Below are 56708 nucleotides of genomic sequence, written 5' to 3' on the forward strand. Positions count from 1 at the left end.
TGATCTCGTCATGCACGATCTGATACGCCGTATCCGGCAGAGACTCGGCCTGCGGGATGCGGTGCCGCGCCGCGACCGTCGCCTCCCCCGGCCTCCGGAAGAGCGGTTCCGCTTCGCCTGCAGCCTGTTCCCGGACCATAGGATCCCCCGTTCTCGAACTGGCGACGGCTACCAGGATCGGTTAACCGTTTTACTGGCGCCGGTTCGTGCCCCCAACATAGGGGCGAGCTCCTCACGATGCAAGCATGTCCGCGACATCGCCCTGGCGGCGGGGAATCAGCGGGAGCGGCAACGACATGCTCTCGGCCGCCTCGCCCTGGAGGAGCTCGACCATGAGCGTCGCGGCCAGAGCCCCGTTCTCGACCGGATCGGTCGCGAGGTAATCCACCCCGACCTGCGCCCCCAGCCCGTTCGGGTTCCCGATCGTCGCGACGCGGAGCTCCTCGGGCACAGCCACCCCCAACTGCGCCGCGGCATGCAGGACCGCCGCGCTATACGACTCGTTCATGCACTGGACCGCGGTGGGGCGCACCTTCGCGGAGAGTAGCCGCACGGCGGCGTCGAGGAGGGCCTCCCCCGGCTCGAGGGCCCCGCCCTGCGCAGAGATCCCGTGCTCGGCGCACCATCCTTGGAAGGCCGCGACCGCATCGTTCGTGAAATGATCCAGCCGAGGCCCGAGGAACATCGTCGGCCGATTCTCGCCGCCACCTGCGAATTGCGCCCAATCATCGAGCACCTTCGGCAAGCCACCGCGAACATCGAGCCGCACACTGCTGAGCTTCGCCCCGGGGCGGGAGCCATAGCCGCCGACCGCTACCACGGGCGTGCCGAGTGCAAGCTCCCGCTCGACGATCGGATCGCTCGGCATCGGATCGACGATGATGATCCCGTCGTGCGAGAGCCGGGTGTCGACCCGGCCGTCAGCGGTCGCGCGCCCGATGGTGATCGCATACCCGGCCTCCGCGGCACCCGCCGCCGCCCCCGCGACGATACTCCGGAAGCACGGCATGAACGACGCCTCGGCCACCGCCGGGTCGCGGAAGCTCGCCACGACGGCGAGGACGTTGGTGCGACCGGACCGCAGCGCCTGCCCCGTCTGGTTCGGTCGGTAGCCGAGCCGATCACCCACGGCCATCACCTTCCGCCGCGTCGTCTCCGAGATCTTGCCGCGCCGGTTGTAGACATTCGAGACGGTCGCGATGGAGACTCCGGCGGCGAGGGCGACGTCGCGGATTCCGACGCGCGGCGACTGAGAGGTGGTCATATCGAAGAGAATAAACGTTTTATCTTTGACGCGCGACAGATGGCGTGCATACGCTGCTCCGAATGAGACGGCGGGCTCGGCGACGAATCCCGATCGTGCCCATCACCGTCTGGGCATAGGTGCCGGCACCCGGTCGCACGAAGGGACAGCTCACATGCGCACTCCACGAATCCTCACTGCCGCGGTCGCCGTTGCGGCGGCAGCGATGCTCACCGGCTGCGTCACTGACAACGCCGACCCGACAGGTCGTTGGCAGAGCGAGGGCGGCGTCTCGCTGACGTTCGACCGCGATGGTTCATTCACCGGCGACAACGGCTGCACCGAGATCAGCGGGACCTGGACCGCGAACGATGTCAACCTGTCATTCGACGACGTCGTCGACGAGCCAGCCTGCACCGACGGCGAGGACCTGCTGGCGGGATTGGACAGCGGTACCCTGGCGGACGACTCGCTGACACTCTACGCCGACGACGAGGCGCAGATCGCCGTGCTGCAGCGAGCCCAGTGACGGTCCACACCCCCGGGCCGCGCAGAACGGAGGACGAGTGCGGGAGGTCTCGCGGAGCGGCATCGCCCTCTCCGTCGCGCTCGGACTCGTCGCCGGCTACGTCGACGCCGTGGGCTTCATCGAGACCGGCGGGTTGTTCGTCTCGTTCATGAGCGGCAACTCCACCCAGGCCGGCGTCGAGCTGTGGGACGTGGGGCTCGCCGACGCCCTGCTGCCGCTGGCGCTCGTCGCCGCCTTCGTCGTCGGGGTCGCCCTCGGCGGCGCATTCGGTGCGCACGGCGCGAGGCGCGGCTGGATCGTCGCCGCGGCCGCCGCAGCCGTCGCAGCGGCCGCCGCGTTCGGCATCGCCGATCCCGGCGCCGCCTGGAGGTTCGGCCTCCTCGCCGCCGCGATGGGCGCGCTCAACACCCTGTTCCTCGCCGAGGGCCGTGCACGCGTCGCGATCACCTACGCGACCGGCACGCTCGTGAGTCTGGGCCTCGCCCTCGCGGCGCTCGTCACCGGGCGGTCCCGCACGGCGTGGCGGCGGCCGCTCCTGCTCTGGGGGTCCCTGGCGGGCGGGGCCGTCATCGGCGCGGCCGTGCACCGCGGGCTCGGCGGGTTCGCCCTCCTGCCCGCGGCGGCGGGGCTCGTGGCGATCGCGGCCGTGCTCGCGGTCGCGCAGGCGCGGCGGGCCGGCGAGGCTCGGAGCGCCGGCTGACCCGCCGGCTCCGCCCGCTGACGCCGACGCATCCCTCGACATATCCGCATCGATAAAACGTGTTACTTTCGTACGAAGCCAGACGAGGACGAGGGAGTCGCAGGAGTGCAGACCAGTGTCACGGAGAACCCAGCCAGCTCGACGACGATGCTGCGCGGGATCACCTGGGACCATCCGCGGGCCGTGGACTCGATCGAGCGCGCGAGCGAGGCGTTCCAGACAGAGCATCCCGAGCTCCGCCTGGACTGGGATGCGCGACCGCTGCACGAGTTCGAAGAGGTGCCGCTGCAGCTCCTCGCGGCCGACTACGACCTGCTCGCGATCGACCATCCGTTCATCGGGGATGCCGTGGCGAGCGGCGCGTTGGCCCCGCTCTCCTCGCTCGTGCCGCCCACCGCGCTGGATTTCAGCGGCGCGCGCTTCGTCGGCCACAGCCTCGAGAGCTACGAGTGGCGGGGCGAGTACTACGCCCTCCCGGTGGACGCCGCCTGCATGGTCGGCGCAGCGCGGGCGGACGCGCTGACGGAGCGCGATCACCCCCGTCGATGGGCCCAGGTCGTCGAGCTCCTGCAGGAGCTCGGCCCCGAACGCACCCTCCTGACCGCGAACCCCACCCACCTCTGGGGCACCTTCCTCTCGTTGTGCGAGGCGCACCGACCCGGCCGCCAGCCGGACTTCGAATCGGGCCCCGCCTGGTGGACGGCGGAGGGCATCGCGGCCGAGGTCGGCGTCCCCGCCCTCGAGCTGCTCAGGGAGCTCACCGCGCTGACCGCGCCTCGCTCCTTCCAGCTCGACCCGGTACAGGTGCTCGACGAGCTGTCCGGCGACGGCGCCGCGGTGTACTGTCCATCGGTGTTCATCTACTCCACCTACGCCCACGATCGCCCCGGCCGGGCGCGCGTCGCGTTCCACGACGCCCCGAGCCTCGACGGCGAGCCCGTCGGCACCCTCACCGGCGGCGTGGGGCTCGGCGTCTCGCGCGCCTCGCGCGCCCCGGAGGATGCCGCGCGCTTCGTGGCCTTCGCGACGAGCGACGCGGTGCAGCGCGGCGTGTACGCCGGTGCGGGCGGGCAGCCGGCGACCGTGTCCGCCTGGCACGACGAGCGGGTGAACGCCGCGGCGGGCGGGCTCTACCGCGCGACGTCGAACACGATGCAGCGCTCGTTCGTGCGTCCGCGCCGACGCGGCTACCCCGCCTACCAGCGGGCGGCGGCGCGCACGATCCACGAGCTGGTGCGAGCGGACACCGGCGCTCCCGACATCCTGAGGGCGCTCAACCGACTGTGGGCCGATGTCGCGAGCTAGCGCGACCGGCGTCGCTCGACGGCTCGGCGACTGCTACGAGGCGCATTCGGACGGTCCCGCGCTGCGCTGGGGCGAGCGCTGGTTCAGCTTCGCCGAGGTGGCCGCCATCGCCGCCGGCATCGCCGCCCGACTCCAGGATGCCGGCGCGCAGCCGGGTGATCGCGTCGTCGTACACCTCGAGACGAGCCCGCTGGCCCGTGCGGTGGACCACGCCCTGCTCGGTCACGGATTCGTGCGCGTCGCCCTGAGCTCCCGGCTCCATCCGCACGAGGTCGCGGCGATCGCCGCGGACGCGGAGGCGGCGATCGTGATCTGCGAGGCGGCCCGCGCCGACGAGCTGCGCGCCGCCATCGCCTCCGTGCCGTGCCGACCCCGCATCGTGACCTTCGACGACGGCGACGCGACCCCGAGCCGTCTCCTCGGGGCGGCGACTCCGGCCCCGCTCCTCCCCCGCGCCGCCGACGATCCGCTGATGCTGATGTACAGCTCCGGCACGACCGGCACCCCCAAGGGGGTAATCGTCACCGACGCCACCTGGCTCGCGCAGCTCGACCGCGCGCTCGCGCAACTGCCCCCGATCACTCGCGACGACGTCGTGGTGCTGGCCGCGCCGATGGCCCACTTCGGCGGGTCGATCGGACTGGACTGCATGATGCGGGGCGCGCGCACCGTCGTCGTCGACCCGTTCGAGCCGCATCGGGTGCTCGACGCCATCCAGCGCCATCGCGGCACCGTGGTGCCGCTCGTGCCCACGCTGCTCGGCCGGCTGGTCGACGCGCTGCCCGGTCGGGACGACGCCGTCGCCTCGGTCCGAGCGGTCCCCTACGGCGGGTCGCCGGTCCCCGCCGAACTGCTGCTCCGTGCGGCCCGGTACTTCCCCCGCTCGCTCGTGCAGTTCTACGGACTCGCCGAGGCGCTGGCGCCGCTGACGACACTCTCCCCCGACGACCACCGGCGCGCGGCCCGCCGGCTCGCGGGCGCCCCCGACGACGCAGCGGCCCGAGCCCGCCTGCAGTCGGCCGGACGCTGGACGCCGGGGATCGAGCACCGCATCGTCGACGACGAGCTCCAGGTGCGCGGCGACACGGTCATGCCCGGATACTGGCGGCGCGACGAACTCACCGCCTCGGCGCTGAAAGACGGCTGGTTCCGCACCGGGGATCTCGGCGAGACGGATGCCGACGGGTATCTGCACCTCCGCGGGCGCCGCTCCGAGCTCATCATCTCGGGCGGCTTCAACGTCCACCCGCGCGAGGTGGAACAGGTCATCGAGCGGCTGCCGGGCATCGCGGAGGTCGCGGTGCTCGGGCTCCCGGACGAGCGGTGGGGCGAAGCCGTCCACGCCTTCGTGGTCCTCGAACCCGCCGGCTCCGCCGACGATCCCCCGATGCATCCCGACGACCTCGCCCGAGCGGTGCGCGAGGCGTGCCTCGCCCGTATCGCGTCGTACAAGAAGCCCGTCGGCATCCACGTGCTCCTCGCCATCCCCCGGAACAGCTTCGGCAAGGTCGACCGCGCGGCGATCCGCGCGCGGTTCGGCTCCGCCGACGACCGCACCCCCACACCACCCGCAGAACGGAGATAGCCGCATGCAGGCACTCGATGGAATCCGCGTCCTCGACTTCACCCAGATGATGCTCGGGCCCTTCGGCACTCAGATCCTGGGCGACCTCGGCGCCGACGTCATCAAGGTCGAACGCCCGGAGGGCGAGTGGGAGCGCTCGCTCGAGATGATGGGGGCGCTCGTCGACGGCGAGTCCGCCGCCTACCTCGCGATGAACCGGAACAAGCGCTCGCTCGCCCTGGACCTCAAGCACCCCTTGGCCCGCACGGCGCTCCTCGAGCTCGGCAAGAGCTGCGACGTGGTCGTCGAGAACTTCCGGCCCGGGGTGCTCGCGCGGCTCGGGCTCGGCTACGAGGACTTCGCCGCCGTCAAGCCCGACATCATCTACGCCTCCGGTTCGGGCTGGGGCCAGGACACCGCCTTCGCCCGCGAGAACCGCCCCGGCCAGGACCTGCTCATCCAGGCGATGTCGGGCCTCGCGGCCGCCGGCGGCCGACGCTCCGACCCGCCGACGCCGGCCGGGACGGCGATCGTCGACCACGCCACCGCACTGACGCTCGCGAACGGCATCCTCGCCGCCCTCATCGCCAGGAACACGCACGGGATCGGGCAGCGCGTCGAGGTCGACCTGTACTCGACCGCCATCGCGATGCAGTGCCAGGAGATCTCGACCTTCGTGAACCAGGGGGCGGACTACGAGCGCTCGGAGGCGGGAGTCGGGCAGGCCTGGCTCTCGGCGCCGTTCGGGATCTACGAGGCGCTGGACGGCTGGCTCGCGATCGCGATGGCGTCGCTGCCGGCGGTCTCGGCCGCGGTGCCGGAAGTGGAGTTCGGCTCGCTCGACCCGTGGGCGGATCGAGACGAGGTCAAGCGCCGCCTCGAGGCGGTGACCCGGACGCAGCCGGTGCAGCACTGGCTCGACACGCTCGGAGCGAGCGGGCTCTGGGCGGCGCGGGTCCGCAGCACCCGCGAGGCCGTCGACGAGTTGCGCGAGAGCGGTTCGGAGCTGATCGTCACCGTCGACGGCCCGGGCGGCAGCCCGATCGAGCTGATCGGCTCGGCGATCCGGCTGAGTGCCACCCCATGGCGTCAACGGCTCGCTCCCCCGCGGGTCGGCGAGCACTCCGCCGAGATCCTGAGCGAGGTGCTCAGCCCGCACGAGATCGACGAGCTCCTCGGCGGAGCGTCCTCGTGAGCGCCGCGGCGGGCGAGACGGCCGTGCACCCGAACCTCCTCGTGCGAGACGACGGCCACGTCCGCGTGCTGCGCATCGATCGCGAGGACAAGCTCGGTGCATTCTCGAGCACACTGGTCCAGGCGATCGGCTCCGAGCTCGCACGGATCCGGCAGTCCCCCTCGGTGCGGGTCGTCGTGCTCACCGGCACCGGCCGCGGCTTCGTCGCGGGTGCGGACATCGAGGAGTACGCGACCGCGGGCGTCGAGGAGTTCGCCGAGTACCAGCGCCGCTCCCGCGCCGTCTTCGACGATCTCGCCCGCCTGCCGCAGGTGACGATCGCCTCGGTGAACGGCTACGCCTTCGGCGGCGGCTTCGAGATCGCGCTCTGCTGCGACTTCATCGTCGCGGCCGCCACCGCGAAGTTCGGCCTGCCCGAGATCAAGCTCGGGCTCATCCCGGGCGGCGGCGGCCCGCAGCGCCTGGTGCGCGAGATCGGCGCCCGCTGGACGAAGGAGCTCGTCATGACGGGCCGCAGCGTCACCGCCCAGGAGGCCCACGAACACGGCATCGTCACCAGCGTCTTCGAGCGCGAGGCGCTCGCGGACGAGACGATGGCGTTCGCTCGCGCACTGGCCGCGCAACCGCGGAACGCCCTGCGCGAGGCGAAGCAGGTCATCGACTCCGGGCGCTCGCAGGACCTGGAGACCGCGCTGTCGGCGGACCAGCTCGCACTCGCGCGCCTGTTCGACTCCGCGGACGGCGCCGAGGGGATCCGCGCGTTCGTCGAGAAGCGGCCGCCCGAGTTCGACGCTCAGTAGCGCGACACGAGGATGCCCCCGGAACTCCGGTTCCGGGGGCATCCTCGTTGTGACGGCGGCAGAGCGCGGGGAGGGCGGGGGGCGCTCAGCGCACCGTCGCCGCGACGGGCGCAGCGGCGGCCCGACGGCTCTTCCTCCGCATGTGGACCGCGATCCCGATGAGCCCCGCGACCGCGATGAGCTCGAGCACGACGAGGTACAGGGCGGGCGCGATCAGCAGCCCCGTCGAATCGATCAGCGCGATCACGATGTACGGTGCGAAGCCGCCGAAGGCCGCGTTCGCGACGGCGTACACGATGCCGAGGTAGGTCGCCCGCACGTTGTCGGGCGTGAGCTCCGCCAGCATCGCGGGGGTCGGACCGGCGACGAGGCCGAGCGCGGCGGCGAACAGCAGGATCGCCGCGCCGACCGCCGGCACCGAGCCCTCGATCAGCAGCAGGTAGCACGGCACGGCGAGCACCGCGAGCGCGATCGCGCCGGCGAGCATGACCTTCCAGCGGTCGAAGCGGTCGGACAGCCAGCCGCCGAGCACGATGAAGCCGGCGTAGACGGTGAGCCCGCACAGCGAGGCCGTCAGCCCGGCCGAGATGGGCCGCTCCAGGACGCCGTTGAAGAAGGTCGGCAGGAACTGCAGCGTCACGTAGCCGCCGGCGGTCCAGGAGACGATGGCGGCGGTGCCGGCGATGATCATCCGCCAGTTGCTGCGGAACACGTCCGCGATCGGGCTCTTCGCGACCTCACCGCTCTCCTGGAGCTCGACGAACGCGGGGGTCTCGTCGATGTGCCGGCGGATGTACCAGCCGATGATGCCGAGCGGGAGCGCGATCAGGAACGGGATGCGCCAGCCGAAGTCGTTCAGGAACTCCTCGCTCATCCCGGCGGTCAGCGCCGCACCGAGACCGGCCGAGACCGCGAGCGCGGCGACGATACTGGCCGGCTGCGCGGAGCCCATGAGGCCGCGGCTGCGCGTTCCGGCGTGCTCGAAGAGCAGCGACGCCGCGCCGCCGAACTCGCCGCCGGCGGAGAAGCCCTGGATGAGTCGGAGCAGCGTCAGGAGGATCGGCGCCCAGACGCCGATCTGCTCGAACGACGGCAGGAGCCCCATGACGAAGGTCGCGCCCGCCATGGTCAGGATCACGAACGACAGCACCCAGCGCCGGCCGAGCCGGTCGCCGAAGTGGCCGAAGACGAACGCGCCGATGGGGCGGATCACGAAGGCGGCGCCGAACACGCCGAGCGTCGCGAGCAGCCCGACGAGCCCCTCGGCCTCGGGGAAGAACACCCGGGCGAGGATCGGCGAGAAGTAGCCGTAGATCGCGAAGTCGTACCACTCGACGAAGTTCCCGGCGGCCGCAGCCGCGACGATCTTGCCCCTGCCGGAGGGTTTTGCTGACACAGTTGGTCTCCTTTGACTGCGAAGCGCGCACGGAGGCTCCCGGGTGGTCGGGCTCCGTTAGTAACACGATTTACCTGACTGTATGGCAGAGCTCTCGGCGCTGTCAACCGAGCACGGCTACCGCTCGGAGACGGGCGCCGTCGACTCGCGGATCACCAGCTCGGGAGCGGGATCGACGACGGTCGACGTCTCCTCGACCGACTCGCCGCCGATGAGCTGGAACACGACGTCGACCGCCCGCACGCCGAGCTCGGTCAGCGCGAGCCGGACGACCGTCAGCGCCGGCGTCACGAATCCCGTGAAGCTCATGTCGTGGAACCCGATGATCGAGAGCTCCCGCGGAACCGCGAGCCCCAGCTCGGCCGCGGCGCGCATCGCGCCCAGCGCGGCCGTCGCGTTGTGCACCGCGACCGCGGTCGGCAGCGGGCCGCGCGACGCCATCCGGTGCAGCCCCGATCGCCCGCTCTCGAGGGTGTGCCCGCCGTTCTCGATCCAGTTCGCCTCACCTCGGAGCCCGGCATCCCGAAGCGCCGCCTCGTGCCCCGCGAGACGGTCGATGCGCCGATGCGTCTCACCGTCGAGCGTCAGCACGCCGATGTCGCGGTGCCCGAGCGAGATCAGGTGCTCGGTCGCCATCCGGGCGGCCGCCGCGTCGTCGAGGCTGACGCTGTGCACGCCCGGCGCGCGGTCGTTCACGACGACGGTCGGAAGCGCGGATGACGCGGCTCGGAGCACCGCCTCATCCGCCCGGGTGCCCGCCGGGAGGAACACCAGCCCGTCGATCGCCTTGCTCGTGATCATCCGGCTGAACGCCGACGCGTCCCGGTGCAGCTCGTCGATGTCGGCGAGCATCAGCACCGACTCGTGCGAGGCGACCGCCGTCTGGGCACCGGCGATGATCTCGCTGTACACCGGGTTGCTGATGTCGTGCACCGCGAGGCCGACGGCGCCGGCCTTGGCGTGGCGCAGCGCCCTCGCCGCGTGGTTCGGGATGTACTGCAGGCGCGCCGCGGCGCTGAGGACCCGCTCGCGAGTCTCCGGACGCACGGTCAGCGTCGGGTCCTCGTTGAGGATGCGGGACACGACCGCGTGCGTCACCCCCGCCTCACGCGCAACATCCTTGATCGTCGGCATAGCACTCGGAGTCTAGCCAGCTTCCAGCGGCGGGCGCTCGCGGGAACACGAAGGGAGGAACGGGCGTGAGAACCGTTCCTCCCCTTGTGCTGCTGCCGAGAGCTCAGCTCGGCGAATCAGCGCTCCGCTCGGCTTCGACCACCGTGTCGCGGTCGGCAGCGACCGCCCGGCGGCCGCTGAGCTTCATGAAGATCCAGGTGTACAGCTTGATGTACTGGCCGACGAAGATCGCGTTGAGGATGGTGCCCTCGCGGATGAACTGCGGCGCCCCGAGGAACAGCAGCCCGATCCCGGCCGACGTGATCAGCAGGCAGCAGTCGAAGATCGTCTTCAGGTTGCCCCACTTGCGGCCGGTCTTCAGATGCAGCGTGTTCACGAACAGGTCGATCGGCATCAGCACGAGGTTGGCGCGGATCATCATGAACAGCCCCAGCGCGAGGAGCGCGTCGGCGAAGAGCAGCAGCGCGAGCTTCGCGAGGTACGGCTCGGGCATCACCCACTCCGTGAGAGACAGGTTCACGTCGAGCAGGAACGCGAGGATCGCGGAAGGGATCAGCGACAGGAGGTTGCGCCATTTGAAGCCCTTCGGCATGACGAGGAACGCGAGGATGAGCATCAGGATCTCCAGCGCGAAGTTGAAGGTGCCCTGGCTGACCCCGGGGAAGATCAGCGTCATCGTGCGGGTCAGGCTGCTCTGCGGTGAGACGCCGATGCCCGCTCGGATGGCGAGGCTCACCCCGAGGGTGAGGACGTAGATGCCGACGATGTAGGTGATCCAGCGGCGGACGAGACTGCCGTTGTCGATGATTCCGGCATCCTGGGCTGTGGCGTGCCCCATGACAGTGCCTCCTTTGGCTCTGTGTGCGAGTGTTCGGCGCCCGCGCCATCGCGGATGCCGGGGTGCGGTCCCGGCCGGGGAGCCGGGACCGCTCCGGACGGGTCAGATCATGAAGCCGAACCGGTCCAGCGAGATGAACAGGGTGAGCAGCTTGTTGACGACGGGTTCGCCCTCGTTGACGTTCCCGAGCTCTTCCAACGCGGCGTCGATGCGCCGAGTGGAGCTGACCAGGGCATCCAGATCCATGTCGGCCATCACTCCGTAGATGTCCAAGGCGAGGGATGCCACCTCGTCGCCGCCGTCGGTGACCAGGCATCCGCCGACCTGCCGGTCGAGGCGCAGCAGGTTGTCGTGCATCGCCTCCACGTCGGCACCGACCGAGGCGAAGTAGGGGTACGGCGCAGGCCAGAACACCGAGACCGCGCCGCGATCGATCCTCACGCCCTTGAACAGCCCGTTCACGATGTGGCGGGAGCCGTCGGCGTATCGCTGCACGACCGAGATCCGGTTCAGAGCGACCCCGTCGACCTCGGGCACGATCGCCCCGTCGCGGTAGGGGGCCCAGGCCTCGTCGGCGAACTTCAGGTGCCCGCGCCCGTACACGTCGAAGACGAGCACCTTCGCCTGCGTGCCGTCGTCGGAGATCGCGAGAGGTGTGATCTCGAGCTGCGCGGCCTGCAGGTCGTCCAGCCCCGGCTTCGCCTCCTTCACCATGCCCGAGTAGTCCAGCTCATCCAGCGAGGCGAGCAGCTTGCGGTCCTGTGCGACGAGCTCACCGCCCTTGAAGACGTAGCGGGGATTGATCCGAGCGAGGCTGTCCGTGAGCACGATGTCGGCCAGCCGCCCGGGCGCGAGGGATCCGAGGTCGGCATCCCGGTGGAATGACTGCGCCGCGTACAGGGTGCCCATCTTGATCGCCTTGATCGGGTCGAGCCCCATCTCGATCGCGAGCGAGATCACCCAGTCGATGTGGCCGTGCTTGAGCACCCGGTCGACGGAGATGTTGTCGGCGCACAGCTGAAAGTTCTCGGCCGGCCAGCGGCGCTTCACGATCGCGCGGAGCATGTCCCGGATGACCTGCGGGCTGCCGACGCCGAACTTGATCTGGGTGTGCTGCCCGTACCGGATGCTCTTGGCGATGTCGTCCTCGTTCCACGCGTCGTGGTTGTTGTGCGCGCCGATCGCGGGCATGTAGTTCAGCAGCATGTCGGGCAGAGCGGTCACGCCCCAATGGTTGTTGACGTACCCGCCGCTGGCGCGCCCCAGCGCGGAGCGCCGGAAGTCATCGTCGTCGCCGGTCATGTAGGAGAGGTGGGCGAGCTCACCGAGCCCGATGACCGGGTCCATCTGCAGCATCGCTTCGGCGACCTCGACCGAGGCCTTCTTGCCGGGCGCGAACGCGTAGATCCGGTAGGGCAGCTTGTCGTGGTTGCGGAACAGTCCCTCGGCCGCCTCGATTCCCTCGTCTCCGGCCGCGCTGGCGAAGTCGAGCGTCTCGGCGAAGATCGTGGTCGTCCCGCTGGGCACGATCGCCTCTCCGAAGGCGGCCGGGTGGGCGAGCTGCGATTCGAAGTGCAAGTGCGCGTCGATCAGCCCGGGGATCGCGTACAGGCCCTGGCCGTCGAAGCGCGCCTTCACCTTGAGCACGTGCTCGTCGGGGTTGAGGGCGATGATCCGGCCGTGGTGCACCAGGAGGGAGCCGGGGAAGACCTCCTCGCTGTGCACGTCGAGGATGTTCAGGTCGTGCAGCAGCAGGTCGGCCTCGCGCTCTCCCTGCAGGATGCCGAAGATCTCACGAACTCGTTCCTCCTCCGCGCGCACGTCATCGGCATTCACTACGAGTCGGGTGCGCCCGGTCCTGGTCGCCTGCTGGAGCATCATGGTCCTCACTCACGTCTTGGTGCAGCGTCTTCGCTTCCCCCATCGAAGCCCCATCGAGTGTTGCCGACAAGCATCCGTTTTCGCACGGACCGTACGAGAATTCAGTACGCTTCAGGCGGAGGGGACCGGATGCTGCATTCCCGCGTGATGGAGTACATCGACCAGGTGGCGCACTTGGGGTCGATCCGCGCGGCCGGCGCACGGCTGCACGTGGCACCCTCGGCGATCAACCGGCAGATCATCCTCCTCGAGCAGGAGCTCGGCGAGCCGCTGTTCGAGCGGCTCCCCCGCGGTATGCGGCCGACCCCGGCCGGGGACGTGCTGCTGGCGCACATCCGGCGCACCCAGCAGAGCTACCGCGAGACGGTCGCCGAGATGCACGCTCTGCAGGAATTGCCCAGCGGCGACGTGACGATCGCGACCGTCACCGGACTGGCCAGCAGCATCGTCGCTGCCGTCGCCGCGCGGTTCCACGCCCGGCACCCCAACGTCCGCGTCACCGTCCGAACCATGACCTCGATGCAGACGCTCAACGCCGTCACGACGAGCGAGGTCGATCTGGGCCTCGGGTTCAACATCCCCGCATGCGGCCAGGTGGAAGTGCGCTGGGAACGGGACTCCCGGCTGGGCGCGGTCCTCTCCCCTCAGCATCCACTCGCCGGACTCGCCGCGGTCCCCCTGGCGCTGTGCGCGGAGCATCCGCTGATCTTCGCCGACACCGAGATGGTGATGCACGGCATCATCGCCGACGCGTTCGCCCGTGCAGGCGTCGCTGTCGAGCCGGCCTTCCGAACCACCTCGATCGAGACCATGCGCCGACTTGCCGGCCTGGGCAGCGCGATCGCCTTCCTCAGCCGACACGACATCGCCGACGATGAAGCAGAAGGACGTCTGACCTTCCGCCCGCTCACCGGCGCAACACTCGACAGCAACGTCCTCACGCTGGTACGCCCCGAGCGCCATGGCCACACGTCAGCGAGCCGAATGTTCGCCGATGAGCTGATCCTCGAGCTCGAACGCGTCTCGGCCTGACCAACAGGGCAACCGGGGCGACTCGTCAACTCAAGCCATTCTGGCATCCCCAACGAACGCAGATCGCGCGATACCGCGACCCGACACCGCCTCACGCGCGCGATGGCGCCGCGCCCCACGCCGGCCTGCTCGCTACGATCGACCCGTGCGGCTCGAACGAAGTCCCCTGGCGGCGCACCGTCGCGCGGGCCGATGCCGGCGCGGAAGCGAGGCGTAGGCGATGCTCGACCTCCATCGGCTCGTGCTGCTCCGGGCGGTCGCGATGCACGGGAGCATCACGGCGGCGGCCCGCGAACTGGCGTACAGCCACTCCGCGATCTCGCAGCAGTTGGCGCTGCTCGAGCGCGAGACCGGCGCCGTGCTACTCGAGAAGGTCGGCCGCACGTCGAGACTGACCCCCGTCGGTCGTGAGCTCGTGCAGAACACCGAGGCTGTGCTCGCCGCCATGGCTCACGCGGAGACCGAGCTCGCGGCCGCGCAGGGCGAGCCGCGCGGCATCGTGACCGTGGCCGTGTTCACCTCGATCGCCCGGATCGTCCTGCCGTCGGCGTTGCTGGCGCTGGCCGAGAAGTACCCGGGCCTCGACGTGCGACTGCGCCGATCCGATCCCCAGGATGCCGTGCAGCAGCTCATCGCCCGTCAGGTCGATGCGGTGGTCACCGACACCTTCCCGGGCGAACGGGTGTCTCCGGTGGGCGGCCTCCACGCCGCGACGATCGGGCGCGACCCGGTCCGCGGGTACCTCCCGCCGGCGATGATGGACCGGCCGCTCGACCGTGTGCCCTGGGTGCTGGAGCCGCAGCAGGCCGCGTCCAGGCACTGGGCGCTGCGCGTCTGCCGCGAGAGCGGCTTCGAGCCGATGGTGGCCCACGAGTCCTCCGACATGCTGTTCCACCTGCGGATGGTCGAGGCCGGGCTTGCCGCCGCGTTCCTGCCGGACCTCGTGGTCCGGGAGGCCGGCAGCGAGATCGAGCCATGCGACTCCCTCCCGAGCAACCTGCAGCGCGACATCCTCGTGCTCACGCGGCAGGGCACCGAAGCTCATCCGGCCTTGAACGCCGTTCGTGAGGCCATCGCCTCGGCGCTCCAGAAACATGTAAGCAAACCCGACTGATACCTGTTACTAACCGTCGCTTTACCTGACGCGTCTCGCTCCTTAGCGTGGCATTGACCAGCCGAGTTGTGCTGGTGGACCACCACTCCCAGCAGACCAGGAGGAGCGATGACGCTCACCGATTCGTTCGTACCGACGACCTCCGGCGCCGTCCTCGACGGGCCGGCGCTCTGGTCGGCGCAAGCCCACATGCCGAGCGTGATCGGCCGCCAGCTCGTCATCGAACGCGGCGAAGGATCGTACGTCTTCACGAGCGACGGCCGCCGTCTCTTCGACGGCACCGCCGGCCTGTGGCATGCCAACGTCGGCCATGCGCACCCCGAGCTCGCCCGCGCCGCCTACGAGCAGATGATGCGTCTCGAGACGTACCACGTCTTCCAGCGTTACGCGAACGACCGGGCCCTCGAGCTCGGAGAGCTGCTCGCCTCGCTCGCCCCGATGGAGCGCGCGAAGGTGATCCTCAATTCGGGGGGCTCCGACGCGATCGATGTCGCCTGCAAGCTCGCACGCCGTCACTGGCAGCGGGAAGGACGCGAGAGCAAGCAGATCATCCTCAGCCGGGAGCACGCCTACCACGGGCTCCACGCCTACGGCACGAGCATCGCGGGCCTCTCGTTCAACCGGGAGGGCTACGGCACCGAGTCACTCGTCCCGGAGACCGCCCGGATCTCCTTCGACGACCTCGCCGAGGTCGAGGCGACGATCGAGCGGATCGGCGCCGACCGCATCGCGGCGATCGTGAGCGAACCCATTCAAGGCACGGGCGGCGTGAATCCGCCCGAGCCGGGCTATCTCGAAGGCCTCCAGCGACTGGCGCGGCAGCACGACCTCCTGCTGATCGTCGACGAGGTGATCACCGGATTCGGCCGCACCGGGGAGATGTTCGCGTCCCAGCGCTACGGCCTCGAACCCGACCTGGTCACCTTCGCCAAGGGAGTCACCTCCGGGTACGCGCCGCTCGGCGGGGTGCTCGTCGCTCCTCGAGTCTGGGAGCCCTTCTACCTCGACTCACCGGACACGCCGATCTTCCGGCACGGCGCCACCTACTCCGGCCACGCCACGGCGGCGGCGGTCGCGCTGAAGCACCTCGAGATCCTCGAACGCGACGGGCTCGTGGCGCGGGTCCGCGAACTGGAGGGGGTTCTGCGCACCGAGCTCAGCGGCCTCGCGCAGCGGCAGGCGGGTGTCGTCGAGGCGCGCGTCGCCGGCTTCCTCGGCGGCGTCGCCCTCGACGAGCGGATCGACGCGGTCCGCGTCGCCGACCGGCTCATCGAACTCGGCTTCATCTCACGTCCGCTGCGGGGCAACACCCTTCAGCTCAGCCCGCCCTTCATCGTGAGCGACCAGGAGGTCGCCGAGTACGTGAGCGCCATCGAGCAGACCGTCGCAGAGGAGACCCAGCGGTGACCATCGCCATCGACACCATCTCCCTCGTCCAGCCCGACCCGGCCGCCGTCGCCCACGCGGACCGCGTCATCGTCGGGCTCGGTCTGCCGGCCGACGGCATCGCCGTCGACGATCCGGCGAGCGGCGAGCACATCGGCCGCGTCGCCGACCTCGACGTCGACGACGCCCTGCTCGCGGTCGAGCGGGCCGACGCGGCCGGCTCGATGTGGGCCCGGACGACGCCGCGTCAGCGCGCCGACGTGCTCCACGCCTGGTACGACCTCCTCGTCGAGCACACCGAGGATCTTGCGCACCTGATCGCGCGCGAGATGGGCAAGCCGCTCGCCGAGGCACGGGGTGAGGTGAAGTACGGCTCCGATTTCGTACGCTGGTACGCCGAGGAGGCGGTTCGGCCCGCCGGCGGGTTCCGTGACGCGCCGGACGGCGGTGCGAACATCCTGACCCGTCGCGCACCCGTGGGACTCGCGGTGCTCATCACGCCGTGGAACTTCCCGCTCGCCATGGCGACCCGCAAGATCGCGCCCGCGCTGGCGGCGGGCTGCGCCGCCGTCGTGAAGCCGGCCACGGCGACCCCGCTCACCACGCTCTTCGCGGTCGAACTCGCCCGTCGGGCGGGCGTGCCGGAGGACCTCGTCCAGGTCGTCACGACCTCGAGCTCGTCGAAGTTCAGCGAGGCGGTCCTGCGGGATCCGCGCGTGCGCAAAGTCTCGTTCACGGGTTCGACCGAGGTGGGGCGCACGCTCATGCGGCTCGCTTCGGACACGGTGCTGCGCTCCTCCATGGAGCTCGGCGGCAACGCGCCGTTCCTCGTCTTCGACGACGCAGACCTCGACCGGGCCATCGACGGCGCCCTCGCAGCCAAACTGCGCAACGGCGGCCAGTCGTGCATCGCCGCGAACCGCTTCTACGTGCAGGACGGCATCGCCGACGCCTTCGCCGACGGGCTCGCCGCCCGGATGCGCGAAGTGACCGTCGGCGCGGGCCTCGGCACCGGCACCGGGCTCGGAGCGCTGATCGACCGCCGGGCAGTCGATCAGATGCAGGCGCTCACGGAGGATGCCGTCGCGCGCGGCGCCGAGCTGCGCACGGGCGGCGAACGGCTGGGGACGAGCGGCAACTTCTTCGCCCCCACCGTCCTGGACCGGGTGCCCGCCGACGCCGAGGTCGCCACCACGGAGATCTTCGGCCCCATCGCGGCGATCCAGCGCTTCCGCACGGAGGGCGAGGCGATCGCGCGAGCGAACGCGACCGAGTTCGGTCTCGCGGGCTACGTCTTCAGCGAATCGCTCGATCGGGCCTTCAACGTCGCGGATCGGCTGGAGACCGGCATCCTCGGCATCAACCAGGGCGTTCCCTCGAACGCCGCCGCACCGTTCGGGGGCGTCAAGCAGTCGGGCCTCGGCCGCGAGGGCAGCGCCGAGGGGCTCGAGGAGTACCAGTCGGTGCGGTTCTACAACATCGCGCGACGCGAGACGTCGGCCGCGCGGTGACCGTGGAGCCGGTCAGTCCGGATCGGAGGGTGGCGCTCGTCACGGGCGCCACCTCCGGCATCGGCACCGACATCGCGCGACGGCTGGCGGCGGATGGCCTGCACGTCGTCGCGAGCGGCCGGGACCCCGTGCGCGGCCGGGCGCTCGCGGCCGAGCTCGGCGACGCCGCCACGTTCGTCCGCGCCGACCTCACCGAGGACCGGGGGCCCGAGGGGCTCGTGGACGCCGCCGTCCGCCTCCGGGGCCGGCTCGATGTGCTGGTGAACAACGCCGCCGTCGACCACACCGGTGCATTGCTCGACACTCCGGCGTCCGAGGTGCGGGCGACCTTCGAGACGAACGTCTTCGCGGCGATCGCCTGTCTGCAGGCCGCCGCACGCGTGATGCGCGACAGCGGGCGCGGCGGGGCGATCATCAACATCACCTCGCGGCTCGCGCACATCGGGGTGCCGACGATGTCCGTGTACAGCGCGAGCAAGGGTGCCTTGCTCGCACTCACCACCGCGGCGGCCGTCGAACTCGCCCCGTGGAACATCCGGGTCAACGCCGTCGCGCCCGGGATGACGCGCACCCCGCTCTTCTCGGCGTGGCTGGCCGAACAGCGGGACCCGGTCGCGGTCGAGCACGAGGTCGCGAGCGAGATCCCGCTCGGCCGCATCGCGCTCCCCGACGATGTCGCCGCCGTGGTGGCGTTCCTGGCACGAACCGAAGCCGCCTATCTGACCGGGGCATCCATCCCGGTCGATGGCGGGTATCTCGCGAAATGAGACCGACGGAGGACCCGAAGATGACCACCAGCTACACCGTCGACGTGATCGCCGGCGACGGCATCGGCACCGAGGTCGTGCCGGCTGCGATCGCCTGCGTCGACCGGGCGGCCGAGCTGCACGGGTTCCGCATGGACTGGCGGCACCGTGCCTGGGGCTCCGACCACTACCGTCGGCACGGCTCGATGATGCCGCACGACGGCCTCGAGCAGCTGCGCGACGGTGACGCCATCTTCCTCGGTGCCGTCGGGACGCCCGACATCAAGGACGACGTCACCCTGTGGGGGCTCCTGATCCCGATCCGGCGGGCGTTCCACCAGTACGTGAATCTCCGGCCGGTCAAGACCGTCCCCGGTCGTTCCGGCCAGGAGCTCGACCTGCTCATCGTGCGCGAGAACGTCGAGGGCGAGTACTCGGAGATCGGCGGACGCCTCGGGCGGGGCACGCCGGACGAGATCGCCGTGCAGGAGTCCGTGTTCACCCGCCGCGGCATCGAACGCGTGACGCGCTTCGCCGTCGCCCGCGCCGCCGAACGGGGCGGCACCCTGATCTCGGCGACCAAGTCGAACGGCATCATCCACACCATGCCGTTCTGGGACGAGGTGGTCGCCGAGGTCGCGGCCGAGGGCGGCGTGCGGGTCGACAGCGTGCTGATCGACGCACTCGCGGCACGCTTCGTGCTCGCCCCCGACTCGATCGACGTCGTCGTCGCGTCGAACCTCTTCGGCGACATCCTCTCCGACCTCGCCGCTGCGGTCGCGGGCTCGATCGGCATCGCACCGAGCGCGAACCTCAATCCCGAGCGCGAGTGGCCCTCGCTGTTCGAGCCCGTCCACGGCTCGGCCCCGGACATCGCGGGCCGGGGCGTCGCGAACCCGACGGCGGCGATCTGGTCCGCCGCGATGATGCTCGACCACCTGGGCGAGACGGCCGCGGGCGCGGCAGTGCACGACGCCTGCTTCGGCACCCTCGCCGACGGGATCGCGACCGGCGACCTCGGCGGCACCGCCACGACGGCGGAGTTCACCGAGGCGGTCCTCGACCGGCTCGGTCGCCCCGAGAGCCCCCACCCAACCCCCGCCGCGGCAACGTCGCCGCGGCACCGACCCTGAAGGAGCGTTCAGCATGGCACGCAACTCCCCGACATCGAAGTCGCGGTACGACCAGCCGGTCTCGCCGGCCACCTCGGCCGGCCTCGCCATCGATGCCCGCACCCCGAGCAAGAAGCTGCGCACGAGGCACGTGACGATGATCACGCTCGGCGGCATCATCGGCGCGAGCCTCTTCGTCGGCTCGGCGAACATCATCCGGGCGGCCGGACCCGCCGCCACCCTCTCCTACCTGGCCGGCGGCCTCCTCGTGTTCCTGGCGATGCGGATGCTGGGCGAGATGGCCGCCGTCCGGCCGACGGTCGGCTCCTTCATGGAGTACGCGCGCGTCGGGCTCGGCGATTGGGCGGCCTACCTCGTCGGATGGCTCTACTGGTACTTCTGGGTCGGTGTCATCGCGTACGAGGCGGTGGTCGGCGGCGGGATGATCAACGGCTGGTTCCCCGACATCCCCGCCTGGGCGGGCTCCCTCGCCCTGCTCGCGATCTTCGTTACGACGAACCTGATCTCCCTCAGGTCGTTCGGCGAGACCGAGTTCTGGCTCGCGAGCATCAAGGTGGTCGCGATCGTCGTCTTCCTCGGCGCCGGCGTGCTCTACGCCTTCGGCCTCTGGCCGGACAGCACGTTCTCGATCGGCAACCTCTGGGAGCACGGCGGCTTCATGCCCAACGGCTTCGGGGGCGTGATCTCCTCGGTGGCCCTGGTGCTCTTCTCCTACTTCGGCACCGAGATCGCCGTGATGGCGGCCGCCGAGTCCGAGGACCCCGCGAAGGGCGTACGGCAGGCGGCCAACACCGTGATCTGGCGCGTCATGCTCTTCTACGTCGGCTCCGTGCTCGTCATCGTGACGCTCGTGCCGTGGAACGAGTTGCCCGCGCCGGACGTCGTCGCGCCGTTCACCTACATCTTCTCGATGTTCGGCATCCCGGGCGCCGAGACGATCATGAGCCTCGTGATCTTCACCGCGGTCATCTCGGTGCTGAACTCCGGCACGTACTCGGCGTCCCGCATGTTCGCCGCCCTCTCCGAGCAGCGACTCGCCCCGGCCGCCGTCGCCAAGCGCTCGAAGCGCGGAGTTCCCGCGCTCGCGGTGATCGCCTCGACCATCGGCGGGCTCATCGCCACCGTCGTGAACTTCCTCGCCCCGAGCTCGGGCATCTACGACTTCATCATGAACTCCACCGGGCTGGTGGCGCTCTTCGTCTACGTGTTCATCGCGGTCACGCAGTGGCGCCTGCGGGCCGCGATGACCCCCGAGGAGAAGGCGCAGCTGAAGCTGAAGGTGTGGCTGTTCCCCTGGGTCAACATCCTCGTGATCCTCGGCGCCATCGGCATCGTGGGCATCATGCTGACGACCGAGAGCGGACGCACGCAGGTGCTCACGAGCTTCATCGCCGCGGGCGCGCTCGTGCTCTTCTGGCCGCTGGTGCGCCGCCGTCTGCGGCGCGCGCCGGCGCCGGTGCCGGCGGACGCGAGCTCCGGCGGCGAGCACGCGAGCCGCCCGGCGGAGTAGCCGCAGCCCCGACTGCGGGCCCCGAACACGACGAGGGGGCGGATGCCGAAGCATCCGCCCCCTCGTTCGCGAGAAGCAGGGAGTTAGAAGTCCCAGTCCTCGTCCTCGGTGTTGACCGCCTTGCCGATGACGTACGACGAGCCCGACCCGCTGAAGAAGTCGTGGTTCTCGTCGGCGTTCGGCGACAGCGCCGAGAGGATCGCCGGGTTCACGTCGGTGACCGACTTGGGGAACATCGGCTCGTAGCCGAGGTTCATGAGCGCCTTGTTGGCGTTGTAGTGCAGGAACTTCTTGACGTCCTCGGTGAGGCCGACGCCGTCGTAGAGGTCCTGCGTGTACTGCACCTCGTTGTCGTAGAGCTCGTAGAGCAGCGAGAAGGTGTAGTCCTTGATGTCCTCGCGCTCGGCCTCGCTCACGAGCTCCAGCCCGCGCTGGAACTTGTAGCCGATGTAGTAGCCGTGCACGGCCTCGTCGCGGATGATGAGGCGGATGAGGTCGGCCGTGTTGGTGAGCTTCGCCCGGCTCGACCAGTACATCGGGAGGTAGAAGCCGGAGTAGAACAGGAAGCTCTCGAGCAGGGTCGAGGCGACCTTGCGCTTGAGGGGCGAGTCGCCGCGGTAGTACTCCATCACGATGGAGGCCTTCTTCTGCAGGTTCTCGTTCTCGACCGACCAGCGGAACGCGTCGTCGATCTCCTTCGTCGAGCAGAGCGTCGAGAAGATCGAAGAGTAGCTCTTCGCGTGCACCGACTCCATGAAGGCGATGTTGGTGTACACGGCCTCCTCGTGCGGGGTCAGCGAGTCGGGGATGAGCGAGACCGCGCCGACGGTGCCCTGGATCGTGTCGAGCAGGGTGAGGCCGGTGAACACGCGCATCGTGAGCTGCTGCTCCTCGGGCGTCAGCGTGTTCCACGACTGGATGTCGTTCGACAGCGGCACCTTCTCGGGCAGCCAGAAGTTGTTCACCAGGCGGTTCCAGACCTCGAGGTCCTTGTCGTCCTGGATCTTGTTCCAGTTGATCGCGTTGACGTGGTCGACGAGCTTGATCTTGCCGACGTGCGCCGGGTCGTTCTTCGCGGAGTTGACCGGATAGGTGAGAGTCATCGGTGGGGGTCCTTCGTTCCAGCCGTTAGAGCGTGCAGCTCACGCACATGTCGAGCTCGGTGCCTTCGAGGGCCATCTGCCGCAGGCGGATGTAGTAGATGGTCTTGATGCCCTTCTTCCACGCGTAAATCTGCGCCTTGTTGATGTCGCGGGTCGTCGCGGTGTCCTTGAAGAAGAGGGTGAGCGAGAGGCCCTGGTCGACGTGCTGCGTCGCCGCGGCGTAGGTGTCGATGACCTTCTCGTAGCCGATCTCGTAGGCGTCCTGGTAGTACTCCAGGTTGTCGTTCGTCATGAAGGCGGCCGGGTAGTACACGCGCCCGAGCTTGCCCTCCTTGCGGATCTCGATCTTCGAGGCGATCGGGTGGATCGACGCCGTCGAGTTGTTGATGTACGAGATCGAGCCGGTCGGCGGCACCGCCTGCAGGTTCTGGTTGTAGATGCCGTGCTCCTGGATGGAGGCCTTGAGCTCGCGCCAGTCGTCCTGCGTGGGGATGTGCACGCCGGAGTCGGCGAACAGGCCGGCCACCTTCTCGGTCGCGGGCACCCACTCCTGCTCGGTGTACTTGTCGAAGAACTCGCCCGAGGCGTACTTCGAGTCGGCGAAGCCGTCGAACACCTCGCCGCGCTCGATCGCGATCTTGTTCGAGGCGCGCAGCGCGTGGAACAGCACCGTGTAGAAGTAGATGTTCGTGAAGTCGACGCCCTCTTCGGAGCCGTAGAAGATGCGCTCACGGGCGAGGTAGCCGTGCAGGTTCATCTGCCCGAGGCCGATCGCGTGGGACTTGTCGTTGCCGTCCTCGATGGAGCGCACCGAGGTGATGTGGCTCTGGTTCGACACCGAGGTGAGGCCGCGGATGGCGGTCTCGACGGTCTTGCCGAAGTCGGGCGAGTCCATCGTGAGGGCGATGTTCAGCGAGCCGAGGTTGCAGCTGATGTCCTTGCCGATGACGTCGTAGGAGAGGTCCTCGTGGTAGGTCGTCGGCGTGTTCACCTGCAGGATCTCGCTGCACAGGTTCGACATGTTGATGCGGCCCTTGATCGGGTTCGCCTTGTTCACCGTGTCCTCGAACACGATGTAGGGGTAGCCCGACTCGAACTGGATCTCGGCGAGGGTCTGGAAGAACTCGCGCGCGTTGATCTTGGTCTTCTTGATGCGCGCGTCGTTCACCATGTCGCGGTAGTTCTCGGTGAGCGGCACGTCGCCGAAGGGCTTGCCGTAGACCTTCTCGACGTCGTACGGCGAGAAGAGGTACATGTCCTCGTTGTTCTTCGCGAGCTCGAACGTGATGTCGGGCACGACGACGCCGAGGGAGAGCGTCTTGATGCGGATCTTCTCGTCGGCGTTCTCGCGCTTGGTGTCGAGGAAGCGCATGATGTCGGGGTGGTGCGCCGAGAGGTACACCGCACCGGCGCCCTGACGTGCGCCGAGCTGGTTGGCGTAGCTGAAGGAGTCTTCCAGCAGCTTCATCACGGGGATGATGCCGGAGGACTGGTTCTCGATCTGCTTGATCGGCGCACCCGACTCGCGGATGTTCGAGAGCAGCAGGGCGACGCCGCCGCCGCGCTTGGAGAGCTGCAGCGCCGAGTTGATGCCGCGGGCGATCGACTCCATGTTGTCCTCGATGCGGAGGAGGAAGCAGGAGACGAGCTCGCCGCGCTGCGCCTTGCCCGTGTTGAGGAAGGTCGGCGTGGCCGGCTGGAAGCGCCCGCCGATGATCTCCTCGACGAGGTCGATGGCGAGCTGCTCGTCGCCGCGGGCGAGGCCGAGGGCGGTCATCACGACGCGGTCCTCGAAGCGCTCGAGGTAGCGCTTGCCGTCGAACGTCTTCAGCGTGTAGCTCGTGTAGTACTTGAAGGCGCCGAGGAAGGTCTCGAAGCGGAACTTCTTCGAGTAGGCCAGATCGTTGAGCCGCTGGATGAACTCGAAGGAGTACTGGTCGAGGACTTCCTTCTCGTAGTACTCCTTCTCGACCAGGTAGTCGAGCCGCTCCTTCAGCGAGTGGAAGAAGACGGTGTTCTGGTTGACGTGCTGCAGGAAGTACTCGCGTGCCGCCTCGCGGTCCTTCTCGAACTGGATCTCGCCGTTCGGGCCGTAGAGGTTCAGCATGGCGTTGAGGGAGTGGTAGTCCATTCCGCTCGACCCCCGGGGCGCCTCGATCAGAGCTACGCCGTCAGTCGTTGCTGCTGTGCTTGCCAAAATGCGTCCAATCCCTCGTCGACGGCGCGAACGTCGTCTGGTGTTCCGAATACTTCAAAGCGGTAGAGATGCGGCACGGCGCACTTGGCGGCGATGATGTCGCCGGCCAGGCAGTAGCCCGTGCCGAAATTGGTGTTGCCGGCGCCGATGACGCCGCGGATGAGCGCCCGGTTGGCCGGGTCGTTCAGGAACCGGATGACCTGCTTCGGGACGGCGCCATTGCCGTCGCCTCCGCCGTAGGTCGGCACGACGAGCACGAACGGCTCGTCGGCGTGGAGTGGCTCATCGCGGGCGTACAGCGGGATGCGGTCGGCCGGACGGCCGAGCTTCTCGATGAAGCGCTGCGTGTTGCCCGAGACGCTCGAGAAGTAGACCAGGTTCGTCATGTTCCCTCCCTCACGTCGTGCACGGCCGGATCTCGTGGAGCTCACCGACCGCCATGACTACGCGAGGCGGGCGGCCAGCTCGTCGATCTTGTCGGGGCGGAAGCCCGACCAGTGGCCGTCGTCGGTGATGACGACCGGGGCCTGCAGGTAGCCGAGCTCTTTCACCTGCGCGAGCGCCTGCTCGTCGACAGAGAGGTCGAGCACTTCGTACTCGATGCCCTTGCTGTCGAGGGCGCGATACGTCGCGTTGCACTGCACGCAGGAAGGCTTGGTGTAGACCGTGACCGTCATGATTTCCCCTCGTTCTCGAGCCCCTCGGGGAGCTCGCCCCCGGTTTGTAGCTGGTGTCTTCGATACTACATCTTGTGTTCGCCCAGCGGGGCAGCCACAACATGCTGTAGTTACATTCGTGTAGTTATCCACGGGGTTATCCACGAGATTTCCCCAGCCCGACCGCCCCGGATTCAGCGGAAATCCGCCCTTCCGGGCCCTGTTATCCACAACGCTCGGCGCCCCGGAAAAAGTCCTTGTGGACAGTCGCCCCGGCGTGTCGCGGCGTGTCGCCGAGCCCCAATACCTTGGGGCCCTCGCCGGGCCGACCCCTACATCTGGTGTTGTGGGATCAGCTTCCCACCGACCACCGACATTCCGGCCCCGACACGCGCCTCGACCCGCGTCACCAGGGCTGCACGTCCGTGCAGGCGGGGCGGCCGGGCGCCCAGCAGCGCAACTCCGAGCAGCGCGAGCGAGACGAGGGCCGGCACGGGGGCGAAGCCCACCACCAGGGCGGTGCCGACGCCGAGCACCCCGGCCGGCACGGCGAGCCAGGCCGGCACGCGCGGCAGCTCCTCGGCGAGCGCGCGCGCCCGCGGCATCCGCCCCGTCCCCTCGTCACCGTCGCGGCCGGGGCCGCGCGAGCCTCGCTCCCAGCAGGCGAAGGCGCGCACCGCGAGCGCCGTGACGGCCGCGGCGCCCAGCAGCCAGAGCGGCCGCGTCGCCCACCACTCGGCGCTGAGCGGTTCGGGCAGCACCAGGCCGAAGCTCGCGTTCGCCGCGAGCAGGCCGGCGGCGAGCAGCACGAAGGCCGGCAGGTGCCAGAGGTACATCGTCATCCCCCACTCGCCGAAGCTCGCGACCACGCGGGCCGGGCCGCGGCGCTCCGCCCAGCGGCCGAGGGGCCGGCGCACGAGCGAGAACAGGGCGAGCTGCGCCGTGCCGAGCAGCACGAGGCAGATCGTCGGCGGGTTGAGGTTCTGCAGCAGGTCCGGCGTGTACGGGCCGGAGAGGGTGATCGCGAGCAGCCCGCCCAGGGCGCAGCCCGCGAGCCGCAGGCGCGCGGCGACCGGCATCCGGTCGACCGTCCCATCGGCGAGCAGGAAGCCGAGCTGCTGCATCGCGAGCCACACGAAGGCGAGGTTCAGGAAGCCGAGCGCCTCGATCCCGGTGGCGAAGCGCAGCGCGTCCACCGCGACGACGGCGCCGACGAGCGCGCCGATCGTGACGCCCGGCCGCCACTCGTGCAGGCGCACCATGAGCGGCACGAGCGCCGAGGCGCCGAGGTAGACGGCGAGGAACCAGAGCGGCTGGCCGATCCGGAACGAGGCCGTCTGCACGATCTCGGCCGGCACGCCGGCCGCGGCGAGCCCGGCGAGCGCGAGCCCCACGACGGCGACGAGCGGCACGGCGGGGCGCACGAGCCGGGTGATCCGGTCGCGCACGAAGCCCGCCGCGTCGACGCCGCGGGCCCGGCGGCGCTGCCACGCGGTCCAGCCGGAGAAGCCGCCGATGAGGAAGAAGAGCGGCATGATCTGCACGACCCAGGTGGCGGGGGCGAGCAGTTCCCAGCCCTCGAGCGCGTTCTCGAGCACCGGGCCGCCGGGGCCGACGCTCACGCCGACCATCATCGCGTGCAGCAGGAACACGACGGCGAGGCATCCGGCCCTGGCCGCGTCGATCGCCGTGTCCCGCGCGGGCTTCGTGCCCGCCGCGCTGCGCTCTGCGGCGCTCGCCTGGATCGTCGCGTCCATCGGGATCCCCTCCGCCGGCGGTCCCTCCCCCGGCTCCCGCAGGCTATGGACGCGGCACGGGCCGGGGCATCACCCGGTGGAACGGTTCGTGCCCCCTACCTCGGTAGGGGGCACGGGGCGGCGGATGGCCCGCCGGTCGGATGCCGCGGGGCGCGCGTTCGGCGCGCCCCGACGCTCAGCGGGCGGGCGAGACGAGGCCGGTGTCGTACGCGAAGACGACCGCGTGCACCCGGTCGCGGAGCCCGAGCTTCTGCAGGATCTTGCTCACGTGCGTCTTCACCGTCTGCTCGGCGATGAAGAGCTCGGCGGCGATCTCCTGGTTCGAGCGGCCCCGGGCGATGCGCACGAGCACCTCGCGTTCGCGCTCGGTGAGCGCCGAGAGCAGGTGCTCGTCGACGGAGCGCGCGGGCGCCTGCTTCGCCACGTCCTCGATGAGACGGCGCGTCACGCTCGGCGCGAGCAGCGCCTCCCCGGCGGCGATCACCCGCACGGCTCTGGCGACCTCGTCGGGCAACGCGTCCTTCAGCAGGAAGCCGCTCGCCCCGGCCCGCAGCGCCTGGTACACGTACTCGTCGATGTCGAAGGTCGTGAGCATGAGCACCCGCGGCACGTAGTCGCTCGATCGCGGCGGGGTCTGCAGGGCGCGGGTGGCCTCGATGCCGTTCATACCGGGCATCCGCACGTCCATGACGATCACGTCGGGCCGCAGCTCGTGCGCGAGCCGCACCGCCTCGGCACCGTCCGAGGCCTGGCCGACGACCTCGATGCCGGGCTGCGCGTCGAGCACGGCGGCGAAGCCCGCGCGCACCATGGCCTGGTCGTCGGCGACGAGCACGGTGATGGTCATCCGGCGGTTCCTCCAGGGCTGGCTTCGGCGGTGACGGGCAGCACGGCGGCCACCCGGAAGCCGCCCGACTCGGTCGGCCCCGTCTCGATCGTGCCACCGACGAGGCGTGCGCGCTCGCGCATGCCGAGCAGGCCGTGCCCGGCGTCGCCGTCGGGGCGTCCCGCGGCGGCGCGATCTCGGCCGGCGGCATCGGCCGCCGCCGTGTTCACGACCTCGACCAGCAGGCGCGTCCCGTCGCCGTGCACCTCGACGGCGGCCTCCGCGCCGGGCGCGTGACGCAGCACGTTGCTGAGCGCCTCCTGCACGATGCGGTACGCGGCCTGGCCGACCGCGGTCGAGACGGGCGCGGTCGTCACGATCCGGGCGTCGACGACGAGCCCCGCGCGGCGCACGCTCGACACGAGCGGTCCGATCTCGGCGAAGCCCGGCTGCGGAGCGGTCTCGGCCTCGGCATCCGGATCCCTGAGCACCGCGAGGAGCTCCCGCATCTCGGCCATCGCCGCCCGCGCGTTCGCGGCGATCTCGCCGAACTCCGCGGTCGCCGCCTCGTCGAGGCCGCTCAGCCGGTACGGGGCGCTCGTCGCCTGCACCTGCACGATCGACATGCGGTGCGCGACGACGTCGTGCAGCTCGCGGGCGATGCGGGTGCGCTCCTCGGCGACGAGCCGGCGCTCGTGCTCGGTGGCGCTCGTGCGGCGCTCCGCCTCGAGCGTGTCGGCGACACGGGCGCGCAGCACCCGCAGGAGCCAGGCGAGGCCGAGCACCCCGGCGCTCACCGCGGCGCCGGTGACGAAGCTCGCCGCGATCGTCGACGGCTCCTCGGCGCGGGCGGGCGGCAGCACCGCCGCGATCGAGCCGATCACGGTGCCGCCCCACAGCACGACGGCCGGCAGGAAGCGGCCGCGCAGGGCGAGGATGACGAGCCCGGCGCAGAGCGCGAGCAGCATCGGCACGCTGATCGGCCAGGGCGCGCCCGGCGGCGGCACGGCGAGCGCGAAGAACGCCGCCTGCCCGCCGAGTCCGGCGATCGCGCCGGGCCACGCCCAGCGCATCGCGAGCGGCAGGCTGCCCGCCGCGAGCAGGGCGACGCCGAAGGCGGCCGCCACGGGCACCTCGTAGAGCGAGGCCGACACCGGCACCAGCACGGAGAACAGCGCGACGGCGACGAAGATCACGGCGAACCAGCTGAGCACGAGGCCCGGCCAGGCATCCGTCTCGGTGAGCCGCGGGCGCCGGCGGACCGTCACCGCCGCGCCCGGCGGCGCCTCCGCGACGGCCGCGACGAAGCCCTCTGGCGGCGCGGGCGCCTGCGGAGCGGCTGGGTCGGTCATGGCACCATGCTCGCATCGGCGGCGGCGCGGGGCATCCCCCGCCGGTGGTGTTCGCGCCCCCTACCGCGGTACGGGGCGCGGTCCCGGTCAGCCCTTCGCGGCCTTCGCCGCCTTCGCCTGCGCCTTCATCTCCTGCTTGTGCGCGCGCACCTTCTGCAGCGACTCGGGGCTCACGATGTCGGCGACCGAGGCGAAGCTGCCCGCCTCACCGTAGGCGCCGGCCGCCTCGCGCCACCCCGGCGCCTCGAGCCCGCACTGCTTGCCGAGCAGCGCGAGGAAGATGCGCGCCTTCTGCTCGCCGAAGCCCGGCAGCGCCTTCAGCCGCTTCAGCACCTCGGCGCCGCTCGGCTCGCCACGCGTCCAGATCGCGCTCGCGTCGCCGCCCCACTCGGACTCGACCGCGGCCGCGAGCTGCTGCACGCGTCCGGCCATCGAACCCGGATAGCGGTGCACCGCCGGCGTCTGCGTGAAGAGCTCGACGAGCCGCTCCGGATCGGTCGCCGCGATCGTCGCCGGGTCGATCGAGCCGAGCCGCTCGCGGATCTTCTCGGGACCGGCGAAGGCGGTCTCCATCGCGACCTGCTGATCGAGCAGCATGCCCGTGAGCAGGGCGAACGGGTCGTTCGAGAGCAGCTCGTCGGCTGACTGCTCCCCCGTGATGTGCAGTGCCATGCCCCCATCCTCGCACCGCCGACCGCGATGGGGGATGGCGGATGTCGGTGGATCGTGCTCGGATGGCCCCGTCGGAGGCCTCGGGCGAGGCCCACGGCCCACCGCATCCCGCGAAACAGAGGAGGCATCATGCCGCTCGAGATGGACGTGAAGATCGAACTCATCCACGTGCCCGTGAGCGACGTCGACCGCGCGAAGGCGTTCTACGTCGAGCAGTGCGGCTTCGTCGCCGACCACGACGTGCGCGTCAGCGAGTCGATGCGCTTCGTGCAGGTGACCCCGCCGGGCTCCGCCTGCTCGATCGCGTTCGGCGAGGGCCTCGGCGGGTCGCTCGCCCCCGGCTCGCTCGACGTCATCCAGGCGGTCATCGCCGACGCGGATGCCGCACTCGCCCAGTTGCGGGCGGCCGGCGTCGATGCGCAGGGCGTCGACGAGCAGGCCTGGGGTCGCTTCGTCACGTTCGCCGACCCCGACGGCAATCGCTGGACCCTGCAGCAGCTGCCGCCGCGCGACTGAGCCGCGCTCGTCGGCGCCCGGGGGCGGACCGGGACACCGCCCACCCCCGGACGCCGACGGCTCCCGCCCCTTCCGGAGCGGGAGCCGTCATGCGGGCTTCGGGTCTGCCCCGGCATCCCTCAGGACGCCGTTGCCGATCCGATCAGCCGGCCTGCTTGACGATGTCGAGCAGGTTCGGGTTGTTCGCGTACGCCTCCGCCGCGTTCTCCTTGGTCACGATGACCGGAGCGAGGAGGTACGCCGGCACGACCTTCACGCCGTTGTCGTACTGCTCGGTGTCGTTGACCTCGACCTCTTCGCCCTTCTGGAGCTGCTGGATCATCTTGATCGTCTGCTCGACGAGGAGCGAGGTGTCCTTGTTGATGGTCGAGTACTGCTCACCGGCCATGATCGACTTCACCGACTCGACCTCGGAGTCCTGACCGGTCACCGTGATCTTCGAGATGTCCTTGCCGGCCTGCTTCGCCGAAGTGATGATGGCGCGGGCGAGGGTGTCGTTCGGCGAGAGCACGCCGTCGATGTTCGCCGAGGTGTAGTTCGCGGCGAGGATCGAGTCCATGCGGCTCTGCGCGTTCTCGGCCTTCCAGCCCTGCGTCGCGGTCTGCTGGATGTCGGTCTGCCCCGAGGCGACGACGAGGGTGCCGTCGTCGATCTTCGGCTGCAGCACGTCCATCGCGCCGTTGAAGAACACGGCCGAGTTCGCGTCGTCCGGCGAGCCCGAGAAGAGCTCGATGTTCCACGGCGCCTCGTGGCCCGAGCGGGCGGCGAGCCCGTCGAGCAGCGCCTGGCCCTGCAGCTGACCCACCTTGAAGTTGTCGAAGGCGACGTAGTAGTCGACGTTCGGCGTGTTCTCGATGAGCCGGTCGTAGGCGATGATCTTCACGCCCGCGTCGGCCGCCTGCTGCAGCTGCGTGCCGAGCTGCTTGCCGTCCTTCGCGCCGATGACGATGACCTTCGCGCCGTTCGTCACCATCGACGAGATCTGGTTCTGCTGCTCGGCGACGGTGTTCGAAGCGGGCGCGTACTGCACGTCGGGGTTGAAGCCGGCCGCCTTCAGGCCGTCCTCGAAGAGCCCGCCGGCGAGCACCCAGTTCTCGCTGGTCTTGTCCGGGAGGGCGATGCCGATCGTCGCGTCGGCCGCGAAGCCGGCCGAGTCGGTCGACTCGCCGCCGCCCGATCCGCCGCCGCGGTCCGAAGAGCAGCCGGAGAGCGCGAGGGCCGCCGCCGCGGCGACCGCGGTGGCTGCGAGAGCGATCTTCTTCATTGATCAGTCACTTTCTCTTGGTGTCCCGGGGCGGCTGCCACGAGAGGGGGAGGTGCGTTCCGGCATCCGCCGCGGACAGTGCGGCGGGGTGCCGGGTCAGAGCCGGGCGACGTCGCGGGGCTCGGACGATTCATTGGTGCCGGAGCTCGGCACGACGGCGGGCGGCTCGGTCGGCCCCTGCTCCTCGAGTCGGGTGCGCCGGCGGCGCGACCACAGCCCGAGGATGGAGGGACGGCCCTGGCTCTTGCTCCACACGTCGACGCCGACGGCGAGCAGCAGCACCATGCCCTTGATGATCTGCACCCAGTCGGCGCCGACGCCGAGCAGCTGCAGGCCGTTGTTCAGGAACGCCATCACCAGACCACCGATGATGGAGCCGATGACGGTGCCGATGCCGCCCGACACCGCGGCGCCGCCGATGAAGACGGCCGCGATGGCGTCGAGCTCCCAGCCGTTGCCGTCCTGCGGGCCGGAGGCGGTGGAGCGGGCGACGAAGATCATGCCGGCGAGCGAGGCGAGCACCGACATGTTCATCATCACGAAGAAGTCGACCCGGCGGTCCTTCACGCCCGAGAGGGTCGCCGCGAGGCGGTTGCCGCCGACCGCGTAGATGTGGCGGCCGAAGACGGTACTGCGCGTGATGAAGGAGTACAGGATAACGAGGAGCACCAGGATGATGCCCGAGATCGGGAAGCTCGTGCCGGGGCGGCCGGTCGCGAAGAGCCACGCGGCCCAGAGGATGACCCCGGCGAGCAGCACGACCTTGACGATGCTGACCCAGAGCGGCGCCTGCGGCGAGCCCATCTTCTTCTGCACGCCGCGCAGGTGCAGCTCGTTGTAGACGATCCACGCGGCGCCGAGCACGCCGAGCGCCATCGTGGCGTAGTTGAAGGCGGAGCCCGGGGCATCCGGCAGGTAGCCCGCGCCGATGTAGGTGAACTCGACCGGCACCGGCGTCGTGGTCGACTGGCCGATCCACTGGTTGCCGCCGCGGAAGATGAGCATGCCCGCGAGCGTCACGATGAACGCCGGCACCCCGACGTACGCGACCCAGAAGCCCTGCCAGGCGCCGACGGCCGCGCCGACGAGCAGACCCAGCACGATCGCGAGCGGCCAGGGCAGGTTCCACTCGGACATGGCCTTGGCGACGATGATGCCGGTGAACGCGGCGACCGAGCCGACCGAGAGGTCGATGTGCCCCATGATGATGACCATCACCATGCCGATCGCGAGGATCAGGATGTAGCTGTACTGGTTCACGACGTTGATGAGGTTCGTCGAGGAGAGGGTGAGGCCCGTCCCCTTGATGAGCCACGTCAGCAGCTGGAAGAGCGCGATGATGACGACGAGGCTGCCGAGGATGCCGAACTGGCGCAGCGTCGACTGGCCGTTGCCGAACATCTTGCGCAGGTCGGCGAAGCCGCCCCGCTTCTCGGGCGTTGCGCCGGTCGTCGTGGCGCCCGTGGGGGTCGCGCCGGTCGGAGTGGTCATGCGTTCGCCTTCTTCTTCGCGGAGGTCATGCTGCGCATGAGCGCCTCCGGGGTCGCCTCGGAAACGGGCAGGTTGTCGGTGATGCGGCCTTCGAAGACCGTGTAGATGCGGTCGGCGATGCCGAGCAGCTCGGGCAGCTCGCTGGAGATGAGGATGACGCCCTTCCCCTGTGCCGCGAGCTGCTGGATGATCGTGTAGATCTCGTACTTGGCGCCCACGTCGATGCCCCGGGTGGGCTCGTCGAGGATCAGCAGGTCGGGGTCGGTGAACATCCACTTCGCGAGGACGACCTTCTGCTGGTTGCCGCCGGAGAGCTTCGCGACGCCCATGTCGACGCTCGGCGACTTGATGCGCAGCTGCTTGCGGTAGCTCTCGGCGACCTGCGACTCCTTGAACTCGTCGACGACGTCGAAGCGGGAGATCTTGCGGAGCTTCGCGGAGACGATGGAGCGCTTGATCGTGTCGAGCAGGTTGAGCCCGAGCACCTTGCGGTCCTCGCTCACGTAGGCGAGGCCGTGGTCGATCGCGGACTCGACGTCCTTCAGCACGATCTCCTTGCCGTCCTTCACGATCGTGCCCGCGAGGTAGGTGCCGTAGGAGCGGCCGAAGATGCTCATCGCGAGCTCGGTGCGGCCGGCGCCCATGAGGCCGGCGAGCCCGACGATCTCGCCGCGGCGCACCTCGAGGTTCGAGCCCTTCGCGACGAGCCGCTCGGGCACCTGCGGGTGCTGGATCGTCCAGTCGCGGACCTCGAAGAACACCTCGCCGATGTGCGGCGTGCGGTCGGGGTAGCGGCTCTCGAGCGAGCGGCCGACCATGCCGCGGATGATCCGGTCCTCGTCGACGTCGCCGCCGTGCACGTCGAGCGTCTCGATCGCGTGGCCGTCGCGGATGATCGTGATCGCGTCGGCGATCTGCTCGATCTCGTTGAGCTTGTGGCTGATCATGATCGACGCGATGCCGCGGCCCTTGAGGCCGAGGATGAGGTCGAGCAGGTGCTGCGAGTCGTCCTCGTTCAGCGCCGCCGTCGGCTCGTCGAGGATGAGCAGCTTCACGTCCTTGGCGAGCGCCTTGGCGATCTCGACGAGCTGCTGCTTGCCGACGCCGAGGTGCTTGATCTGCGTGTCGGGGTCCTCGGCGAGGCCGACGCGGGCGAGCAGGTCGAGGGCCTTGCGCTTCGCGGCCGACCAGTCGATCCGACCGCCGCGGGCGATCTCGTTGCCGAGGAAGATGTTCTCGGTGATCGACAGCTCGGGGATGAGCGCGAGCTCCTGGTGGATGATCGCGATCCCGGCCTGCTCGCTCTGGCGGATGTCCCGGAACTGCACCTCCTCGCCGCGGAAGAAGATCTCGCCGGTGTAGGTGCCGTGCGGATACACGCCGGAGAGCACCTTCATGAGCGTGGACTTGCCGGCGCCGTTCTCGCCGCAGATCGCGTGGATCTCGGCGGGCATCACGGTGAGGGAGACATCGCTCAGCGCCTTCACGCCCGGGAACTCCTTGGTGATGGAGCGCATCTCCAGGATGGGCGGGGGCGCGTTCATCGGCTGCCCGCTCGGGCGCTGGTCGTCATCGACGGAATCACTGATCTGGACCTCGGTGTCAGGGTGTGCTGCTGCGTGTGACGTGATCGTGTGACCGTTCACATCGACACCATGCTGCATCCGCGGGGCGGGCGTGTCAAGCCGGTGCGCCGAACGGGCCCGACGCGCCGCTCAACGTGCGGCGGATGCCGGTCGTGCCGCGACCGGCGCGGTCGAACCGCGCACCACGAGCCGCGGCACGATGTCCTCGACCTCGATCCGCTCGGTGCCGTGCACCTGGTTCAGCAGCAGCGCGACGGCCCGGCGGCCGATCTCGTGGAAGTCCTGGTAGACGGTCGTGAGGGTCGGCGCGACGTGCTTCGCGACCGGGATGTCGTCGAATCCGACGACACTGACGTCGCCCGGCACGTCGAGCCCGGCGTCGCGGAACGCGTGCATGAGCCCGATCGCCATCTCGTCGTTCGCGGCGAACACGGCGGTGAAGTCGCGGCGGCGCACGAGCTCGCTGCCCGCGTAGTAGCCGAAGTCGGCGGTCCAGTCCCCGAGGATCGGCGGATGCAGGCCGAGCTCCGCATCGTCGATCGCCTCGAGGAAGCCGCGCATGCGCGCCTCCGCCTCGATCCAGTCCTGCGGGCCGGCGAGGTGCACGATCTCGCGGTGGCCGAGCCCGATCAGGTGCTGCGTGGCGCGGCGCGCGCCGGTCACCTGGTCGACGGACAGGGCGAGGTGGTCGCGTCGCCCCGTCGACTGGAGGCTCACGAACGGCACCCCGATCGAGGACGCGGCGAGGACCTCGAACACCCGCACCTGCGGGGCGATCACGACGAGCCCCTCGATCGCCTGCAGCATCAGATGCTCGATCGCGTCGGCGATACCGGCGGGCGAGGTGTCCGCGAGGTTCGCGGTGTTCACGTGATAGCCCTGCTCGCGGGCGGCGTCCTCGATGGCCGCGATGCTCGTCGCCGGGCCGTACGTCGTGCTCAGCGCGGCGAGCACGCCGATCGTGTTCGAGCGGCTCGTGACGAGGGTGCGGGCGGCCCGGTTCGGCCGGTACTGCAGCGTCTCCATCGCCTGCAGCACGCGCTCGCGCGTCTCGGGCCGGATGCTCGGGTGATCGTTCAGCACCCGGGAGACGGTCTGGTGCGAGACCTCCGCCAGGCGCGCGACATCGCGGATGCTGGGCGCACGCCCGCGGTCCTGGGGAGGAGACACTGTTCGCCGATCCGGATGTGCACGTTCACATCGCTGTCGCATCCATTATGCACGCCCGGCTCGCGGCGTACAGCTCGACGATGTGACAGTCACAACGGGCGATCGAATCGAATCGACCGGGACCTCCGACGTGAGAGCGCGCTCACCGAATCCGCACGGCGGCATTCGGGCACTTTTTGCGGGTCGCGGCGCCGCCGCACCCGCAAATACTTACCGCGCACCCCGAGCGGCGGGAACGCGGCAGGGCGCTGCAGGTAGGCAGCACACGGGCCCCGCAGGAGCGGCGTGTGGAAAACCGAGTGCACGTCGAAGCACGATGGAGTTAGCTAGTGTTTCCACCTCAAGCTGGAACACTCCATATCGAGGTGGAAACACCTCATCCAGGCGACCGGATCACTCGGCGCCACCACAGAGACAGGAACACACCCGGTGAACACACCCCGAATGACCGCACTGGTCGCAGCGCTCGCGGTTGCCCTCGTCGTGCCGTCGGCACCCGCCCACGCAGAGGAACCCGTCGACCCGCGGCTGCAGGAGTTCACGAGCGCCGTCGGAGTCGACGCGAGCATCGAGAGCGAGCTCGAGGACGCGGTGCAACAGTTGACCCCCTCGGAGCGGGAGGAGTTCCTTTCCACAGCCGCCGAGGACCCCCTCGCCGTGATGGAGCTCACTGCTGTTTCGCCTGCGGACATCGACTCGACCCCGATCGTCGACTCCGGGCGGCCCACCGCGCAGGTGTTCGCAACCGCGTCGAACCGTCGGCTCAACACCGCGAACCAGAGCTACAAGGTGAGCGTGCTCGGAATCCAGACCGGCACCTTCAGCCCCCGCTACCGCTTCGAATCGAACGGCACCGCCGTGACCCGCAACCTCGAGTGCACAGCGTGGTGGTCCGGCTTCTCCGGCTTCTGGTCGATCGCCTCGAGCGCGACGCAGTGGATCTCCGGCGGAAAGGGCACCTGCATCGGGACCCACCGCATGTCGATCGTCGCCAAGGGAAGCATGCTGACGGCCGTCAAAGAGCAGGGGCTCAGCTACAACGGCAAACCGACACTTCTGCGCAACTACATCAAGAATCTCTGAGGCCGCACATGACCATCGAGACGCCACCGCTGCGCGCCCTCCCCCGACCTCGGGACTGGGCGATCGCCGCCACACTGCTCGGCTCCGCCGCCGCCGCACTGGTGACCGCGCTCGGGCTGGTCGCCGGCGGGCTCGCACTGCTCTTCGCGATCCTCCGGCTCCGGCAGCGACCCCCGCGCGCCGCGATCATCCTGCTGAGCGCAGCAATCGCCGTCTGGCTCCTCGTCGCGATCGCGTGCGTGGCCGCCGGACTCGCAGCGACCACCCAGCACGGCACGCCCGAGGTCTTGCTCGAGACCTCCTGAGGCTCAGCCCGCGGCGAGCGGGCGCACCCGCGCGGCGAGCAGCACCGCGACGACGGCGATGGCGAGCGCCACGGCGAAGTCGGGGGCGAAGCCGCCCCACACCACCGCGCTCGACACGAGCGCCGTGATGGCGAGCGCGATCGAGGCGCCGAGCGACTCCGCGATCGAGAGCGCGGCACTGTTGAACCCCTGGGCCGAGACCGGCGAGAGGCTCAGCACCGCGACCGAGAAGCGCGGGTACATGAAGCCCATCGCGCCGCCCGCGAGCGTCCAGGCCACGAAGGCGATCGCGGGGTGCAGGTGCAGCGCGGCGACGGCGAGCACCGCGGCCAGCGCGATCACGAGCAGCGTCGAGCCGGTGACGACGGCCCGCACGTTCGAGATGCGGCCGCCGAGCCGACCCTGCAGCCACGAGGCCGCCGCCCAGCTCACGCCGGCTCCGGTGAGCACGGCGCCCGCGAGGCTCGGCTCGAAGTCGTAGTCCTCGATGAAGAGGTACGGCAGGTAGATCTCGCTGCCGAAGAAGGCGCCCGCCACGACGAGGCGCATGAGCACCGTGGCCGGCAGGCCGCGCGCGGCGCGCAGGGTGCCGGCGGGCAGCAGCGGGCGCACCGCCACGACGACGATCGCGATCGACAGCGCGGCGACGATCCAGCGCAGCGGCGAGTCGAATTCCTTCGCGAGGGAGACGCCGAGCGCGGCCGCGGCGGTGAGCACCGCCCAGCCCACCCGCGAGGGGCTCCACGGCACGGCGGGGTCGCCCTGCACCTCGGCGCGGGCCCGCAGCAGCGGCGGCAGCAGCATCGCCGTCGCGGGGACGACGATCGCGATCACGCCGAGGAAGACCCAGTGCCAGCTCGCCTGCTCGGCGACGAAGCCGGCGACCGCGGGGCCGACGATCGAGGGGATGACCCACGCCGCCGCGAAGCCGGCGAAGACCCGGGCGCGGATGGCCTCCGGGTACACCCGGCCGACGATCACGTAGAGCGGCACAATGACCGCCGCGCCCGCGATGCCGTGCACGAAGCGGCCGACGATGAACACGATCATGTCGGTCGCGGTGCCGGCGATGACGAGGCCGACGACGAAGAGCACGCCGGAGGTCAGCAGCGACGGCAGCGGGCCGTTGCGGTCGGTCCAGTTGCCGGCGATGACCATGCCGATGATGCCCGCCGCGAGCGGCACGGCGAAGGCGAGCGCGTAGAGCGCCTCGCCGTCGAGGTCGCGGGCGACGAGCGGCATGATCGTGGTGACGGCCATCGCCTCGAACGCGGCGAGGAAGATCAGCGCGAACATGCCGATCGAGAGCCACCGGTACGGCCGGGCGAGCGGGCCACCGACGGACGCCGCGGGTGCCGACGCGTCGTTCGCCGTCGACTCGGCGGGCGCCGCGGCGCGAGGTTCGGTGTCGGGGCTCGGGGATTCGCTCACTTCATCGACCCTAGGACTTCAAGCGCCCTTGAGGTCAACCGGCCGCGCCGGGTTCCTCCGTCGGCAGCTCCGCGAAGGCCCGGACTGGGAACGTGCCGAAGCCCTCGACCCGCGGCGGCACCGCCGTGAACCGTGCGCCGCGGGCGGGCAGCCGGTCCAGTCCGGTCAGATGCTCGACGACGTGCACGCCGGCCGCGAGGAGCAGCGAGTGCGCGGGCCGCTCGCCGCCGCCCTCCGTGTCGTCGATGTTCAACGAGTCGATGCCGACGAGCGCGACGCCGGCCGAGACGAGGAAGCGCGCGCCCGCTTCGCTGAGGAACGGCGCCCCCGCGGCGTACGCCGGCGTGCCGAAGTGCCGGCTCCAACCGGTGTGCAGCAGCACGGCCGCTCCCGCGAGCTCGGCGGCCGCGCGCTCGAAGAAGACCTCGGCGGGGATGCCGCGCGTCGCCGCATCCGCGAGGTGCAGCACCTGGGCCGGAAGCCCGACGAGGGTCGAGAGCTCGAGCGAGGCGAGATCGCCGCCGTCCGCGTAGCGGTGGTACGGGCTGTCGAGGTAGGTGCCGGTGTTGCCCGCCATCGTGAGCACGTCGATCGCGAACTCCGTGCCGGGCGCGTACACCTCCCGCGAGGCCGCGCGGGTGAGGTGCGGCGCGATGCTCGGGGCGGGGATGCCGGGGTACGTCACGAGCCCGGCCCGGATCGGGTGGCTGAGATCGACGAGGCGGGATGCCCCGCCGGCGCCGGCCGTGTCGGGCGGCGTGCCGGCCGAGGCATCCGCGGCCACGCCTCGCGAGCCCTTGTGCGCCTCGGCGACGATCTCAAGGCTCGGGAACTCGACCGAGCCGACCAGCGCGAGCCCGAGGTGCCGCACGAGGAGTTCGGCGACCGCGGCCTCGCCGACGTCGGGGCCCGGCACGTCGAGCCGGAATCCGCGGGCGCTCAGCCCGCCGCCGTTGACGAAGGCGATCTCGGCGTCGAAGACGGCCCGGTACTCGGTCATACGCGCTCCTCTGCTCTGTGCACGGATCCTGCGTCGGTGCCGCGCAGCTGCGGGCGCCGGCCTCCGCGCAGGCGCCGCACGACGGTCACGGCGAGCGCGGCGACGGCGAGCAGGGCCGGCACGATGAGATTCGACCCGGCGAGCACGAGCAGGCCCGCGGTGAGCACCGTCGCCACGACGGCGAGCCACCAGCCCACGCTCCAGCGGCGCAGCAGCAGTGTCGCCGCGAGCATGCCGACGAAGTAGATCGCGACCATGTTGCTGGTGTGGATCAGGATGAACGCGCCGAGCGCGCCGCCGTTCGCGACGACGAGCATGAAGTACCCGAGCGAGACGACGCCGGTGAGGGCGAGCGCCCGCCGGGGCACCTCGCCGCCCGCGGCGCCCTTCGCGAAGTACCGGGGCAGGTCGCCGTCGCGACCGAGCGCGGCGCCGAGGTTGCCGAAGGCCGGCAGGTAGGCGTTCATGACGCCCACGGTGACGATGACGGCGATCGCGGCGACGATGGCCGGGCCGATCCCGGGCAGCACGACGTCGACGAGGTCGATGAGCGGCACGACGCCCCGCCCGGCGCGCTCGCCGAGCACGCCGACGGTGACGAACTGCAGCGCGAGGTAGCCGACGCCGACCACGACGATCGCGATCGCGGTCGCGATGGGGATGACACGGCGCGGGTTCCGGAACTCCCCAGCGATGTGAGTGCCGACCTCCCAGCCGGCGAACGCCCACACGAACAGGCTGATCGCCGTGCCGACCCCGGCCCAGCCGTTCGGCAGGAACGGCGTGAAGGCGGCCGCCTCGACGTGCGGGAAGGTGAGCACGACGACCGCGACGACGACGGCGAGCAGCAGCGCCGTGAGCACGAGCTGCACCCAGCCGGCGACGCGCACGCCGAACCAGCTGATGACGTAGGGCGGGACGAAGATCGCCGCGGCGATGAGCGGCACGGCCGAGCGGTCGACCCCGAGGGCCGCGACGACGTACTCGCCGCAGAGCAGCGTGACGACGGGCGCGCCGACGCAGACCCCGAAGTAGAACCAGTACCCGGTCATCCGCGCGACGGTGTCGCCGAGCGAGCGGCGGGCGTAGCTCGCGACGCCGCCCGGGTCGGGGAAGCGGGCGGCGAGCGCCGCGAAGGTCCCGGCGAGCGGGATCGACAGCACGAGCACCGCGGCGACGGCGAGCACCGAGGCGGGGCCGGCGGCGGCCGCCGCGAGACCGGGGAGGGCGAGGATGCCGGTGCCGAGCACGCTCGCGATGTAGAGCGCCGTGCCCTGCCCGAGGCCGAGGGTGCCGTGGCCGGCGGCCGGGGTCTCCGGTGCGGTCGCGGGGTGCTGCGTCGAGGTCACCCGCACAGTCTGGCGCACGGGGCATCCACTCCGCGCTGGCAGGAGTGACACCCTCAGTGCATATCCTGCCAAGCTCCGACCGCAGCCCACCTCGCGTCTCGCGCCCGCTCTTCACCGCCACGCGGGAGGAGATCGGCGCGGTGGGAGGATCGCTCGCGCCGGATCATCCTCCCGACGGCACGATCTCCTCCCGCGGGGGTCCGGGAGGACCGGCGGATGCCTAGAGCCGCGCGAGCGTCTGGTCGATGTCGGCGAGCAGGTCGTCGACGTCCTCGATGCCGACCGAGAGCCGCACGATCGACTCCGGCACCTCCGCCTCCGTGCCGCGCACCGAGGCGTGCGTCATCTCGGAGGGGTAGTTGACGAGCGACTCGACGCCGCCGAGCGACTCGGCCAGCTGGAACAGCTCCGTCGACTCCGCGAAACGGCGGGCCGACTCGCCGCCGCCGGCGAGCTCGATCGAGAGCATGCCGCCGAAGCCCGACATCTGCCTGCCGGCGAGCTCGTGGCCGGGGTGCGACTCGAGACCCGGGTAGTAGACGCGGGCGATGCCCGCGTGCTCCTCGAGCCTGCGGGCGATCGCGAGGGCGTTCTGGCTGTGCCGCTGCATCCGGATGCCGAGGGTCTTGATCCCGCGCGAGGTGAGGAACGCGTCGAACGGCCCCGACACGGCGCCCGCCGCGAACTGCGTGAACTGCACCCGCTCGTGCAGCTCGTCCTGGCCGGGCGCGAAGACGACCGCGCCGCCGATCACGTCGGAGTGCCCGCCGAGGTACTTCGTGGTCGAGTGCACGACGACGTCGGCGCCGAGGGCGACCGGCTGCTGCAGCGCGGGGCTCGCGAAGGTGTTGTCGACGACGACGATGAGGCCCGCCTCGTGGCCGAGCTCGGCGAGCGCGGCGACGTCGGAGATCTTCATGAGCGGGTTCGAGGGCGTCTCGATCCAGAGCACCTTCGTCGCGCCCGGCTCGATCGCCGCGCGCACGAGGTCGAGGTCGCTCGTGTCGACGGTCGAGTGCCGCACGCCCCAGGCGCCGTGCACCCGGCGGATGAGCCGGTGCGTGCCGCCGTAGACGTCGTTGCCGATCACGACGTGGTCGCCGGGAGCGAGCACGGTGCGCAGCAGCGCGTCCTCGGCGGCGAGGCCGGAGGCGAAGGAGAGCGCGTGGGCGCCGCCCTCGAGCGCGGCGAGCTGGGTCTCGAGCGCGGTGCGCGTCGGGTTGCCGCCGCGCGAGTACTCGTAGCCGCCGCGGAGGCCGCCGATGCCGTCCTGCACGTAGGTGGAGGTGGCGTAGATGGGCGGGATCACCGCGCCCGTCGTGGGGTCGAAGGCCTGGCCGGCGTGGATGGCGCGGGTGTCGAAACGGGCGTCGTCGGAGTTCATGATGGAGTCGCTTTCGAATGGTTCGGAGAGACCGAGGGGCTGCGCCGCAGCCCGGGGTCAGTGGGAGAGGTAGCCGAGCAGGTCGCTGCGGGTGACGACCCCGAGCGCCTTGCCGCCGTCGGTGACGAGCATGGCCGGCGCGTCGGTGAAGGCCTGCCGCGCCGCGGCGACGGGCTCGTTCACGCCGATCAGCGGCAGCGGGGCGCCGAGCACCTGGCCGATCTCGTCGGTGAGCTTCGCCGCGCCGGAGAAGACGCGCTCGAGCAGCTCGTCCTCATGCAGCGCGCCGAGCACCTCGCCGAGCACGACGGGCGGTTCGTGCCCGACGACGACGAGCTGCGAGACGCCGGTCGCGGTCATCTTGTCGATCGCGTCGCGCACGGTGTCCTGCGGGAAGACGTGCACGAGCGGCTCGGTGCGGTCGGCCTTCGCGGCGAGCAGATCGGCGACGGTGTGCCCGCTCGGGGCGTTGCCGAAGCCGTAGGCGCGCAGCCACTTGTCGTTGAAGATCTTGCCGAGGTAGCCGCGGCCGCCGTCGGGCAGCAGCACGACGAACACGTCGTCGGGCCCGGCCTTCGCGGCGGCCTCGAGCGCGGCGACGACCGCCATGCCGCTCGAGCCGCCGACGAGGATGCCTTCCTCGCGGGCCAGCCGCCGGGTCATCGCGAACGACGCGGCGTCCGAGACCTCGATGATCTCGTGCGGCACGGCGGGGTCGTAGGCCGTGGGCCAGAAGTCCTCGCCGACGCCCTCCACGAAATAGGGCCGGCCGGTGCCGCCGGAGTAGACCGAGCCCTCGGGGTCGGCGCCGATGATGCGCACCCGCTCGCCCGAGACCTCGCGGAGGTAGCGGCCGGTGCCCGTGATCGTGCCGCCCGTGCCGACGCCCGCGACGAAGTGGGTGACCCGGCCCTCGGTGTCGCGCCAGATCTCGGGCCCGGTGGTCTCGTAGTGCGAGCGGGGCCCGTTCGGGTTCGAGTACTGGTCGGGCTTGAACGCGCCGGGGATCTCGCGGACCAGACGGTCCGAGACGCCGTAGTACGACTCCGGGCTGTCGGGCGCGACGGCCGTCGGCGTCACGACGACCTCGGCCCCGTAGGCGGTCAGCACGTTGCGCTTGTCCTCGCCGACCTTGTCGGGGCAGACGAAGATGCAGCGGTAGCCGCGCTGCTGCGCCACGAGGGCGAGGCCGACGCCGGTGTTGCCGCTCGTGGGCTCGACGATCGTGCCGCCCGGCTTCAGCTTGCCCTCGCGCTCGGCCGCGTCGATGATGCGGCCGGCGATGCGGTCCTTCGAGGAGCCGCCGGGGTTCAGGTACTCGAGCTTCACGAGCACCGTCGCCTGCGTCACGCCCTCGGTGACGCGCGAGAGCTTGACGAGCGGGGTGTCGCCGACGAGGTCGACGATCGATTCTGCGTACTTCATGGCCGTGTTCATTCCTCGTGTGGGGTGCGTCGCATCGATCGGATGCCGCGCGCGACGCGATGAATAGGGGTCGCGGAGCTCAGCGACAACAACACAGCGAGAAGTTCACGCTCGACAGCCTAGCCGGTCGCCTCGACTCGGCGCTTGGCCGATCCCTTCGCGGGGAAGAGCGTCTCGGACTCCTCGAGCGACATGCCGTTGGTCTCCGGCACCTTGAGGAAGACGAAGAGGAAGGAGAGCGCGGCGAACAGCGCGTACATCCCGTAGGTGAAGAGCAGCGAGAAGTCGCTGAGCGCGGGGAAACTGACCGTGATGAGGAAGTTCGCGACCCACTGCGCGGCCGCGGCGAGCCCGAGGGCGCGGGCGCGGATGCGGTTCGGGAAGATCTCGCCGAGCAGCACCCAGACGAGCGGTCCCCACGAGAAGCCGAAGAAGACCACGAACAGGTTCGCGGCGACGAGTGCGACCGGGCCCCAAACGCCGGGCAGCGAGACCTCGCCGTCGACTGTCACGGCGTTCGCGAAGGAGAGCGCCATCGCCGCGAGCGACACCGTCATGCCCGCCGAGCCGACGAGCAGCAGCGGCCGTCGGCCGACCCGGTCGACGAGGGCGATCGCGACGAAGGTGACGACGATGTTCGTCACGGAGGTGATCACCGAGATGAGCAGCGAGTTCGACTCGTCGAAGCCGACCGCCTTCCAGAGGGTCGTCGAGTAGTAGAAGATCACGTTGATGCCGACGAACTGCTGGAAGACGCTCAGCAGGATGCCGATCCAGACGATGCCCTGCAGCCCCAGCACAGGCCCGCGCAGCGCGCCCTTCCGCTTCGCGTAGGCGTCCTGCTGCATCGAGTCGTGGATGTCGCGGATGGCCCGGTCCACTTCGCTCGGCTGGATGCGGGCGAGCACCTCCTTCGCCTTCTCCTCCTTGCCGATCTTGACGAGGAAGCGCGGCGACTCCGGCAGTGTGAGCGCGAGCAGCCCGTAGACGAGCGACGGCACGATGCAGGCGAGGAACATCCAGCGCCAGGCCTCGATCCCGAACCAGAACAACTCGGACGCGCCGCCGGCGGCCGTCGCGAAGAGCGCGTCGGAGAGCAGCGCGGCGAAGATGCCGAACACGATCGCGAGCTGCTGCAGCGAGGCCAGTCGTCCGCGTGCCTTGCGCGGTGAGATCTCGGCGATGTACGCGGGCGCGACGACCGAGGCGATGCCGATGCCGACGCCGCCGATGAGGCGCCAGACGATGAGGTCGACGACCCCAAAGGCGAAGCCGGAGCCGAGCGAGGAGACGAGGAAGAGGATGGCCCCGAGCACCATCACGGGGATCCGGCCGAAGCGGTCGGCCAGCCGGCCGGCGAGCTCGGAGCCGACGGCGCAGCCGAGCAGGGCGCTCGCGACCGCGAAGCCGGTCACGCCGGCGCTCAGCTCGAACTGGTGCTGGATGGCGTCGACGGCCCCGTTCACGACGGAGGAGTCGAAGCCGAAGAGGAAGCCGCCGACCGCGCCGGCGGCCGCGAGGCCGATCACCTTCGCGTTGAGCCCGTCTCCCCCGGTGCCGGCCTGCGGCTCGGCTGCTGCGCTGGTCATCTCGCTCCCCTCGCTCGCCGGCCCACCCCGGCGTCGGGCACAGACTATGCCTTCCGCCCACCCCGGCACGAGGGGTTGACGGCGCACGTGGTATCCCGATCAGACTGCGAATGCCCTGGGAGTACCCCCGCCGCGTACCGGCGGCGGATCCATGCATCCGTATCATCAGAGCGACGCGTCGAGAGAGGTCCCCCGTGAGCCCCAGCCCCACCCAGCCGTCGATCAAGCAGCAGCGCGCTGCCGCGCGAGAGGCGAAGCTCGCCGAGTTCCGCGCCAAGGAGGCCCGCCGCAAGCGGGTGCGCACGATCGGCATCGCCTCCGGCATCGTCGCCGTCGTCGCCGTCATCGGCCTGCTCGTGACCGCGATCGCGCCGACGCCGAAGCCGGCGAGCTACAGCAAGGGCGGCACCGGCGCCGAGATCGACGGGGTCGAGACCTTCGACAACGGCGCGGGCCACGTCGCGGGCACCGTGGACTACCCGCAGACGCCGCCCGCCGGCGGCGAGCACAACCAGATCTGGCTGAACTGCGGCGTCTACGAGCAGCCCGTGCCGAACGAGAACGCGGTGCACTCGATGGAGCACGGCGCGATCTGGGTCACCTACGACCCCGAGCGGGTCTCGGGCGACGAGCTCGCCACGCTGAAGTCGAAGCTGCCCTCCACCTACGTCGTGCTCTCCCCCTTCGAGGGCCTCGACAGCCCCATCGCGCTGAGCGGCTGGAACGTGCAGCTGAAGCTCGACGACGCCGCCGACCCGCGCATCCCCGAGTTCTTCGAGGAGTACTGGCAGAGCCAGAACGTGCCGGAGCCCGGCGCGCTCTGCACCGGCGCCTTCGACGCGCCCGGCAAGGTCTCCTGACCCCGTGAGCCGCACGCGCATCGTCGCGGCCTCGGTCGCCGGTCTCGTCGCCGTCGTGCTCGTCGCCGTCGCCGCGTTCGCCTTCGGCCGGCTCTCGACGGTGCCCGAGGCGACGCCGGCGGAGGGCAGCGCCGAGGCGGGCTTCGCCCGCGACATGCAGGTGCACCACAAGCAGGGCGTCGAGCTCGCGCTCATCGTGCGCCAGGTCACCGACGACGCCGAGGTGCGGCTGCTCGCCGACGACATCGCCGCGACGCAGGCCCAGCAGTCCGGTCAGCTCGCCGGCTGGCTGAACGTCTGGGACCTGCCCCAGTACAGCGCCGAGCCGCAGATGACGTGGATGACCGACGGCGGCGCGCACGCGCACACGGCGGGCGAGCCCATGCCGGGCCTCGCGACGCCCGAGCAGATCGCCGCGCTGCGGGCCGCGAGCGGCGTCGAGGCGGAACGGCAGTTCCTCGAGCTGATGATCGCGCACCACCTCGGCGCGGTCGAGATGGCCGAGGCGCTCGAGGAACGCTCGAGCCATCCGGTCGCCCTGGCCTTCGCGCGGGCCGTGATCGCCTCGCAGCAGTCCGAGATCGAGCTCATGCAGACCATGCTCGACGCCCGCAGCTGAGCCCGATCGCTCAGCCCTGCGCGGGCAGCGCGGCGTCGGCCTGCTCTCGGTAGAGCGAGGCGTACACCCCGCCGAGCGCGAGCAGCTCCGCGTGCGTGCCGCGCTCGACGATGCGGCCGGCGACGACGACGAAGATGACGTCGGCCGAGACGACCGTCGTCAGCCGGTGCGCGATGGCGATCGTGGTGCGGCCCTTCGCGGCGTCGTCGAGCGCCGCCTGCACGACCCGCTCGGAGATCGTGTCGAGGGCGCTCGTGGCCTCGTCGAGCACGAGCACGGGCGGGTCCTTCAGGAGCACCCGGGCGATCGCGATGCGCTGCTTCTCGCCGCCGGAGAGCCGGTAGCCGCGCTCCCCGACGACGGTGTCGTAGCCGTCGGGGAAGCTCGCGACGGTCTCGTGGATGTTCGCCGCGCGCGCCGCGGCCTCGAGCTCGGCATCGGTGGCGTCGGGCTTCGCGTAGCGGAGGTTCTCGGCGATCGAGGCGTGGAAGAGGTAGGTCTCCTGGCTGACGATGCCGATGCGGCCGACGAGCGAGTCCTGCCGCAGCTCCCGCACGTCGACCCCGGCGAAGCGCACGGCGCCGCTCGTCGCCTCGTACAGCCGCGGCACGAGGTAGGACACCGTCGTCTTGCCGGCGCCCGAGGGACCGACGAACGCGGCGAACTGCCCCGGCTCGATCGTAAACGACACCTCGTCGAGCGTGGGCCGGCTGTCGGCCTCGGCGTCGGGGTAGCGGAACGACACCCGGTCGAACTCGACCCGGCCGAGCTCCGGCCCGTCGGGCACCGCGCGCGCGCCGGGGGCGTCGGTGATCGCCGGCTTCAGGTCGAGGTACTCGAAGATGCGGGCGAACAACGCGCTCGAGGTCTGCAGGTCGAGGGCGACGCGCATGAGGCCCATGAGCGGGAAGAGCAGCCGGGCCTGCACGGTCGTGAACGCCACGATCGTGCCGGCCGTCACGTCGACCGCACCGCCGGAGATCAGCCAGCCGGACACGAGGTACACGATCGCCGGGATCGACGACATGAAGATGTTCACCATGGCGAAGAACCACTGGCCGGTCATCTGCTGGCGCACCTGCAGGCCGATCTGGTTGCGGTTCTCGTCGGCGTAGCGGTCGATCTCGCTCTGCTGCCGGGTGAAGCTCTTCGACAGGAGGATGCCGGAGACGGAGAGGGTCTCCTGCGTGATCGCGGTCATCTCGGACAGCGACTCCTGCGTCTTGCCGGCGATGCGCGCCCGCACCTGACCCACCCGGCGCTGGGCGATCACCATGAACGGCATGAGCAGCAGTGCCACGAGAGTGAGCTGCCAGTTCAGGATGAGCATGGCGACGAACGCCGAGATGACGGTGACGGTGTTGCCGAGCACGCTCGAGACCGTGTTCGTCAGCACGCCCGCGACGCCGCCGACGTCGTTCTGCAGCCTGGACTGGATGACGCCGGTCTTCGTGCGGGTGAAGAAGCTCAGCTCCATCGACTGCAGGTGCGAGAACAGGCGCACCCGCAACGCGCCCATGACCTTGTTGCCGATGGTGGAGGTGAGCCAGGTCTGCCACACGGCGAGCAGCGCCGAGACGATGAACACCGCGATCATGCCCACGACGAGCCAGGTGAGCTGCGGCACGTCGGGCGGGAGCGCATCGCCCGCGGCGTTCTTCGGGAACAGGCCGTCGTCGAAGGCGCGCTGGGTGAGCAGCGGCGGGATGACGCTGAGCGCCGCCCCGATGAGCACGAGCACGACCGTCGTGACGAGCGCGGCCCGGTGCGGCGCGAACAGCTCGGCGATGCGGCCGAGCAGGTTCGGGATCTTCGGCGCCTGGGCGTTCTCGGCGCGCTGGGCGGCCTCGTCGGCCGAGGCGATGCGCGTGCGCGGCTTGCCCATGCGCCCGCTCTGCCCGCCCGGCGCCGTTCGGTTCATGCTCACCGCTTCACCCTACGCCGCGCCGGTGACGCCCCGGCCGCGCGGCCGCGATGGGCGCCGGCGTCGGGGGACAAGCGGATGCCGCGGGCGATTCGCCCGCGGCATCCGCTCCCCCGCCCGGACTCAGCCCTTGGTCGACCCCGCCAGCAGGCCGCGCACGAAGTAGCGCTGCAGGCCGAAGAAGACCGCGAGCGGGATGATGATCGAGATGAAGGCGCCCGCCGTCAGGCGCTCCCACTCCTGGCCGCGCGAGCCCACCATCTCCGCCAATCGCTGGGTGAGCGGCGCGACGTCCTGCGTGCCGCCCGAGAAGATGAGGGCGACGAGCAGGTCGTTCCACACCCAGATGAACTGGAAGATCGCGAAGGACGCGATCGCCGGCGTCGCGAGCGGCAGCACGATGCGGAAGAAGATCTGCCCGTGCGTCGCGCCGTCGACCCTCGCGGCCTCGATGACCTCGCTCGGGATCTCCGCGATGAAGTTGTGCAGCAGGAAGATCGCGAGCGGCAGCGCGAACATCGCGTGCGCGAGCCAGACCGGCGCGTAGTTCTGCTCCGGGATGATCGGCACGACGTCGTGCAGCCATGCCTGCATCGGCCGCAGCCACGTCGAGAAGATCTGCAGCAGCGGCACGAGCGCCATCTGCAGCGGCACGATCTGCAGCGCGAACACGAGGATGAACAGCACCCCGGCGCCCTTGAACTTGATCCAGGCGAAGGCGTACGCGGCCATCGTCGCGAGCACGAGCGGGATGAGCGTGCCGACGAGCGAGATCGCGATGGAGTTCACGATGTACGCGCCGAGCTGCGGCGACGACTGGGAGGTCGAGAGCAGCACGTCCTTGTAGTTGTCGAGCGTGAAGCCCCAGTTCTCGAAGATCGTCCACCAGCCCGTGGTGCGCACGAGCTCGGCGGGACGGAACGAGGAGATCAGCAGGCCGAACGTCGGGATCGTCCAGAGCACGGCGATGATGAGCGCCGCGACCGTCGCGGTGCGCGAGGTGAGCCGCTTCTTGACGCGGGCGGACTTGGTGCCGACGACCTCGGTCAGGGCGGTCGTCTCGGCGGCCCCCTCGATCGAGCCGCGGTCCTTGCCGGTGGGCAGGTCGGCGGGCGCGATGCTCATCGGATCTCCCTCTGCTTGCGGAGCACGTTGATGTTGTAGACGACGATCGGCAGCACCAGGAGGAAGAGGATGAGCGCGAGCGCCGAGCCCCGCCCGACCTCGCTCGCCCGGAACGCCTGGGTGTACATCTCGTTCGCGATGACCGAGGTGTTGAAGTTGCCCGCGGTCATCGTGCGGACGATGTCGAAGACCTTCAGCGTCGCGATCGAGATCGTCGTGAGCACCACGACGAGCGCGCCGCGGATGCCGGGCACCGTGACGTTGATGAAGCGCTGCCAGCCGTTCGTGCCGTCGAGCTGGGCGGCCTCGATCTGCTCGGTCGGCACGCCCTTGATGGCCGCGCTCAGCAGCACCATCGCGAAGCCCGTCTGGATCCAGATCATCACGATGATGAGGAGGAAGGTGTTCAAGGGGTCGGTCTGCATGAACTGCACGGGTTCGCCGCCGAAGGCCGTCACGATCGCGTTCAGCAGGCCGATCTGCTCGCGGTCGCCCGAGCGGTACTCGTAGACGAAGCGCCAGATGATGCCCGCGCCCACGAAGGAGATCGCGATCGGCATGAACAGGATGACCTTGTAGTACTTCTCGCCGCGCGAGCGGTCGATGAACACGGCGTAGGCGAGGCCGATCGCCGTGGACACCGTCGGCACGAGCAGCACCCAGATGACGGTGTTGATGAGCGTGCGGATCGCCGTCGGCTGGGTGAAGGTCCACACGAAGTTGTCGAGGGTCCACTCGCCGCCGGAGGTCTGGAAGGCGAGCAGCGAGGTGCGGATGGCCGGGTACACCAGGCCGATCGCGAGGAAGATGAGCGCCGGGGCGAGGAAGCCGACGAGCTGCCAGTAGTCGCGGCCCTTCTTCGGCGCCTTGTCGATGAAGAAGATGAGCAGGCCGACGACGGCGGCCAGTACGGCGAGCCCCATCACCACCTGCAGGAGCTTGCCGAGCAGATCGGCGGTCGTCATCGTGCCTCCCGGGTTTTCGTCTTCGAAGCCAGCCGGAGCTGGAGGGGGGTGCGAGGGGCGGAGCCGTGCGGCTCCGCCCCTCGATCATGCCGCGCTGGGCGCTGGGTCTGCGACCGGCGCGCGGCGTTCGCTCAGCTGGCGGGCCAGCTGGACTCGATGGTGTTCAGGGTGTCCGCGGTGCTCTGCCCCGTGGTCCAGGCGACCATGCCCTTCCAGAAGGAGTCGGCGCCGACAGCACCGGGCATGAGGTCCGAACCGTCGAAGCGGAACGTCGTCTCGGGGTCCTGCAGGATCTCGATCGACTGCTCGAGCAGCTCGCTCGACGCGTTCTTCGGGTCGAGGCCCTTGTTCGCGCTGATGACGCCGCCGAGCTTCACGCGGTTGTTCGCCCAGGTGTCGCTGGAGAGGTAGGCGCGCACGGCCTCGACCTCTTCGGCGTCGCGGAAGGCGACCGGGAACTCGCCGCCACCGGTGACCGACAGCGGGTCGTCGGCGTTGGCCGGCGGCATCAGGAAGGCGAAGACGGTGCCGTCGCTCGCGACCGTGTTGGCGTCGCCGCCGTCCGGGTTCCAGAAGGTCTCGTAGAACGAGGCCTGGTGGTGCAGCGAGCACTGGCCGTCGAGGATCGGGAGGCCGGCGGTCTGGAAGGCTTCGGTGACGATCGTCGAGACGTCGCCGATGCCGCCGTTGACCATGTCCGGGTTCTTCAGGATCTCGCCCGCGGCGTCGAAGGCCTCGGCGACCTTCGGGTCGTTGAACGGGATGCCGTGGGTGACCCACTGGTCGTACACGTCGGCGCCGTGCAGGCGCAGCATGTAGTCCTCGATCCAGTCGGTGCCCGGCCAGCCGGTGGCGTCGCCCGACTCGAAGCCGACACACCAGGGCTTGTGGTCGCCCTCGGCCGCGATCTTCTCGGACAGCGCGTTCAGCTCGTCGAGGGTCTTCGGGATCTCGTAGCCCTTCTCCTCGAACTCGGCCGGCGAGTACCAGATGTAGCCCTTGATGCTCGCCATGAGCGGCGCGGCGTAGAAGGTGCCGTCGTAGGTGCCGTACTGCTTCCAGTCCTCGCTCCAGAACTCGTCGACGTTCGCCTCGACCTCCTGGGACGCGGGGATGAGCCAACCGCCGTCGGCCAGCCGGCCGAGCAGGCCCGGCTGCGGCACGATGCCGATGTCGGGGGCGTTGCCGCCCTCGGCGAGCACGGCGATCTGGGCCTCGAACTCGCTCGAGCCCTGGTAGGTGATCTCGATGCCGGTGCAGGTCTGGAAGTCCTTCCAGGACTCGACCAGGCGGTCGGCCTCGAGGTCGAGGATGGTGCCACTGATGGACACCTTCTTGCCCTCGAACGTGCCGTACTGCTCGTAGGGTGCGCAGTCGACGTCGCCGGCGTCCTCGTTGGCGATGTCGCCGGTGCATGCCGTGAGGGTCAGGCCGAGGGCGGCGGCCGCCACGACGGGGACCACCAATCGGCGATGACGCGTGAAACGCATATCTCTCTCCTCGTTGAGTGTGGTGCAGGCGGACCGGAACCGGTTCCAGCGACCACCGTAGAGCACGGTCACACTTCGCCACAAGTGACCGCCGATCACGAAACGGCGACAAGTCACTCCCGGGCCAGCGCTGGGTGAGAGCGCTTCCACGAAAATGGCCCGTTCGATCGGCAAATTGAGATCTCGACTGGAACCGGTTCCATCCATGTGCCTCTGGCGAGTATGCTCTGCATCGAATACGCCGAGTGAGGAGCCGGGATGACCGCGATCGCCGACGTCGCCCGCCTCGCCGGCGTCTCCAAAGCCACGGCGTCCAGGGCGCTCTCGGGCCGCGGGCACGTCGCAGAAGAGACCCGCCGCCGGGTCGAGACGGCCGCCGCCGAGATCGGCTACATCGTCTCCCCCGACGCCGCGAGCCTCGTCACCGGCCGCACGAAGAACATCGGCGTCGTCATCCCCTTCGTGAACCGCTGGTTCTTCGGCGAGGTGCTCGAGGGCCTCGAACGCACGCTGCTGAGCGCCGGCTACGACCTCACCCTCTACAACGTCGACGGCGCGGGGCCCGACCGTGACCGCGTCTTCGAGTTCTTCCTCGCGCGCAAGCGCGTCGACGCGGTCATCGCTGTCGGCGTCGACCTCGCCGAGCGCGAGCTCGCGGCGCTCGAGCGGCGCGACAAACCCGTCGTCGTGCTCGGCGGCGGCGAGGCCGGCGCGCTCGGCCCCGCCCGGCTGGGCATCGACGACCGGGCGGTCGGGCAGCTCGCCACGGAGCACCTGCTGCAGCTCGGGCACACCCGGCTCGTGCACCTCGCGGGCGAGGGCGCCGCCGCCCGCCCGCTCAGCGTGCAGGGCCTGCGCCGGCACGGCTACCTCGACGCGATGTCCGCGGCGGGCCTCGCGCCGCGCGGGCGGGCCGAGGTCGTCGAGACCGAGATGACGATGCCCGGTGGCTACGAGGCCGCCCTGCAGCTGCTGGGCCAGCCGGGCCGGCGCCCCACGGCCGTGTTCGCCGCGTCCGACGAGGTGGCGTTCGGGGCCATTCGTGCGGCCGAGCGACTCGGCATCTCGGTGCCGCACGATCTGTCGATCGTCGGCGTCGACGGGCACGAGTACGCCGAGATGTTCGGCCTCACCACGGTCGAGCAGTCGCCGAGCGGGCAGGGCCGGGCCGCCGTCGACCTCGTGCTGCGGCTGCTCGGCGAGGGCGCGGAACCCGACCCGCTGCCGGACTCCGGCGCACCGCTGCCGACCCGCCTGGTGGTGCGCACCTCGACGATGCGCGCCCCGCTCTAGCCCGCGGGCGCATGACGTCACTTTTTGCGGGTGCGCCGGCGCCCGCACCCGCAGATAGTGACGTCTCGCCGAGTGGGTGGGCGGAGTGGATGGGGCCGAGTGGGGCCGGGGAGGTCAGGCGGCGTCGCCGGCGGTGATCGCCTCGGCCTCGGTGAGCGCGGGCTCCGCCTCGACGCGGTCGACCCGGCGCAGTGCACGGTGCCCGAGCACGACGATGACGAGGGCGACGGCCACCGAGCCGGCCGCCGCGTAGTACGGCGCGTCGGGCGCGATCAGGTGGGCGAGCTCCGCCGCGGCGGGCGGGGCGACCGCGCCGCCGAGGAAGCGCACCGCCGAGTACGCGCTCGAGGCCACGGAGCGCTGGAGGTCGGTCGCCTCCATCACGCACTCGGTGAGCACCGTGTTCAGCACGCCGAGCACGAGCCCGCCGATCACGATGCAGACGACGAGTGCCGTCGGGTTCGCGATCACGAGGCCCGCGGCGACGAGGTCGACGGCGAGCAGCGGCAGGGCGATCCACAGCACGCGGGTGCGCGGCATCCGCGCCGTCAGCAGCGGCGCCACGAACACCGAGGTCACCGCGAGCGCGAGACCCCAGCCGAAGAAGGTGAAGCCGAGCCCGAGCGCGTCGAAGCCCAGCGGGAACGGCGAATACGCGAGCAGCACGAAGAAGCCGATGTTGTAGAACAGCGCCGCGGCGGCGAGCACCGCGAGCGCGGGCTGACGGAGCGCGCGGATGGGCGCGGAGAGCTTCGTCGGCACGGGCCGCTCGGCATCCCGCTCCGGCCGCAGGAACGCGACGATCGCGATGAAGCCGATCGCCATGAGCGCGGCGGTGCCGAAGAACGGACCGCGCCAGCTCAGGTGGCCGAGCAGGCCACCGAGGAGCGGGCCGATCGCGATGCCGAGGCCGAGCGCGGCCTCGTAGAGGATGATCGCCGAGCCCGTGCCGCCGGACGCGGCGCCCACGATCGTCGCGAGCGCGGTCGAGATGAAGAGCGCGTTGCCGAGGCCCCACCCGGCGCGGAAGCCGATGACGGACTCGACGTTCTGCGACAGCCCGGCTGCAGCCGCGAAGATCACGATGAGGCCGAGACCGATGAGCAACGTCTTCTTCGCGCCGATGCGGCTCGAGAGCCAGCTCGTGCCGAGCATGGCGAGGCCGGTGATGAGCAGGTAGCTCGTGAAGAGCATCTCGGTCTCGGTCGGCGTCGCCTGCAGGCTCTCGGCGATGGCCGGCAGGATGGGGTCGACGAGGCCGATGCCCATGAAGGCGATGACGCAGGCGAAGGCGACCGCCCACACCGCCTTCGGCTGCTTGAGGATGGATCCGGATGTCTCGTGCGAGCCGTGGCTCATTCGTGCTCCTTGCTGCGGCCGAGGCTGGCGTCGGCCCGATCGAGGCCGGCCTGCAGCACCGCGACGGTGCGCTCCAGGGCGGCGAGGTCTTCGTCGGAGAGCTCGGGGAACATCGGGGCGATGGTCGCCGTGAGCTCGTCGCGCCACGCGTCGAGCGCCGTGAGCCCGGCCGGCTCGGCGGCGACGCGCAGGGCGCGGCCGTCGTCGGGGTCGGGTGTGCGGCGCACCCAGCCGCGCTCCTCGAGCGCGTTGACGAGCTTCGTCATGGTCGGCTGGGTGACCCGGCTGACCCTGGCGAGCTCGCCGAGGCGCAGCGGGCCGAGGTCGCGGAGCACGCCGAGGGTGCGCCAGACGGCGGGCGACTCCTCGCTGCCCGTCGCGGTCGCCGCGACGCGGACGAGCCGGCTGTTCGCCGACACGAGGGCGCCGACGAGGGCGGGCAGCTCATGGTCGCGTGGCATGCCCACCAGTATACATAGCTTGGCTATATATCCTCCGGGCCCACGAAATCCCCGCCGACCCGCGAGAATAGGAGGGCTGCGCGCGAGCGCCGCGACGCAGACGAAAGGGCGCAGATGGGCACCAGCTACCTCGAACAGCCGCTGCTCACCTCACCCGGCCAGCCGCTGCGCGTGGCCGTCTACTCGCGGATCGCCCACGGCATCCGCACCGGGGTGTTCCCGCTCGGCACGGCGCTCCCCCGCGAGACCGAGCTCGGCACCGCGCTCGGCGTGAGCCGCACCGTCGTCCGCGAGGCGCTCATGCTGCTCGAGGAGGACGGCCTGATCAGCACGAGGCGGGGCGTCGGCCGGTTCGTCGCCGACGCCGTGCCGCACGCGGGGCTCGAGGAGTTCCGACCGCTCGAGCTCGTGCTCGCCGAGCCCGGCGCCACCATCGAACTGCGCCACGTCGAGCTCACCCAGCAGACCGCGACGGACTTCGTCTCGACGTACCTGCAGCTCGCCGACGACGCGCGGTTCTGGTTCCGCGAGTCGATCGCCTCCCGCGACGGGGCGCCGATCGCCGTCGTGCAGGAGTACCTGCCCGTCGGCGACGACCGCGCCGGCTTCGGCGCCGCGGTCGAGGCGGCCCTCCCCGACATCGACGAGGCCCGCTCGACCGTGCTGATGCGCATCATCGACCGCACCGGGCTCGCATTCGTGACCGGGGTGTGCCGCATCGGCGTGAGCGTCGCCGGCGCCACCCGCGCGAAGCAGCTCGAGCTGAAGGCCGCCGACCCGGTCATGCTGCTCACGCAGACGGCCGACCTCGACGGCCGGCCCGCCTACCTCGCGAAGGTCATCGTCGCGCCCTCGGTCGGCCACCTCGCGGTGCGGCAGTCCTCGGGCGGCTGACCGCCGGAACGCCGCGGCTCAGGCCGGGAGCCGCGCCTCGAGGGCGCGCCGCACGGCCGGCTCCAGGAAGGCGGCGTCGACGCTCGCCCGGTCGAGCGCGTCGAGCGCCGCGGCGTCCCACGCGAGCTCCTCGACGAGCACCCGGCGCTCGGCCGCGAGATCGGAGCCCGTCTGCATCGGATTGTCGTCGCCGAGCACGAGCCGGACGCCGGCCCGCCGCATGGCCGCGCCGGGGTGATCGGCGACCCGGCCGATCGCGCCGGTGAAGTGGTTCGAGGTCGGGCAGATCTCGACGACGAGGCCGGCATCGGCCGCGCGGGCGAGCTGCTCCGCGTCGTCGACGAGGTGCGCGCCGTGCCCGATCCGGCTGACGCCGAGCCAGCGCACCGCGTCGGCCACCGCCGCCGCCCCGCCCGCCTCCGCGGCGTGGCAGGTGAGCCCGAGGCCCGCGGCGGCGGCGACGCGGAACGCCGGCGCGTGCACGTCGTGCCGCGGGAAGCGCGACTCGTCGCCCGCGAGGTCGAAGCCGCAGACGACCTCGCCGG

At 70.6% G+C, this 56708-nt stretch carries 50 protein-coding genes (1 of these 50 running past the window's edge); 20 read left to right on the forward strand and 30 right to left on the reverse strand.

Going from position 1 to position 56708, the window contains the following annotated elements:
• Positions 1–232 precede the first annotated feature (232 nt).
• Positions 233–1264, reverse strand: coding sequence for a LacI family DNA-binding transcriptional regulator (locus ACFWE1_RS14645; RefSeq protein ID WP_376934146.1), 1032 nt, complete (start codon positions 1262–1264; stop codon positions 233–235).
• A 154-nt stretch (positions 1265–1418) separates the two neighbouring features.
• Here ACFWE1_RS14645 and ACFWE1_RS14650 point away from each other — a divergent pair, with 154 nt between their 5' ends.
• From ACFWE1_RS14650 to ACFWE1_RS14675, 6 genes are all read left to right on the forward strand, one after another.
• Entirely contained in the window at positions 1419–1772 is a 354-nt protein-coding gene (locus tag ACFWE1_RS14650) for an META domain-containing protein (RefSeq protein WP_376934147.1), read from the forward strand.
• Between the two features lie 37 nt (positions 1773–1809).
• On the forward strand, positions 1810–2472 hold the full coding sequence (locus ACFWE1_RS14655; RefSeq protein WP_376934148.1) for a YoaK family protein: 663 nt from the start codon (positions 1810–1812) through the stop codon (positions 2470–2472).
• Positions 2473–2577: 105 nt separating this feature from the next.
• Positions 2578–3777: an ABC transporter substrate-binding protein gene (locus tag ACFWE1_RS14660; protein ID WP_376934149.1), complete on the forward strand. Its 1200-nt coding sequence runs from the start codon at positions 2578–2580 to the stop codon at positions 3775–3777.
• The gene (locus ACFWE1_RS14665; protein WP_376934150.1) at positions 3764–5362 is read left to right on the forward strand and encodes a class I adenylate-forming enzyme family protein; all 1599 of its coding nucleotides are present in this window, start codon (positions 3764–3766) and stop codon (positions 5360–5362) included. Before ACFWE1_RS14660 ends, ACFWE1_RS14665 begins: the two co-directional genes overlap by 14 nt.
• A gap of 4 nt (positions 5363–5366) precedes the next feature.
• The gene (locus tag ACFWE1_RS14670) at positions 5367–6536 is read left to right on the forward strand and encodes a CaiB/BaiF CoA transferase family protein (RefSeq protein WP_376934151.1); all 1170 of its coding nucleotides are present in this window, start codon (positions 5367–5369) and stop codon (positions 6534–6536) included.
• Positions 6533–7336, forward strand: a complete 804-nt coding sequence (locus tag ACFWE1_RS14675; RefSeq protein ID WP_376934152.1) for an enoyl-CoA hydratase/isomerase family protein — start codon at positions 6533–6535, stop codon at positions 7334–7336. Before ACFWE1_RS14670 ends, ACFWE1_RS14675 begins: the two co-directional genes overlap by 4 nt.
• 85 nt (positions 7337–7421) lie before the next feature.
• Here ACFWE1_RS14675 and ACFWE1_RS14680 read toward each other — a convergent pair whose 3' ends face one another.
• From ACFWE1_RS14680 to ACFWE1_RS14695, 4 genes are all read right to left on the reverse strand, one after another.
• Positions 7422–8732: an MFS transporter gene (locus tag ACFWE1_RS14680; RefSeq protein ID WP_376934153.1), complete on the reverse strand. Its 1311-nt coding sequence runs from the start codon at positions 8730–8732 to the stop codon at positions 7422–7424.
• Between the two features lie 117 nt (positions 8733–8849).
• Positions 8850–9866, reverse strand: coding sequence for a LacI family DNA-binding transcriptional regulator (locus tag ACFWE1_RS14685; protein WP_376934154.1), 1017 nt, complete (start codon positions 9864–9866; stop codon positions 8850–8852).
• Between the two features lie 103 nt (positions 9867–9969).
• Positions 9970–10704 carry a YitT family protein gene (locus ACFWE1_RS14690; protein ID WP_376934155.1) on the reverse strand — a complete coding sequence of 245 codons (735 nt, stop codon included), beginning with the start codon at positions 10702–10704 and terminating at the stop codon, positions 9970–9972.
• Between the two features lie 102 nt (positions 10705–10806).
• On the reverse strand, positions 10807–12540 hold the full coding sequence (locus ACFWE1_RS14695) for an amidohydrolase family protein (protein WP_376934156.1): 1734 nt from the start codon (positions 12538–12540) through the stop codon (positions 10807–10809).
• 174 nt (positions 12541–12714) lie between these two features.
• On the opposite strand from ACFWE1_RS14695, the gene ACFWE1_RS14700 reads away from it, so the two are divergent.
• From ACFWE1_RS14700 to ACFWE1_RS14730, 7 genes are all read left to right on the forward strand, one after another.
• The gene (locus ACFWE1_RS14700) at positions 12715–13617 is read left to right on the forward strand and encodes a LysR family transcriptional regulator (protein ID WP_376934157.1); all 903 of its coding nucleotides are present in this window, start codon (positions 12715–12717) and stop codon (positions 13615–13617) included.
• A 220-nt stretch (positions 13618–13837) separates the two neighbouring features.
• A complete protein-coding gene (locus ACFWE1_RS14705; protein ID WP_376934158.1) occupies positions 13838–14731 on the forward strand; it encodes a LysR family transcriptional regulator in 894 nt (297 codons plus the stop codon).
• A gap of 108 nt (positions 14732–14839) precedes the next feature.
• Positions 14840–16138: an aspartate aminotransferase family protein gene (locus tag ACFWE1_RS14710; RefSeq protein ID WP_376934159.1), complete on the forward strand. Its 1299-nt coding sequence runs from the start codon at positions 14840–14842 to the stop codon at positions 16136–16138.
• Positions 16135–17628, forward strand: a complete 1494-nt coding sequence (locus tag ACFWE1_RS14715) for an NAD-dependent succinate-semialdehyde dehydrogenase (RefSeq protein WP_376934160.1) — start codon at positions 16135–16137, stop codon at positions 17626–17628. Before ACFWE1_RS14710 ends, ACFWE1_RS14715 begins: the two co-directional genes overlap by 4 nt.
• A gap of 29 nt (positions 17629–17657) precedes the next feature.
• Positions 17658–18395 (forward strand): SDR family NAD(P)-dependent oxidoreductase, encoded by a 738-nt coding sequence (locus tag ACFWE1_RS14720; RefSeq protein ID WP_376934161.1) that lies wholly within the window; start codon positions 17658–17660, stop codon positions 18393–18395.
• A 20-nt stretch (positions 18396–18415) separates the two neighbouring features.
• A complete protein-coding gene (locus ACFWE1_RS14725) occupies positions 18416–19507 on the forward strand; it encodes a tartrate dehydrogenase (RefSeq protein ID WP_376934162.1) in 1092 nt (363 codons plus the stop codon).
• 13 nt (positions 19508–19520) lie between these two features.
• Positions 19521–21017: an amino acid permease gene (locus ACFWE1_RS14730; RefSeq protein ID WP_376934163.1), complete on the forward strand. Its 1497-nt coding sequence runs from the start codon at positions 19521–19523 to the stop codon at positions 21015–21017.
• Positions 21018–21100: 83 nt separating this feature from the next.
• Here the strand turns inward: ACFWE1_RS14730 and nrdF are convergent, their stop codons facing one another.
• The 8 genes from nrdF to ACFWE1_RS14770 form a co-directional block, all read right to left on the reverse strand.
• Entirely contained in the window at positions 21101–22120 is a 1020-nt protein-coding gene (gene nrdF, locus ACFWE1_RS14735; protein ID WP_376934164.1) for a class 1b ribonucleoside-diphosphate reductase subunit beta, read from the reverse strand.
• A gap of 25 nt (positions 22121–22145) precedes the next feature.
• Complete coding sequence (gene nrdE / locus ACFWE1_RS14740; protein WP_376934165.1) at positions 22146–24251, reverse strand: class 1b ribonucleoside-diphosphate reductase subunit alpha; 2106 nt, start codon at positions 24249–24251, stop codon at positions 22146–22148.
• Between the two features lie 32 nt (positions 24252–24283).
• The gene (gene nrdI / locus ACFWE1_RS14745; RefSeq protein WP_376934166.1) at positions 24284–24703 is read right to left on the reverse strand and encodes a class Ib ribonucleoside-diphosphate reductase assembly flavoprotein NrdI; all 420 of its coding nucleotides are present in this window, start codon (positions 24701–24703) and stop codon (positions 24284–24286) included.
• A 57-nt stretch (positions 24704–24760) separates the two neighbouring features.
• Positions 24761–24994, reverse strand: a complete 234-nt coding sequence (gene nrdH, locus ACFWE1_RS14750; protein WP_189085724.1) for a glutaredoxin-like protein NrdH — start codon at positions 24992–24994, stop codon at positions 24761–24763.
• A gap of 311 nt (positions 24995–25305) precedes the next feature.
• On the reverse strand, positions 25306–26730 hold the full coding sequence (locus ACFWE1_RS14755; RefSeq protein ID WP_376934167.1) for an acyltransferase: 1425 nt from the start codon (positions 26728–26730) through the stop codon (positions 25306–25308).
• A 175-nt stretch (positions 26731–26905) separates the two neighbouring features.
• A complete protein-coding gene (locus tag ACFWE1_RS14760) occupies positions 26906–27577 on the reverse strand; it encodes a response regulator (RefSeq protein WP_376934168.1) in 672 nt (223 codons plus the stop codon).
• Complete coding sequence (locus ACFWE1_RS14765; protein ID WP_376934169.1) at positions 27574–28908, reverse strand: sensor histidine kinase; 1335 nt, start codon at positions 28906–28908, stop codon at positions 27574–27576. Before ACFWE1_RS14765 ends, ACFWE1_RS14760 begins: the two co-directional genes overlap by 4 nt.
• An 87-nt stretch (positions 28909–28995) precedes the next feature.
• Positions 28996–29580: an HhH-GPD-type base excision DNA repair protein gene (locus ACFWE1_RS14770; RefSeq protein WP_376934170.1), complete on the reverse strand. Its 585-nt coding sequence runs from the start codon at positions 29578–29580 to the stop codon at positions 28996–28998.
• Positions 29581–29721: 141 nt separating this feature from the next.
• On the opposite strand from ACFWE1_RS14770, the gene ACFWE1_RS14775 reads away from it, so the two are divergent.
• Positions 29722–30096, forward strand: a complete 375-nt coding sequence (locus ACFWE1_RS14775) for a VOC family protein (protein ID WP_243570897.1) — start codon at positions 29722–29724, stop codon at positions 30094–30096.
• Positions 30097–30238: 142 nt separating this feature from the next.
• Here the strand turns inward: ACFWE1_RS14775 and ACFWE1_RS14780 are convergent, their stop codons facing one another.
• The 4 genes from ACFWE1_RS14780 to ACFWE1_RS14795 form a co-directional block, all read right to left on the reverse strand.
• Positions 30239–31360, reverse strand: a complete 1122-nt coding sequence (locus ACFWE1_RS14780) for a substrate-binding domain-containing protein (protein ID WP_376934171.1) — start codon at positions 31358–31360, stop codon at positions 30239–30241.
• Positions 31361–31456: 96 nt separating this feature from the next.
• The gene (gene mmsB / locus ACFWE1_RS14785) at positions 31457–32851 is read right to left on the reverse strand and encodes a multiple monosaccharide ABC transporter permease (RefSeq protein ID WP_376934172.1); all 1395 of its coding nucleotides are present in this window, start codon (positions 32849–32851) and stop codon (positions 31457–31459) included.
• Entirely contained in the window at positions 32848–34395 is a 1548-nt protein-coding gene (mmsA, locus tag ACFWE1_RS14790) for a multiple monosaccharide ABC transporter ATP-binding protein (protein WP_376934173.1), read from the reverse strand. The genes mmsB and mmsA overlap by 4 nt, the downstream gene beginning before the upstream one ends.
• A 171-nt stretch (positions 34396–34566) precedes the next feature.
• Complete coding sequence (locus ACFWE1_RS14795; RefSeq protein ID WP_376934174.1) at positions 34567–35649, reverse strand: LacI family DNA-binding transcriptional regulator; 1083 nt, start codon at positions 35647–35649, stop codon at positions 34567–34569.
• A gap of 402 nt (positions 35650–36051) precedes the next feature.
• Here ACFWE1_RS14795 and ACFWE1_RS14800 point away from each other — a divergent pair, with 402 nt between their 5' ends.
• Both ACFWE1_RS14800 and ACFWE1_RS14805 read left to right on the forward strand, forming a co-directional pair.
• A complete protein-coding gene (locus tag ACFWE1_RS14800; protein ID WP_376934175.1) occupies positions 36052–36690 on the forward strand; it encodes a hypothetical protein in 639 nt (212 codons plus the stop codon).
• A gap of 8 nt (positions 36691–36698) precedes the next feature.
• Positions 36699–36995: a hypothetical protein gene (locus ACFWE1_RS14805; protein ID WP_376934176.1), complete on the forward strand. Its 297-nt coding sequence runs from the start codon at positions 36699–36701 to the stop codon at positions 36993–36995.
• Between the two features lie 3 nt (positions 36996–36998).
• Here ACFWE1_RS14805 and ACFWE1_RS14810 read toward each other — a convergent pair whose 3' ends face one another.
• The 6 genes from ACFWE1_RS14810 to ACFWE1_RS14835 form a co-directional block, all read right to left on the reverse strand.
• Positions 36999–38426, reverse strand: a complete 1428-nt coding sequence (locus ACFWE1_RS14810; RefSeq protein ID WP_376934177.1) for an MFS transporter — start codon at positions 38424–38426, stop codon at positions 36999–37001.
• A gap of 34 nt (positions 38427–38460) precedes the next feature.
• Positions 38461–39426, reverse strand: coding sequence for a cyclase family protein (locus tag ACFWE1_RS14815; protein WP_376934178.1), 966 nt, complete (start codon positions 39424–39426; stop codon positions 38461–38463).
• Positions 39423–40775: an APC family permease gene (locus tag ACFWE1_RS14820; protein WP_376934179.1), complete on the reverse strand. Its 1353-nt coding sequence runs from the start codon at positions 40773–40775 to the stop codon at positions 39423–39425. Before ACFWE1_RS14820 ends, ACFWE1_RS14815 begins: the two co-directional genes overlap by 4 nt.
• A gap of 220 nt (positions 40776–40995) precedes the next feature.
• On the reverse strand, positions 40996–42159 hold the full coding sequence (locus tag ACFWE1_RS14825) for a cystathionine gamma-synthase (protein ID WP_376934180.1): 1164 nt from the start codon (positions 42157–42159) through the stop codon (positions 40996–40998).
• A 57-nt stretch (positions 42160–42216) separates the two neighbouring features.
• Positions 42217–43584: a cystathionine beta-synthase gene (locus ACFWE1_RS14830; protein ID WP_376934181.1), complete on the reverse strand. Its 1368-nt coding sequence runs from the start codon at positions 43582–43584 to the stop codon at positions 42217–42219.
• 119 nt (positions 43585–43703) lie between these two features.
• The gene (locus tag ACFWE1_RS14835) at positions 43704–45173 is read right to left on the reverse strand and encodes a sugar porter family MFS transporter (RefSeq protein ID WP_376934182.1); all 1470 of its coding nucleotides are present in this window, start codon (positions 45171–45173) and stop codon (positions 43704–43706) included.
• Between the two features lie 194 nt (positions 45174–45367).
• Between ACFWE1_RS14835 and ACFWE1_RS14840 the strand changes: the two genes are divergently transcribed.
• Complete coding sequence (locus ACFWE1_RS14840) at positions 45368–46033, forward strand: DUF3105 domain-containing protein (RefSeq protein WP_376934183.1); 666 nt, start codon at positions 45368–45370, stop codon at positions 46031–46033.
• Positions 46034–46037: 4 nt separating this feature from the next.
• A complete protein-coding gene (locus ACFWE1_RS14845; protein WP_376934184.1) occupies positions 46038–46652 on the forward strand; it encodes a DUF305 domain-containing protein in 615 nt (204 codons plus the stop codon).
• Between the two features lie 10 nt (positions 46653–46662).
• Here ACFWE1_RS14845 and ACFWE1_RS14850 read toward each other — a convergent pair whose 3' ends face one another.
• The 4 genes from ACFWE1_RS14850 to ACFWE1_RS14865 all read right to left on the reverse strand — a co-directional run bounded on the left by ACFWE1_RS14850 (position 46663) and on the right by ACFWE1_RS14865 (position 52156).
• Positions 46663–48573, reverse strand: coding sequence for an ABC transporter ATP-binding protein (locus ACFWE1_RS14850; RefSeq protein ID WP_376934309.1), 1911 nt, complete (start codon positions 48571–48573; stop codon positions 46663–46665).
• Positions 48574–48699: 126 nt separating this feature from the next.
• On the reverse strand, positions 48700–49701 hold the full coding sequence (locus ACFWE1_RS14855) for a carbohydrate ABC transporter permease (protein WP_189085709.1): 1002 nt from the start codon (positions 49699–49701) through the stop codon (positions 48700–48702).
• Positions 49698–50666 (reverse strand): carbohydrate ABC transporter permease, encoded by a 969-nt coding sequence (locus ACFWE1_RS14860; RefSeq protein WP_230764598.1) that lies wholly within the window; start codon positions 50664–50666, stop codon positions 49698–49700. Before ACFWE1_RS14860 ends, ACFWE1_RS14855 begins: the two co-directional genes overlap by 4 nt.
• 131 nt (positions 50667–50797) lie before the next feature.
• Entirely contained in the window at positions 50798–52156 is a 1359-nt protein-coding gene (locus tag ACFWE1_RS14865; RefSeq protein ID WP_376934185.1) for an ABC transporter substrate-binding protein, read from the reverse strand.
• Positions 52157–52414: 258 nt separating this feature from the next.
• Between ACFWE1_RS14865 and ACFWE1_RS14870 the strand changes: the two genes are divergently transcribed.
• On the forward strand, positions 52415–53449 hold the full coding sequence (locus ACFWE1_RS14870) for a LacI family DNA-binding transcriptional regulator (protein ID WP_376934186.1): 1035 nt from the start codon (positions 52415–52417) through the stop codon (positions 53447–53449).
• 114 nt (positions 53450–53563) lie between these two features.
• Here ACFWE1_RS14870 and ACFWE1_RS14875 read toward each other — a convergent pair whose 3' ends face one another.
• Positions 53564–54808 carry an MFS transporter gene (locus ACFWE1_RS14875; RefSeq protein ID WP_376934187.1) on the reverse strand — a complete coding sequence of 415 codons (1245 nt, stop codon included), beginning with the start codon at positions 54806–54808 and terminating at the stop codon, positions 53564–53566.
• Entirely contained in the window at positions 54805–55269 is a 465-nt protein-coding gene (locus ACFWE1_RS14880; RefSeq protein WP_376934188.1) for a MarR family winged helix-turn-helix transcriptional regulator, read from the reverse strand. Before ACFWE1_RS14880 ends, ACFWE1_RS14875 begins: the two co-directional genes overlap by 4 nt.
• A gap of 114 nt (positions 55270–55383) precedes the next feature.
• On the opposite strand from ACFWE1_RS14880, the gene ACFWE1_RS14885 reads away from it, so the two are divergent.
• Entirely contained in the window at positions 55384–56163 is a 780-nt protein-coding gene (locus ACFWE1_RS14885) for a GntR family transcriptional regulator (protein ID WP_376934189.1), read from the forward strand.
• A gap of 18 nt (positions 56164–56181) precedes the next feature.
• Here ACFWE1_RS14885 and add read toward each other — a convergent pair whose 3' ends face one another.
• Positions 56182–56708, reverse strand: the 3' portion of a protein-coding gene (gene add, locus ACFWE1_RS14890) for an adenosine deaminase (RefSeq protein WP_376934190.1). It continues 445 nt past the right edge of the window; only the last 527 of its 972 coding nucleotides appear in the window; its start codon lies off the right edge, out of view; its stop codon occupies positions 56182–56184.

It is taken from the genome of Agromyces sp. NPDC060279 (assembly GCF_042726785.1).
Lineage (GTDB): Bacteria > Actinomycetota > Actinomycetes > Actinomycetales > Microbacteriaceae > Agromyces.

What these genes read in the sequence shown, in the direction of transcription:
- mmsA (WP_376934173.1), bottom strand. Translation starts at nt 34,395, where the DNA reads ATGAACGCGCCCCCGCCCATCCTGGAGATGCGCTCCATCACCAAGGAG.
- ACFWE1_RS14855 (WP_189085709.1), bottom strand. Translation starts at nt 49,701, where the DNA reads ATGAGCATCGCGCCCGCCGACCTGCCCACCGGCAAGGACCGCGGCTCG.
- ACFWE1_RS14725 (WP_376934162.1), top strand. Translation starts at nt 18,416, where the DNA reads ATGACCACCAGCTACACCGTCGACGTGATCGCCGGCGACGGCATCGGC.
- ACFWE1_RS14760 (WP_376934168.1), bottom strand. Translation starts at nt 27,577, where the DNA reads ATGACCATCACCGTGCTCGTCGCCGACGACCAGGCCATGGTGCGCGCG.
- ACFWE1_RS14875 (WP_376934187.1), bottom strand. Translation starts at nt 54,808, where the DNA reads ATGAGCCACGGCTCGCACGAGACATCCGGATCCATCCTCAAGCAGCCG.
- nrdE (WP_376934165.1), bottom strand. Translation starts at nt 24,251, where the DNA reads ATGGACTACCACTCCCTCAACGCCATGCTGAACCTCTACGGCCCGAAC.
- ACFWE1_RS14805 (WP_376934176.1), top strand. Translation starts at nt 36,699, where the DNA reads ATGACCATCGAGACGCCACCGCTGCGCGCCCTCCCCCGACCTCGGGAC.
- ACFWE1_RS14700 (WP_376934157.1), top strand. Translation starts at nt 12,715, where the DNA reads ATGCTGCATTCCCGCGTGATGGAGTACATCGACCAGGTGGCGCACTTG.
- ACFWE1_RS14670 (WP_376934151.1), top strand. Translation starts at nt 5,367, where the DNA reads ATGCAGGCACTCGATGGAATCCGCGTCCTCGACTTCACCCAGATGATG.
- ACFWE1_RS14815 (WP_376934178.1), bottom strand. Translation starts at nt 39,426, where the DNA reads ATGACCGAGTACCGGGCCGTCTTCGACGCCGAGATCGCCTTCGTCAAC.
- nrdF (WP_376934164.1), bottom strand. Translation starts at nt 22,120, where the DNA reads ATGACTCTCACCTATCCGGTCAACTCCGCGAAGAACGACCCGGCGCAC.
- ACFWE1_RS14835 (WP_376934182.1), bottom strand. Translation starts at nt 45,173, where the DNA reads ATGACCAGCGCAGCAGCCGAGCCGCAGGCCGGCACCGGGGGAGACGGG.
- ACFWE1_RS14870 (WP_376934186.1), top strand. Translation starts at nt 52,415, where the DNA reads ATGACCGCGATCGCCGACGTCGCCCGCCTCGCCGGCGTCTCCAAAGCC.
- ACFWE1_RS14770 (WP_376934170.1), bottom strand. Translation starts at nt 29,580, where the DNA reads ATGGCACTGCACATCACGGGGGAGCAGTCAGCCGACGAGCTGCTCTCG.
- ACFWE1_RS14780 (WP_376934171.1), bottom strand. Translation starts at nt 31,360, where the DNA reads ATGAAGAAGATCGCTCTCGCAGCCACCGCGGTCGCCGCGGCGGCGGCC.
- ACFWE1_RS14650 (WP_376934147.1), top strand. Translation starts at nt 1,419, where the DNA reads ATGCGCACTCCACGAATCCTCACTGCCGCGGTCGCCGTTGCGGCGGCA.
- nrdI (WP_376934166.1), bottom strand. Translation starts at nt 24,703, where the DNA reads ATGACGAACCTGGTCTACTTCTCGAGCGTCTCGGGCAACACGCAGCGC.
- ACFWE1_RS14865 (WP_376934185.1), bottom strand. Translation starts at nt 52,156, where the DNA reads ATGCGTTTCACGCGTCATCGCCGATTGGTGGTCCCCGTCGTGGCGGCC.
- ACFWE1_RS14730 (WP_376934163.1), top strand. Translation starts at nt 19,521, where the DNA reads ATGGCACGCAACTCCCCGACATCGAAGTCGCGGTACGACCAGCCGGTC.
- ACFWE1_RS14705 (WP_376934158.1), top strand. Translation starts at nt 13,838, where the DNA reads ATGCTCGACCTCCATCGGCTCGTGCTGCTCCGGGCGGTCGCGATGCAC.
- ACFWE1_RS14765 (WP_376934169.1), bottom strand. Translation starts at nt 28,908, where the DNA reads ATGACCGACCCAGCCGCTCCGCAGGCGCCCGCGCCGCCAGAGGGCTTC.
- ACFWE1_RS14690 (WP_376934155.1), bottom strand. Translation starts at nt 10,704, where the DNA reads ATGGGGCACGCCACAGCCCAGGATGCCGGAATCATCGACAACGGCAGT.
- ACFWE1_RS14825 (WP_376934180.1), bottom strand. Translation starts at nt 42,159, where the DNA reads ATGAACTCCGACGACGCCCGTTTCGACACCCGCGCCATCCACGCCGGC.
- ACFWE1_RS14885 (WP_376934189.1), top strand. Translation starts at nt 55,384, where the DNA reads ATGGGCACCAGCTACCTCGAACAGCCGCTGCTCACCTCACCCGGCCAG.
- ACFWE1_RS14710 (WP_376934159.1), top strand. Translation starts at nt 14,840, where the DNA reads ATGACGCTCACCGATTCGTTCGTACCGACGACCTCCGGCGCCGTCCTC.
- ACFWE1_RS14860 (WP_230764598.1), bottom strand. Translation starts at nt 50,666, where the DNA reads ATGACGACCGCCGATCTGCTCGGCAAGCTCCTGCAGGTGGTGATGGGG.
- ACFWE1_RS14800 (WP_376934175.1), top strand. Translation starts at nt 36,052, where the DNA reads ATGACCGCACTGGTCGCAGCGCTCGCGGTTGCCCTCGTCGTGCCGTCG.
- ACFWE1_RS14795 (WP_376934174.1), bottom strand. Translation starts at nt 35,649, where the DNA reads ATGCGACAGCGATGTGAACGTGCACATCCGGATCGGCGAACAGTGTCT.
- ACFWE1_RS14850 (WP_376934309.1), bottom strand. Translation starts at nt 48,573, where the DNA reads ATGAACCGAACGGCGCCGGGCGGGCAGAGCGGGCGCATGGGCAAGCCG.
- ACFWE1_RS14685 (WP_376934154.1), bottom strand. Translation starts at nt 9,866, where the DNA reads ATGCCGACGATCAAGGATGTTGCGCGTGAGGCGGGGGTGACGCACGCG.
- nrdH (WP_189085724.1), bottom strand. Translation starts at nt 24,994, where the DNA reads ATGACGGTCACGGTCTACACCAAGCCTTCCTGCGTGCAGTGCAACGCG.
- ACFWE1_RS14880 (WP_376934188.1), bottom strand. Translation starts at nt 55,269, where the DNA reads ATGCCACGCGACCATGAGCTGCCCGCCCTCGTCGGCGCCCTCGTGTCG.
- ACFWE1_RS14645 (WP_376934146.1), bottom strand. Translation starts at nt 1,264, where the DNA reads ATGACCACCTCTCAGTCGCCGCGCGTCGGAATCCGCGACGTCGCCCTC.
- ACFWE1_RS14830 (WP_376934181.1), bottom strand. Translation starts at nt 43,584, where the DNA reads ATGAAGTACGCAGAATCGATCGTCGACCTCGTCGGCGACACCCCGCTC.
- ACFWE1_RS14755 (WP_376934167.1), bottom strand. Translation starts at nt 26,730, where the DNA reads ATGGACGCGACGATCCAGGCGAGCGCCGCAGAGCGCAGCGCGGCGGGC.
- ACFWE1_RS14665 (WP_376934150.1), top strand. Translation starts at nt 3,764, where the DNA reads ATGTCGCGAGCTAGCGCGACCGGCGTCGCTCGACGGCTCGGCGACTGC.
- ACFWE1_RS14775 (WP_243570897.1), top strand. Translation starts at nt 29,722, where the DNA reads ATGGACGTGAAGATCGAACTCATCCACGTGCCCGTGAGCGACGTCGAC.
- mmsB (WP_376934172.1), bottom strand. Translation starts at nt 32,851, where the DNA reads ATGACCACTCCGACCGGCGCGACCCCCACGGGCGCCACGACGACCGGC.